57 protein-coding genes, 3 tRNA genes and 3 pseudogenes (2 of these 63 cut by a window edge) are annotated in these 56273 nt (G+C 54.9%); 32 read left to right on the top strand and 31 right to left on the bottom strand.

Annotated elements, in window-relative coordinates:
* On the top strand, window positions 1–248 hold the 3' portion of the coding sequence (locus tag L350_RS19445; RefSeq protein WP_032624026.1) for a hypothetical protein. 223 nt of this gene lie to the left of the window's left edge; 248 of the gene's 471 nt are visible here — the last part of the coding sequence; its start codon lies beyond the left edge, outside the window; the stop codon is at window positions 246–248.
* Between the two features lie 5 nt (window positions 249–253).
* Here the strand turns inward: L350_RS19445 and L350_RS19450 are convergent, their stop codons facing one another.
* The 3 genes and pseudogenes from L350_RS19450 to L350_RS22970 all read right to left on the bottom strand — a co-directional run.
* Window positions 254–1180 carry a LysR substrate-binding domain-containing protein gene (locus L350_RS19450; RefSeq protein ID WP_032624025.1) on the bottom strand — a complete coding sequence of 309 codons (927 nt, stop codon included), beginning with the start codon at window positions 1178–1180 and terminating at the stop codon, window positions 254–256.
* A 29-nt stretch (window positions 1181–1209) separates the two neighbouring features.
* Window positions 1210–1533, bottom strand: coding sequence for a hypothetical protein (locus L350_RS19455; RefSeq protein WP_032624024.1), 324 nt, complete (start codon window positions 1531–1533; stop codon window positions 1210–1212).
* Window positions 1534–1535: 2 nt separating this feature from the next.
* Window positions 1536–1772 (bottom strand): annotated as a pseudogene (locus tag L350_RS22970) (DUF4225 domain-containing protein); the annotation flags it as partial.
* Between the two features lie 20 nt (window positions 1773–1792).
* Between L350_RS22970 and L350_RS24840 the strand changes: the two are divergent.
* A pseudogene (locus L350_RS24840) lies at window positions 1793–1894 on the top strand (integrase); the annotation flags it as partial.
* Between the two features lie 139 nt (window positions 1895–2033).
* Here the strand turns inward: L350_RS24840 and L350_RS19460 are convergent.
* From L350_RS19460 to uvrY, 6 genes are all read right to left on the bottom strand, one after another.
* A tRNA-Leu gene (locus L350_RS19460) sits at window positions 2034–2120 on the bottom strand.
* Window positions 2121–2131: 11 nt separating this feature from the next.
* Window positions 2132–2205: transfer RNA gene (locus tag L350_RS19465), tRNA-Cys, on the bottom strand.
* Window positions 2206–2256: 51 nt separating this feature from the next.
* Window positions 2257–2332 (bottom strand) — tRNA-Gly (locus tag L350_RS19470).
* 163 nt (window positions 2333–2495) lie between these two features.
* A complete protein-coding gene (gene pgsA / locus L350_RS19475; protein WP_003859652.1) occupies window positions 2496–3044 on the bottom strand; it encodes a CDP-diacylglycerol--glycerol-3-phosphate 3-phosphatidyltransferase in 549 nt (182 codons plus the stop codon).
* A gap of 56 nt (window positions 3045–3100) precedes the next feature.
* Window positions 3101–4933: an excinuclease ABC subunit UvrC gene (uvrC, locus tag L350_RS19480; protein WP_023300478.1), complete on the bottom strand. Its 1833-nt coding sequence runs from the start codon at window positions 4931–4933 to the stop codon at window positions 3101–3103.
* Window positions 4930–5586, bottom strand: coding sequence for a UvrY/SirA/GacA family response regulator transcription factor (gene uvrY / locus L350_RS19485; protein WP_017384478.1), 657 nt, complete (start codon window positions 5584–5586; stop codon window positions 4930–4932). Before uvrY ends, uvrC begins: the two co-directional genes overlap by 4 nt.
* Window positions 5587–6050: 464 nt before the next feature.
* Here uvrY and L350_RS19490 point away from each other — a divergent pair, with 464 nt between their 5' ends.
* Window positions 6051–6275 carry a DUF2594 family protein gene (locus L350_RS19490; RefSeq protein ID WP_003859644.1) on the top strand — a complete coding sequence of 75 codons (225 nt, stop codon included), beginning with the start codon at window positions 6051–6053 and terminating at the stop codon, window positions 6273–6275.
* Window positions 6276–6339: 64 nt separating this feature from the next.
* Here L350_RS19490 and sdiA read toward each other — a convergent pair whose 3' ends face one another.
* The 8 genes from sdiA to L350_RS19525 all read right to left on the bottom strand — a co-directional run bounded on the left by sdiA (window position 6340) and on the right by L350_RS19525 (window position 13552).
* On the bottom strand, window positions 6340–7062 hold the full coding sequence (gene sdiA / locus L350_RS0122110; RefSeq protein ID WP_032622448.1) for a quorum-sensing transcriptional regulator SdiA: 723 nt from the start codon (window positions 7060–7062) through the stop codon (window positions 6340–6342).
* A 223-nt stretch (window positions 7063–7285) separates the two neighbouring features.
* The gene (gene tcyN, locus L350_RS19495) at window positions 7286–8038 is read right to left on the bottom strand and encodes an L-cystine ABC transporter ATP-binding protein TcyN (protein WP_023306513.1); all 753 of its coding nucleotides are present in this window, start codon (window positions 8036–8038) and stop codon (window positions 7286–7288) included.
* Complete coding sequence (gene tcyL, locus L350_RS19500) at window positions 8035–8703, bottom strand: cystine ABC transporter permease (RefSeq protein ID WP_022648540.1); 669 nt, start codon at window positions 8701–8703, stop codon at window positions 8035–8037. Before tcyL ends, tcyN begins: the two co-directional genes overlap by 4 nt.
* A gap of 21 nt (window positions 8704–8724) precedes the next feature.
* On the bottom strand, window positions 8725–9711 hold the full coding sequence (gene dcyD / locus L350_RS19505; RefSeq protein ID WP_032624023.1) for a D-cysteine desulfhydrase: 987 nt from the start codon (window positions 9709–9711) through the stop codon (window positions 8725–8727).
* Between the two features lie 103 nt (window positions 9712–9814).
* Window positions 9815–10615: a cystine ABC transporter substrate-binding protein gene (gene tcyJ, locus L350_RS19510; protein ID WP_023300481.1), complete on the bottom strand. Its 801-nt coding sequence runs from the start codon at window positions 10613–10615 to the stop codon at window positions 9815–9817.
* Between the two features lie 86 nt (window positions 10616–10701).
* On the bottom strand, window positions 10702–11253 hold the full coding sequence (gene fliZ, locus L350_RS19515) for a flagella biosynthesis regulatory protein FliZ (RefSeq protein ID WP_023300482.1): 552 nt from the start codon (window positions 11251–11253) through the stop codon (window positions 10702–10704).
* A gap of 54 nt (window positions 11254–11307) precedes the next feature.
* Window positions 11308–12027: an RNA polymerase sigma factor FliA gene (locus tag L350_RS19520; RefSeq protein ID WP_003859623.1), complete on the bottom strand. Its 720-nt coding sequence runs from the start codon at window positions 12025–12027 to the stop codon at window positions 11308–11310.
* 163 nt (window positions 12028–12190) lie between these two features.
* Complete coding sequence (locus tag L350_RS19525; RefSeq protein WP_032624022.1) at window positions 12191–13552, bottom strand: flagellin N-terminal helical domain-containing protein; 1362 nt, start codon at window positions 13550–13552, stop codon at window positions 12191–12193.
* A 269-nt stretch (window positions 13553–13821) separates the two neighbouring features.
* Between L350_RS19525 and fliD the strand changes: the two genes are divergently transcribed.
* From fliD to amyA, 4 genes are all read left to right on the top strand, one after another.
* Window positions 13822–15234, top strand: a complete 1413-nt coding sequence (fliD, locus tag L350_RS19530) for a flagellar filament capping protein FliD (protein WP_023300484.1) — start codon at window positions 13822–13824, stop codon at window positions 15232–15234.
* Between the two features lie 30 nt (window positions 15235–15264).
* On the top strand, window positions 15265–15675 hold the full coding sequence (fliS, locus tag L350_RS19535; protein ID WP_003859616.1) for a flagellar export chaperone FliS: 411 nt from the start codon (window positions 15265–15267) through the stop codon (window positions 15673–15675).
* Entirely contained in the window at window positions 15675–16046 is a 372-nt protein-coding gene (fliT, locus tag L350_RS19540) for a flagella biosynthesis regulatory protein FliT (RefSeq protein ID WP_006811148.1), read from the top strand. Before fliS ends, fliT begins: the two co-directional genes overlap by 1 nt.
* Before the next feature lie 98 nt (window positions 16047–16144).
* Window positions 16145–17632, top strand: coding sequence for an alpha-amylase (amyA, locus tag L350_RS19545; protein ID WP_032624021.1), 1488 nt, complete (start codon window positions 16145–16147; stop codon window positions 17630–17632).
* Between the two features lie 507 nt (window positions 17633–18139).
* Here amyA and yedD read toward each other — a convergent pair.
* Both yedD and fliE read right to left on the bottom strand, forming a co-directional pair.
* Window positions 18140–18553 carry a lipoprotein YedD gene (yedD, locus tag L350_RS19550; protein ID WP_022648547.1) on the bottom strand — a complete coding sequence of 138 codons (414 nt, stop codon included), beginning with the start codon at window positions 18551–18553 and terminating at the stop codon, window positions 18140–18142.
* A 74-nt stretch (window positions 18554–18627) separates the two neighbouring features.
* Window positions 18628–18942, bottom strand: a complete 315-nt coding sequence (gene fliE, locus L350_RS19555) for a flagellar hook-basal body complex protein FliE (protein WP_032624020.1) — start codon at window positions 18940–18942, stop codon at window positions 18628–18630.
* Window positions 18943–19170: 228 nt separating this feature from the next.
* Between fliE and fliF the strand changes: the two genes are divergently transcribed.
* From fliF to rcsA, 14 genes and pseudogenes are all read left to right on the top strand, one after another.
* Window positions 19171–20853, top strand: coding sequence for a flagellar basal-body MS-ring/collar protein FliF (fliF, locus tag L350_RS19560; RefSeq protein ID WP_022648549.1), 1683 nt, complete (start codon window positions 19171–19173; stop codon window positions 20851–20853).
* Window positions 20846–21844 carry a flagellar motor switch protein FliG gene (gene fliG / locus L350_RS19565; protein WP_003859608.1) on the top strand — a complete coding sequence of 333 codons (999 nt, stop codon included), beginning with the start codon at window positions 20846–20848 and terminating at the stop codon, window positions 21842–21844. Before fliF ends, fliG begins: the two co-directional genes overlap by 8 nt.
* Window positions 21837–22544 carry a flagellar assembly protein FliH gene (gene fliH / locus L350_RS19570; protein ID WP_032624019.1) on the top strand — a complete coding sequence of 236 codons (708 nt, stop codon included), beginning with the start codon at window positions 21837–21839 and terminating at the stop codon, window positions 22542–22544. Before fliG ends, fliH begins: the two co-directional genes overlap by 8 nt.
* A complete protein-coding gene (gene fliI, locus L350_RS19575; protein ID WP_032624018.1) occupies window positions 22544–23914 on the top strand; it encodes a flagellar protein export ATPase FliI in 1371 nt (456 codons plus the stop codon). The genes fliH and fliI overlap by 1 nt, the downstream gene beginning before the upstream one ends.
* A gap of 21 nt (window positions 23915–23935) precedes the next feature.
* Window positions 23936–24379, top strand: a complete 444-nt coding sequence (gene fliJ / locus L350_RS19580; RefSeq protein ID WP_006811155.1) for a flagellar export protein FliJ — start codon at window positions 23936–23938, stop codon at window positions 24377–24379.
* Window positions 24376–25590: a flagellar hook length control protein FliK gene (gene fliK, locus L350_RS19585; RefSeq protein WP_032624017.1), complete on the top strand. Its 1215-nt coding sequence runs from the start codon at window positions 24376–24378 to the stop codon at window positions 25588–25590. The genes fliJ and fliK overlap by 4 nt, the downstream gene beginning before the upstream one ends.
* A 106-nt stretch (window positions 25591–25696) precedes the next feature.
* Window positions 25697–26167 carry a flagellar basal body-associated protein FliL gene (gene fliL / locus L350_RS19590; RefSeq protein ID WP_003859598.1) on the top strand — a complete coding sequence of 157 codons (471 nt, stop codon included), beginning with the start codon at window positions 25697–25699 and terminating at the stop codon, window positions 26165–26167.
* A gap of 4 nt (window positions 26168–26171) precedes the next feature.
* Window positions 26172–27176, top strand: a complete 1005-nt coding sequence (gene fliM, locus L350_RS19595; RefSeq protein ID WP_006811158.1) for a flagellar motor switch protein FliM — start codon at window positions 26172–26174, stop codon at window positions 27174–27176.
* Complete coding sequence (fliN, locus tag L350_RS19600; protein WP_003859592.1) at window positions 27173–27586, top strand: flagellar motor switch protein FliN; 414 nt, start codon at window positions 27173–27175, stop codon at window positions 27584–27586. Before fliM ends, fliN begins: the two co-directional genes overlap by 4 nt.
* A 2-nt stretch (window positions 27587–27588) precedes the next feature.
* A complete protein-coding gene (gene fliO, locus L350_RS19605) occupies window positions 27589–27963 on the top strand; it encodes a flagellar biosynthetic protein FliO (RefSeq protein ID WP_022648553.1) in 375 nt (124 codons plus the stop codon).
* On the top strand, window positions 27963–28700 hold the full coding sequence (gene fliP, locus L350_RS19610) for a flagellar type III secretion system pore protein FliP (RefSeq protein ID WP_022648554.1): 738 nt from the start codon (window positions 27963–27965) through the stop codon (window positions 28698–28700). Before fliO ends, fliP begins: the two co-directional genes overlap by 1 nt.
* A 10-nt stretch (window positions 28701–28710) precedes the next feature.
* Window positions 28711–28980: a flagellar biosynthesis protein FliQ gene (fliQ, locus tag L350_RS19615; RefSeq protein ID WP_003859587.1), complete on the top strand. Its 270-nt coding sequence runs from the start codon at window positions 28711–28713 to the stop codon at window positions 28978–28980.
* 6 nt (window positions 28981–28986) lie between these two features.
* Window positions 28987–29779, top strand: a pseudogene (gene fliR / locus L350_RS19620) (flagellar biosynthetic protein FliR); the annotation flags it as partial.
* 290 nt (window positions 29780–30069) lie between these two features.
* The gene (gene rcsA / locus L350_RS19625) at window positions 30070–30693 is read left to right on the top strand and encodes a transcriptional regulator RcsA (RefSeq protein ID WP_022648556.1); all 624 of its coding nucleotides are present in this window, start codon (window positions 30070–30072) and stop codon (window positions 30691–30693) included.
* A gap of 98 nt (window positions 30694–30791) precedes the next feature.
* Here rcsA and dsrB read toward each other — a convergent pair whose 3' ends face one another.
* A complete protein-coding gene (gene dsrB / locus L350_RS19630; RefSeq protein ID WP_003859583.1) occupies window positions 30792–30980 on the bottom strand; it encodes a protein DsrB in 189 nt (62 codons plus the stop codon).
* Window positions 30981–31108: 128 nt separating this feature from the next.
* Between dsrB and yodD the strand changes: the two genes are divergently transcribed.
* Both yodD and L350_RS19640 read left to right on the top strand, forming a co-directional pair.
* The gene (gene yodD / locus L350_RS19635) at window positions 31109–31336 is read left to right on the top strand and encodes a YodD family peroxide/acid resistance protein (protein WP_017383339.1); all 228 of its coding nucleotides are present in this window, start codon (window positions 31109–31111) and stop codon (window positions 31334–31336) included.
* Window positions 31337–31632: 296 nt separating this feature from the next.
* Window positions 31633–32433 carry a mannosyl-3-phosphoglycerate phosphatase-related protein gene (locus L350_RS19640; protein WP_032624016.1) on the top strand — a complete coding sequence of 267 codons (801 nt, stop codon included), beginning with the start codon at window positions 31633–31635 and terminating at the stop codon, window positions 32431–32433.
* Here the strand turns inward: L350_RS19640 and dgcQ are convergent.
* The 3 genes from dgcQ to L350_RS19655 form a co-directional block, all read right to left on the bottom strand.
* On the bottom strand, window positions 32418–34118 hold the full coding sequence (dgcQ, locus tag L350_RS19645) for a cellulose biosynthesis regulator diguanylate cyclase DgcQ (RefSeq protein ID WP_032624015.1): 1701 nt from the start codon (window positions 34116–34118) through the stop codon (window positions 32418–32420). The two genes, L350_RS19640 and dgcQ, sit on opposite strands and share 16 nt — an antisense overlap.
* An 84-nt stretch (window positions 34119–34202) precedes the next feature.
* The gene (locus L350_RS19650) at window positions 34203–34385 is read right to left on the bottom strand and encodes a YodC family protein (protein WP_022648559.1); all 183 of its coding nucleotides are present in this window, start codon (window positions 34383–34385) and stop codon (window positions 34203–34205) included.
* A gap of 77 nt (window positions 34386–34462) precedes the next feature.
* Window positions 34463–35377, bottom strand: a complete 915-nt coding sequence (locus L350_RS19655; protein WP_169441341.1) for a DUF808 family protein — start codon at window positions 35375–35377, stop codon at window positions 34463–34465.
* 175 nt (window positions 35378–35552) lie between these two features.
* Here L350_RS19655 and yedA point away from each other — a divergent pair, with 175 nt between their 5' ends.
* Window positions 35553–36467: a drug/metabolite exporter YedA gene (gene yedA / locus L350_RS19660; RefSeq protein ID WP_032624013.1), complete on the top strand. Its 915-nt coding sequence runs from the start codon at window positions 35553–35555 to the stop codon at window positions 36465–36467.
* Here yedA and L350_RS19665 read toward each other — a convergent pair.
* Genes L350_RS19665 through L350_RS19675 form a run of 3 tightly spaced genes read right to left on the bottom strand, consistent with a single transcriptional unit; the run spans window position 36439 to window position 39089 of the window.
* Window positions 36439–36930 carry a very short patch repair endonuclease gene (locus L350_RS19665; protein ID WP_022648562.1) on the bottom strand — a complete coding sequence of 164 codons (492 nt, stop codon included), beginning with the start codon at window positions 36928–36930 and terminating at the stop codon, window positions 36439–36441. The genes yedA and L350_RS19665 overlap by 29 nt on opposite strands.
* Window positions 36911–38344, bottom strand: a complete 1434-nt coding sequence (locus L350_RS19670) for a DNA cytosine methyltransferase (protein ID WP_114138773.1) — start codon at window positions 38342–38344, stop codon at window positions 36911–36913. Before L350_RS19670 ends, L350_RS19665 begins: the two co-directional genes overlap by 20 nt.
* Before the next feature lie 43 nt (window positions 38345–38387).
* Window positions 38388–39089, bottom strand: a complete 702-nt coding sequence (locus L350_RS19675) for a phosphohydrolase (RefSeq protein ID WP_032624011.1) — start codon at window positions 39087–39089, stop codon at window positions 38388–38390.
* Between the two features lie 284 nt (window positions 39090–39373).
* Between L350_RS19675 and ompC the strand changes: the two genes are divergently transcribed.
* On the top strand, window positions 39374–40540 hold the full coding sequence (ompC, locus tag L350_RS19680; RefSeq protein ID WP_023300494.1) for a porin OmpC: 1167 nt from the start codon (window positions 39374–39376) through the stop codon (window positions 40538–40540).
* Between the two features lie 55 nt (window positions 40541–40595).
* Here ompC and L350_RS19685 read toward each other — a convergent pair whose 3' ends face one another.
* A complete protein-coding gene (locus L350_RS19685; protein WP_023300495.1) occupies window positions 40596–41459 on the bottom strand; it encodes an N-acetylmuramic acid 6-phosphate etherase in 864 nt (287 codons plus the stop codon).
* 153 nt (window positions 41460–41612) lie between these two features.
* Between L350_RS19685 and L350_RS19690 the strand changes: the two genes are divergently transcribed.
* Window positions 41613–43229, top strand: a complete 1617-nt coding sequence (locus tag L350_RS19690) for a sensor histidine kinase (protein WP_032624010.1) — start codon at window positions 41613–41615, stop codon at window positions 43227–43229.
* On the top strand, window positions 43226–43945 hold the full coding sequence (gene dcuR / locus L350_RS19695) for a two-component system response regulator DcuR (protein ID WP_023300497.1): 720 nt from the start codon (window positions 43226–43228) through the stop codon (window positions 43943–43945). The genes L350_RS19690 and dcuR overlap by 4 nt, the downstream gene beginning before the upstream one ends.
* Here the strand turns inward: dcuR and L350_RS19700 are convergent.
* Both L350_RS19700 and L350_RS19705 read right to left on the bottom strand, forming a co-directional pair.
* On the bottom strand, window positions 43926–44888 hold the full coding sequence (locus tag L350_RS19700; protein ID WP_032624009.1) for an FAD:protein FMN transferase: 963 nt from the start codon (window positions 44886–44888) through the stop codon (window positions 43926–43928). The two genes, dcuR and L350_RS19700, sit on opposite strands and share 20 nt — an antisense overlap.
* A gap of 58 nt (window positions 44889–44946) precedes the next feature.
* The gene (locus L350_RS19705) at window positions 44947–47727 is read right to left on the bottom strand and encodes a flavocytochrome c (protein ID WP_032624008.1); all 2781 of its coding nucleotides are present in this window, start codon (window positions 47725–47727) and stop codon (window positions 44947–44949) included.
* Between the two features lie 608 nt (window positions 47728–48335).
* Between L350_RS19705 and L350_RS19710 the strand changes: the two genes are divergently transcribed.
* Together L350_RS19710 and fumA are read left to right on the top strand one after the other, a co-directional pair.
* Window positions 48336–49844, top strand: coding sequence for an anion permease (locus tag L350_RS19710; protein ID WP_072201094.1), 1509 nt, complete (start codon window positions 48336–48338; stop codon window positions 49842–49844).
* A gap of 52 nt (window positions 49845–49896) precedes the next feature.
* A complete protein-coding gene (gene fumA / locus L350_RS19715) occupies window positions 49897–51546 on the top strand; it encodes a class I fumarate hydratase FumA (RefSeq protein WP_032624006.1) in 1650 nt (549 codons plus the stop codon).
* On the opposite strand, the gene L350_RS19720 is transcribed toward fumA, so the two are convergent.
* Window positions 51535–52440, bottom strand: a complete 906-nt coding sequence (locus L350_RS19720) for a LysR family transcriptional regulator (protein WP_032624005.1) — start codon at window positions 52438–52440, stop codon at window positions 51535–51537. The two genes, fumA and L350_RS19720, sit on opposite strands and share 12 nt — an antisense overlap.
* A 95-nt stretch (window positions 52441–52535) precedes the next feature.
* Between L350_RS19720 and L350_RS19725 the strand changes: the two genes are divergently transcribed.
* From L350_RS19725 to L350_RS19735, 3 genes are all read left to right on the top strand, one after another.
* Window positions 52536–53831 (top strand): serine hydrolase domain-containing protein, encoded by a 1296-nt coding sequence (locus tag L350_RS19725; protein ID WP_032624004.1) that lies wholly within the window; start codon window positions 52536–52538, stop codon window positions 53829–53831.
* A 260-nt stretch (window positions 53832–54091) separates the two neighbouring features.
* The gene (locus L350_RS19730; protein WP_022648575.1) at window positions 54092–55393 is read left to right on the top strand and encodes an MFS transporter; all 1302 of its coding nucleotides are present in this window, start codon (window positions 54092–54094) and stop codon (window positions 55391–55393) included.
* A gap of 6 nt (window positions 55394–55399) precedes the next feature.
* Window positions 55400–56188, top strand: a complete 789-nt coding sequence (locus L350_RS19735) for a substrate-binding domain-containing protein (RefSeq protein WP_032624002.1) — start codon at window positions 55400–55402, stop codon at window positions 56186–56188.
* Here L350_RS19735 and L350_RS19740 read toward each other — a convergent pair.
* On the bottom strand, window positions 56160–56273 hold the end of the coding sequence (locus L350_RS19740; RefSeq protein ID WP_032624001.1) for an L-proline-binding transcription factor PsrA. Its footprint extends 789 nt past the window's final position; only the last 114 of its 903 coding nucleotides appear in the window; the start codon falls outside the window, past its right edge; it ends in the stop codon at window positions 56160–56162. The two genes, L350_RS19735 and L350_RS19740, sit on opposite strands and share 29 nt — an antisense overlap.

The following is a 56273-nucleotide window of genomic DNA, read 5'->3' as shown; positions in this document are numbered from 1 at the left end:
CCCTTCCGCTGCTCGACTTCTCCGGCTGGCCGGGCGTGCGTTACGCCACGTCGGGTGAATTACAGACGCCCGAGACTGAAGAATATTTTCACAGAATTTCGTCTGCCGCCACGATATTACGCGGTGCAATTATTGACGCTGAGCAACAGAAAAACACGCCGGCATTTTATATTCTGGATAAGGTACTCAGCCTGAACAGCGCTTTGCCAGAACGCTATAAAAAGATGGCAAACATCTCTTACTCATAACGGTATTAATAAACCCGGCTTTCATCGTATTCCAGGTAATCGATATCCAGAGCCGGAACGACCGGGGTATGGTTTTGCAGCCAGCCCAGAAGGTGCTGGATGCTCTCTCTTTTGAGCGAATTTTTTGGCCAGACGAGGTAGTAACCATCTCCCGTCGCGATAGCTTCCCTGAACGGCAGGCCCAGCAGGCCGCTTTTCAGGGCATCAAGCGTGAGATGCAGGTCGGCGATAGCGATGCCGTGCCCGTTCATCGCGGCGATACTTCCCTGTTCAAGGGTATCAAACACCATGCCGCTGCTCATATCGAGCCCCGGAAACAATCCTGTTCTTCGCAGCCAGCGCCGCCAGTCACGTCTGTCCGGTGAAGGATGGATCAAATCGCATTGCGAAAGCTGCTGCCGGGCCGGTTCGATAAGCGATGGGGTGCAAACCGGGATAAGCCATTCATGAAAAAGCAGCTGGCTTTCCGTTGTCTCACCAAAACGGCCATTACCGAGAAGGATGGCGCAGTCGTATGGCTCAAGATTGAAATCAACGGTGTCAATGTCCATCCAGACGCTGGCAATCTCCACCTGCGGTTTTGGATGGTTGTTGCGAAAAGATCGCAGCACGTCGAGAAGCCATCTCATGGTCAGGGTGCTGGGTGTTTTTAACCGCAGCAGATGGTTTTCACTGCGAAATGCCCGGCAGGCCCATTCAATGCTCGTGAAGCTTTCGTTCAGCTGTCCGGCAAGCACTCGCCCGGCTTCAGTGACCTCCACGCGAGGACCTTGCCTTTTGAAAAGCTCGCAGTCGAACCACAGTTCAAGGGTACGGACATGTCTGCTGACCGCGCCCGGCGTAATATTGAGCGTTTCAGCGGCTTTACTGAAGGAGTTCAACCGCGCAGCAACTTCAAACGCACGCAGTGCATACAATGGCGGTAAAGACATAGCGTCCCTTAAATGAAAAATTCATTATGCTAAAACTTGTTCCGGGGCAACGCCAGCAAGTAAATTATGGAGAAAAACAATGTTCCCCAATATACCGAGTCATAGCGATAGGGGTCAAAATCTATATGCAAAAAGCTGCTGACAAACTCGTAGCCATTGGCAAAGATGTTTATCTGAACGGCTGCAATAGCGATTACAAACACCCTATACGCGATAAATAGCGGGTATTTATGCAGCCTGTTAACTTTTAGTTTGCCGAGATAAAGCAAGAGAAAAATTGCAATAGATACAATGGAATAGGCCACGGCAGGCCAAACAGGTGGATGAAGCGAAAATTCTAACTCTTGAGACATAATCAAATCTCTTTTGCTATCTGGTACATCTGCCAACCCGGAATGCTCCCACTGGTCAAATCCAGCGCCATTGCGGTTTTAAAAGCCTCTTGCCAACCTCTGATATAATCGTGGAATAAACTCCAGGACTTCTCTCTGGGACCCAAAACTTTTCTGCCCGCACCATATGCCGATAAAGAGAGATCAACGACGCCATAGACTAACTCAGCCTGGTTATTACCATAACCTAACTTCGTAGCAGCAAATCTAAAGGGATATGGATCTGGAAGGCACGCTTAACGAAAAACAGGGAATCGCTGGTCATAAAAACGCGTCACAGACAGCACGTTATGATAGAAAAATTCCTATAGTTCCGGTAGTCGAAGGGGCAGTAATGCCCTCTTTTTGTGGTGAAGCTGAATGGCGAAAGAATGGCGAATGGCGAAAATTAGGCAATAAAAAACCACCTTTCGGTGGTTTACACGACACTGCTTATCATTGATTTTATTCTACTTTTCCCATGGTAGCCGGAGTGGGACTTGAACCCACACAGCGCGAACGCCGAGGGATTTTAAATCCCTTGTGTCTACCGATTCCACCATCCGGCCAGGGAAGAAAGTGGAGGCGCGTTCCGGAGTCGAACCGGACTAGACGGATTTGCAATCCGCTACATAACCGCTTTGCTAACGCGCCTTAAATCTTTTGTCTTTCGACCTGCACCCGCAAACTGCCGATGCATTAATCTGGAGCGGGAAACGAGACTCGAACTCGCGACCCCGACCTTGGCAAGGTCGTGCTCTACCAACTGAGCTATTCCCGCATGTTATCAAGTAACTATTTAACGCCTTGCTAAGCACTTGATTTCATTATCGTCCGGCTTACTGTGCCGCCGTTCGATGCGTTGCATTCTACTGATATGACGTTATGAGTCAACGTTATTTTTTGCATCTCAGGATCGTTTGCTGAAAATTAAGCCGAAACGATCACTGTTCAAGCAAATCACCGCGCGCAGCGTTCAAATATTGCAGCATTGACCACAATGTCAGCACCGCCGCAACCCACAGCAGACCAATGCCGGCCCACTCTACCCAGGCATTCGGACGCCACAGCATCCACACCAGCGCCGCCATCTGCGCAGTGGTTTTAACTTTACCGATCCAGGACACCGCCACGCTGCTGCGTTTACCCAGCTCCGCCATCCACTCGCGCAGGGCAGAGATAATAATCTCACGGCCAATCATGGTCGCGGCAGGCAGCGTCACCCACCAGGTATGATAATGTTCCGCCACAAGCACCATCGCGATTGCCACCATCACCTTATCCGCAACCGGATCGAGGAACGCGCCAAAGCGGGTACTCTGGTTCCAACGACGCGCCAGATAACCGTCAAACCAGTCCGTCACGGCGGCAATCAGGAAAATAAGCGCACAGGCAAAAGGCGCCCAGACGACCGGCAGGTAAAATGCCAGGACGAAGAACGGAATGAGCACAACGCGAAAGAGAGTAAGCAACGTAGGGATATTAAATCGCATGATGACGGTAACTGTCTGTTGTCAGTAAAATTTAGCTCTATGTTGCTACAGAGCCCTCAATGTTTCAACGAGTAGTAGATCTTTTCTGCCAGCCCTTGCGAAATACCCGGCACTTTTGCAATTTCTTCCATACTGGCGTTGAGTAATCCTTGCAATCCGCCCATATACTTCAACAGCATCTGGCGACGTTTTGGCCCGACGCCTTCAATCGTCTCAAGGGTACTGGTATTTTTCACTTTCGCCCGTTTTTTGCGGTGTCCGCTAATGGCATGATCGTGCGACTCATCTCGGATGTGCTGGATCACGTGCAGTGCAGGGGAATCTGGCGGCAGGCTAAAGCCCTCGCCTTCCGGCTCAAAGAACAGCGTTTCCAGGCCAGCCTTACGATCTGCCCCTTTCGCTACCCCTAGCAGCAACGGATGGTTCTTATCCCACTCCACGTCGAGCGATTCGAATACCGCCTTCGCCTGCCCCAACTGCCCTTTCCCGCCGTCGATAAGGATAACGTCCGGGATTTTGCTCTCTTCAATCGCTTTACCATAGCGACGACGCAGCACCTGATTCATGGCGGCATAATCGTCACCGGGCGTAATGCCGGTGATGTTATAGCGACGATACTCTGCCCGCAGTGGGCCATTGGCATCAAAGACCACACACGACGCCACGGTCTGCTCACCCATCGTATGGCTGATGTCGAAGCATTCCATGCGTTTCACTTCCGGCAGCTTGAGCAGCGTAGCAAGGGCGGTTAAACGTTGGCTGACGGTCGATTGCTGGGAAAGTTTGGTGGTCAGCGCCGTGGCGGCATTGGTTCGCGCCAGCTTCAGATAACGCGCACGATCGCCGCGCGGTTTCGTCTGGACATTCACCCGGCGACCTGCCAGCTCTGAAAGTGAGTCCGCCAGCAGGGTTTTATCGTCCAGCGTGAAGTCGAGCAGGATCTCCGAGGGCAGCGTACGCATCTGGCTGCCCTGCAAATAAAACTGGCCGACAAAGGTCTCCACCACTTCACCCATCTCAGTCCCGCCCGGCACTTTCGGGAAGTAACTGCGGCTGCCGAGCACTTTGCCCTGACGAATAAACAGCACGTGAACGCAGGCCAGGCCGGCGTCAAAGGCAACGCCGATGACATCGAGGTCGTCGCCCGTATTGGAAACAAACTGCTTCTCGGTCACCCTGCGCACCGCCTGGATCTGGTCGCGGATGCGTGCGGCCTCCTCAAATTCCAGCGCCGCGCTGGCTTTTTCCATGCGGGTAATCAGTTGCGTCAGCACCTGATCGTCTTTCCCGGCTAAAAACAGGCGGACATATTCCACCTGCTGCGCGTACTCTTCTTCGCTCACCAGCCCTTCAACGCATGGTCCCAGGCAGCGGCCAATCTGATATTGCAGGCATGGCCGGGAGCGGTTGCGATAAACGCTGTTTTCGCACTGGCGAACAGGGAAGATTTTTTGCAAAAGCGCCAGCGTTTCCCGCACGGCATAACCGTTCGGGAAGGGGCCGAAATATTCTCCTTTCGCATGCTTAGCGCCACGATGCATCGCCAGCCGCGGGTGCGTGTCGCCGCTCAGGAAGATAAACGGATAGGACTTGTCATCACGCAGCAGAACGTTGTAGCGCGGCTGATACAACTTAATGTAGTTGTGCTCAAGGAGCAGCGCTTCCGTTTCCGTGTGCGTTACGGTGACATCAATGTTGTGTATAAGTGCGACCAGCGCTTCGGTTTTACGGGAGGCAAGGTTGCTGCGGAAATAACTTGAAAGGCGTTTCTTCAGATCTTTCGCCTTACCGACATAGATAACCGTACCGCCAGCATCATACATCCGGTAGACGCCTGGCTGGCTGGTGACGGTTTTCAGAAATGCTTTTGAATCGAACGCTTCACTCACTGACTTATTAACGACTCCGCATTGCACAAACCATGGCGAATGGCCAGGTGAGTCAGTTCGACATCACCGTGGATGTTCAGTTTACTGAACATCCGATAGCGATAGCTGTTGACCGTTTTCGGGCTGAGATTCAACTGCTCAGAAATCTCATTCACCTTCTGACCTTTAGTGATCATCAGCATAATCTGCAATTCGCGCTCAGACAAACTGGCAAACGGAGATTCCGTTTTTTCCGGTTCAATCTGACTCAACGCCATCTGCTGAGCAATATCAGAAGCGATATAGCGCTGCCCTGCGTGAACGGTGCGGATCGCATTGACCACTTCCTGCGGTGCAGCACCTTTACTGAGATACCCCGCAGCCCCCGCCTGCATGACCCTGGCGGGCAGCGGATTTTCGGTATGGACGGTCAGCATGATGACTTTGGTATCAACGAACATGCGCGCGATTTTGCGCGTGGCTTCAAGCCCGCCAATACCGGGCATGTTCATATCCATCAGCACCACGTCTGCGGAGTTCGCGCGACACCATTTGACGGCATCTTCGCCACAGCACGCCTCGCCGGCAACTTTAATACCCTTTATATCTTCAAGAATGCGTCGTATCCCTGCGCGCACCAGTTCGTGGTCATCAACAAGAAGGACGTTGATCAAAGGAAATGTCTCCAGAATAGGGATAACGCTACTGACTGCTAATTGGGTTTATATTAACGGTTTTCCATGCAAGATTAAAACGCTAAAAAATCGTCTATACGATTCGGGTCTCGTTTTTGGAAATTAGGCTGTACAGTAAGTGGAAAGAAAACCCATGTGTACTGGGCTTTACCGCTATTTTTTAGCACCAGCATTCAAAAAGCCACCAAAACATTTGTTAACGTAAACTAAAAAATGCTCTCATTTTTTTGTAACAACAATTAACGGATGGCGTACCGGCGATAAACATTTAATTGTCGCTAACATATTGGGCAGATTACCTTCATAATCCGCACCAGCCAATAATCAATACGCGTAAAAGTATAAAAAACAACCACTGCATTTTTTGCCGCAGCTTGTGGTATACTCCGCCGCCTTAACTTTCATCGTCGCGCTCATGCGCTGTTTTATAATGAGGAAAATAAATGAGCACACCTGAATTTGCCACTGCCGAGAATAACCAGGAACTGGCACAGGAAGTAAACTGCCTGAAGTCGCTGCTGACGCTTATGCTACAGGCGATGGGCCAGGCTGATGCTGGACGTGTGATCATTAAAATGGAAAAACAGATCGCGCAGATGGAAGATCAGGCGGAATCCGCTGTTTTTGCCAATACAGTTAAGCAAATTAAACAAGCCTACCGCCAGTAACAAAAAAGGCTGGATGCAGTGCATTCAGCCTTTTCCTCGTCTGACACGCAGAACGTGATATCAGTCAAATAAGCCCAGTCGCCGCGGCATAACACGCTATCTGGATCTTATTCGGCGCGTTGAATTTCTTCTGCATATTCTTCTGATGGAAGTTGACGGTATTTTCCGAGATGGAAAGAATGATGGCAATTTCTGCCGACGTCTTCCCTTCTGCGGTCCACTTCAGAATTTCCCGTTCACGCTTGCTGAATTTCATTTCCGGCGGCATCACCGTCTCATGTTCAAAGCGCAACAGTGTAGTGAGCGCCATCTGAACCAGCATTTGTAAACGCAGCTCAATTTCTTCACTGGATATCGAGTGTGCCTGTAAGCTAGTACATGACACGGAGAGGAAGCCGAGCGCATGATTTGGCAGCATCAGACACTGGGTAATTCCCTTACGTAAACCGTGGTCCCGCGCGCCATCCCATAATTGCTGGGCATCCGTGAATAATTCATCCGTCCAGGGCAAATGACCCTGAATGAAATTCTCCGGCTTCAGTACCGGGTCAATGGCGAAATAATTCTCGGATTGATATTGCGCCATCCATTGTTGCGGATAACTGGAATGGACGGATGTTCGCGGGCGGGTAAATGGCACAGGGTGTCGAACACAAAGCGCATAATAATCGAATTCAAGCGCCTGCGTTTGTCGCTGAAGTTCCTGATATACCTCGTCAGCACAGGTCATTTCCTGAAACCGGAGGACGCATTCCCGTCGCCAGGTGAAAAAGTCTATATCCCTCATACTTGCCGAATGAAGCCTCTGATAAAGATAATCATTATTATGGTGAATATAACCTAACACATAAAGCAGGATCATTTATATAAAATATCGACCACAGACGGATTATCTTTAATTTGGCGATGGCTTATCCACATCGGGCGGAATAAAAAATCAACAAAATTGAAGTTATGGGAGGATAATTTGCTCCAGAAGCGACATCTGGAGCAAATTGAGCGTGAAAATGCTACTGCATTAAGAATTTTTCAAGGAACTGGCGGGTTCGAGGCTGCTGAGGATTGGCAAACAGCGCCTTAGCTGGCCCCTGCTCTACTATTCGCCCCTGATCCATGAAAATTGCCCGATCGGCAACGTCGCGAGCGAAGCTCATTTCATGCGTCACAATCACCATCGTGCGTTTTTCCTGCGCCAGCTGTCGGATAGTGTTAAGCACTTCCCCGACCAGCTCAGGATCGAGTGCGGATGTGGGTTCGTCGAACAGGATCACATCCGGGCGCATCGCCAACGCGCGCGCAATAGCGACACGCTGCTGCTGCCCGCCAGATAACCGACGCGGATAGCTCGTCTCCTTCCCGGCCAGGCCAACCTTTGCCAGCAGCTCGCGGGCGCGGGCCGTCGCGTCTTCCTTTGGTTCACCCTTTACGATGACCGGACCTTCGATAATATTTTCCAGCACCGTACGGTGCGGAAAGAGATTAAAGCTCTGGAATACGAAGCCAACATGCTGACGCAGGCGGCGAATCAGCCCTTTTTGCTGGCTGATGGGTTTCCCGGTATCAATGGTGATATCGCCCACGCGGATCGTCCCACCTTCGGGCTGCTCAAGCAAATTAATGCTGCGCAACAGCGTGGTTTTCCCTGACCCACTCGGGCCGATAATTGCCACCACTTCGCCCTGCTCAACCTCAAGGTCGATGCCGTGCAGCACCGTTTGCCCGTGGAATTTTTTCACCAGGTTTTTGACGTCAATTGCACTCATTTTGGATCTCGCTCCTGGCGGTTAAGCTGGTTTTCAAAATAGTTTTGCAGGGCGGACAGCACCGTCGCCATCACCCAGTAAATCAGCGAGGCCGCCAGATACATGGTAAACACTTCCAGCGTGCGCGAGGTGATCAGCTGCGCCTGACGGAACAGCTCCGGCACCTGAATGGTCGCCGCAAGCGAGGTGTCTTTCACCAGGCTGATAAAGCTGTTGCTCAGCGGAGGTAGCGCCACGCGCGCCGCCTGGGGCAGGATCGCCCGGCGCAGCGTCTGCCACGGGGTCATCCCGATACTGGCCGCTGCTTCCCACTGTCCTTTATCGATGGACGAGATCGCCGCACGCAGCGTTTCAGAGGTGTACGCCGCCGTATTCAGCGACAGGCCAATCATCGCCGCCGGGATCGGATCCAGCTCGATACCGAACTGGGGCAGCCCGTAGTAAATCATAAACAGCTGGGCGATAAGCGGCGTTCCGCGAAACACGGAGATGTAAAACCGCGCCAGCCACCGCACCGGCCAGACGTTCGACATGCGCATCAGTGCCAGCACAAACCCGAGCACCAGCCCGAAGAACATCCCGCCGATACTGAGCTGTAAAGTAAACACTGCGCCTTTAAGCAAGAACGGCAGCGAATCAATAACCAGTTGAATACTTTCTTGCATTATTATTTATCTACCTGATTTTTAGACATGGGGATGATAGGCAAACAGCGCAGGCGCCCCGCCAGTATGAACAAACAAAATGGGTCCTTCATCCTTAAAGCGCTTGCGGGCGATACCGTCGATAAGGCCCGCCATCGCCTTACCGGTATAGACAGGGTCAAGCAGAATACCTTCGAGGCGAGCCAGCAGCTTAACGGCCTCCATCCCTTCATCATTGGGGGTGCCATAACCCGGCGAGAAGTAGTCATCCCACAGCAATATTTCCACCTTCGCCTGAAGCGCAAGCTGTTCTGCCACCGCCTGTTGCAGGGTGACGACTTTCGGCTTTTGATCTGCAACGCTTCTGGAGACCGTCACGCCAATCAACTCTACGTCCGGCATCAGTTGCTCAAGCCCGACCGCTAAACCGGCATGGGTACCCGCGCTGCCGGACGCCACTACCACCGAGGACAAACTCACCGCGCCTTCGCACTGCTGGGCGATTTCCAGCGCGCTCTCAACATAGCCGAGAGCACCCAGCACATTCGAGCCGCCAACCGGGATGACGTACGGACGAAAGCCCTGCGCTTCCAGGCGCGTCGCCAGTTCATCAAGCTGTGCAGCCGGGTCGGTCAACGCGTCAACCATTTCAACCTGCACGTTGAACAGATCCAGCATCAGGCGGTTACCGTTAGTCAGGTAATTCTCTGCCTGCGTGCCAATCGGGTTCTCCAGCAGGGCTACGCAGTGAAGGCCCAGCTTCGCCGCCACTGCCGCCGTCTGGCGAACGTGGTTAGACTGAATTGCCCCGGCGGTGATCAGCGTATCCGCGCCCTCGCGCAGGGCATCGGCGGCGAGAAATTCCAGCTTGCGCAGCTTATTCCCGCCCATCGCCATGGGCGTCACATCGTCACGCTTAATGAAAATATCGCGCCCCAGATAGTCAGAAAATCGCGGCAGATACTCCAGCGGCGTGGGTGCGCCGATAAATTCCAGACGGGGAAAGCGCGTTAAATTCTGTAGTGACATGGTTCCTCCGGTCACGCAAACAATTGTTATTTCATTATGCACGCAGACGCGCGAGAAATAAAAAAGGCGCTTTTAAAAGCGCCTTTTTTTGTCGGTCAGAGACTTATTTCGTCACGTCTGCGCCGAACCACTTCTCAGAAAGCGCCTTCAGGCTGCCGTCTTTCTGCATTTCAGCAATGGCAGCATCAATGGCTTTCAGCAGATCTTCGTTACCTTTACGCACCGCCACGCCGGACTCCTGACGGGAGAATGCATCGCCCGCGACGGCCAGGGTATTATTGGTTTTCTTCACCAGATCCAGCGCTGCCAGGCGGTCAACCAGAATGGCGTCTATACGGCCTACGCGCAGATCCTGGTATTTCGTCGGGTCATCATCATAGGTGCGGATGTCCACGCCCTGCACGTTCTGGCGCAGCCACTCTTCGTAGTTGGTGCCCAGACCGACGCCGACTTTCTTACCTTTCAGATCCGCGGCGGATTTGATGCTGCCTTCGTTACCTTTCTTCACCAGCGCCTGGATACCGGACACGGTGTACGGCGTAGAGAAGTCATACTTCTTCTTACGCTCGTCAGAAATGGTCACCTGGTTAATCACCACGTCGATACGTTTGGAATCCAGTGACGCCAGCATACCATCCCATTTGGTCGGTTTCAGGGAGGCTTTGACGCCGAGATGCTTGGCCAGCTCTTGCGCAAACTCCACTTCAAAACCGGTCAGCTTACCGTCGTCGCCCTGGAAGCTGAACGGAGGATAGGTTCCTTCCAGCCCAACCAGCAGCGTGCCGCGCTCTTTGACTTTGTTGAGCAGATTATCTGCCGCGAACGTTTTCACGCTCATCCCCGCGACCAGCGCAACGGCCATCATCCCCATCAGCGCCTGACGACCCAGAACTGCTAATTTCATAAGTACTCCGATACAGTGGAATTTTTGAGTAGTGTAGAGAAATCGCCTGCAACGTCAAAGGCGGCTGCGCTACATCTTATTCTTTTTTAATATATATCAGAAGTTGTTCCGGCGTGGACTTTCTGCTTTATGACGCCCGGCATCTGGACTTTATATTGCGCGTACTTTCGCAGCGCGATGCGGTAATTGTTGGTACTGGTGGCGGGCAGCCAGGGCTCCAGATTTTCATCCAGGTATCCGGTCGTCAGCAGATCGCGGGAGATATTTTGCATGGTCAAATGCTGACCCAGGCGGCGCAGGCGAACCACGTATTCACGCACGGTGCCGTGACTCATCTCCGTTTGTTCAAACAGGAATTGCTTGAAGCCGATAATATCGAAGAAGTCGCTTTGCTCTTTGCAGTGGAGATCGCCACAGAAACGGCAAAGCGCTACCCACTCTTTTTGCTCTTCAAGCCAGGCGGCTTCATCCATCAGCGTGTCGAGGCGGGAAATCGCAATCTTATTCACGATTTCACCGCGACGAACCAGCGTGATGCGGTCGAGTAATTTTTTACAGTGGGCGCAATGCGTCTGGCTGTGTTTAAAGTCTTTCAGGTAGCGGCTTAAAGGCCGTCTTTTAGATTGCTGCACCGTCATGATAACTCCTGGTTGTCAATACGTTGTGCGGCATTTCCAAGGCGAATGACTCACCTATAACTTACCCAGTTTTGTGCGCAGGCGTTTAATGGCCTGGCTGTGCAGCTGGCTCACCCGTGACTCGCCCACCTCCAGCACGGCGCCAATCTCTTTGAGATTGAGCTCTTCCTGGTAATAGAGGGTTAACACCAGTTGCTCACGTTCCGGTAAAGCTTCAATCGCTTCCATCACGCGCTGGCGTAAATTCCCTTCCAGTAAGTGGTGTAACGGGTTTTCTTGCTGATGTTCATCCGTCACCAGCTCGATGCTATCGCCATGCTCTTCGCGCCACTCATCATAAGAGAAGAGTTGGCTGTTATTGGTATCGAGCAACATCTGGCGATACTCTTCAACCGGAATGCCCAGACGCTCCGCCACTTCGGTTTCCGTCGCGTTGCGCCCCAGTTCCTGTTCCAGCTGCCCCATCGCATGCGCCACTTCGCGCGCGTTGCGGCGAACGCTGCGCGGCACCCAGTCGCGGCTGCGCAGCTCGTCCAGCATCGCACCACGAATACGCTGCACTGCGTAAGTCGTAAATGCCGTTCCTTGCAGAGCGTCGTACCGGTCAACTGCATTTAATAACCCGATACCGCCCGCCTGTAGCAGATCGTCCAGTTCCACGCTCGCTGGCAAACGCACCTGGAGGCGCAATGCTTCGTGACGCACCAGCGGAACATAACGCTGCCACAGCGAGTGTTTATCCATTACACCTTCAGCGGTATAGAGTGAATTCACGATAAACAGCCCTGCGTTAGTTGAGTTATCGGCATGATTATCCGATTCTGGAGGGGTTTTAATCGGGTGAATAGTGGGTGAAATGAGGGGTTATTTGGGGGGTTACGCTTGTGCATGGATAGAAAAAACCCCGCCGAAGCGGGGTTTGAGCTTAATCAGGCGATTAGCCTTGCAGCAGAGACAGAACCTGCTGAGGAACCTGGTTAGCTTTGGACAGCACGGAGTTACCGGCCTGCTGAACGATCTGCGCTTTAGACATGTTGGACACTTCGGTCGCATAGTCGGCGTCCTGAATACGGGACTGCGCTTCAGACAGGTTGGTGGTGGTGTTGTTCAGGTTGGTTACGGCAGAGCTCAGACGGTTCTGAACCGCACCCAGTGAAGAACGGAATTTGTCTACGGACGCGATAGCTTTGTCCAGCAGAGCCAGTGGATCGTTCGTAGCAGTGCCAGCAAATTCAGCTGTAGCAGAAGTGGCTGGGAACTGTGGGTTTGCAGCTGTACCAGTGCCAATCACTGCAGCTTTATCACTGAGTTGAAGCGTTACTTTATTAGTAGTCGCAGCGGTACCTTGTGCTGCTGTAGTTGCATCCCCTGTATCAACAAGTGAAGCTGCTTTTGCCGCGTAATTCTTACCTTGGAAAGTAACAAAGGCCGTTGCGTTTCCATCTTTATCAGCTGAAACTTTAACAAACTGACCTGCTTGTGTAGCAGCAGTAGTAAGACCATTTGCAGGATCTGTATACTCAACATCGGCCTTGTTAAGCGCAACTTTACCAGTTGCACGGTCTACAGACGCTGCGAAGTAATCGTTTCCTGACTTCACAACATAGTTTTTGGTTGCGTTACCGTCTTTGTCTAAAACGTTACTCAACGTTAAGGACGACGCATCAACGCCTAAATCTGTAGCTACAGCGCTGAGGTCAACCTTCAGAGGTGCGGTATTTGCGGCGTTATTAATTTGAGTAACAGGCTCGCTAACATTCAACGAGTTTTTAGATACCGACAAACCATTAAGACCTAAGGTTGAGGAATCAATCTTCTGTAGATCAATGGCAATTGTCTGACCATCATTAGCACCTACTTGAATTTTCATGGTGCCGTTTTTAGCCAGCACGTTCACGCCGTTGAACTGAGTCTGACCGGATACGCGGTCGATTTCGTCCAGACGGGATTTGATTTCGTCCTGGATTGAAGACAGGTCAGAATCAGAGTTAGTACCGGTCGTTGCCTGAACGGTCAGTTCACGAACACGCTGAAGGTTGTTGTTGATTTCAGACAGTGCGCCTTCAGTGGTCTGCGCCAGAGAGATACCGTCGTTAGCGTTACGTGCAGCCTGAGTCAGGCCTTTGATGTTAGAGGTGAAGCGGTTAGCGATAGCCTGGCCCGCAGCGTCATCTTTCGCGCTGTTGATACGCAGACCAGAAGACAGACGCTCGATAGAAGAAGACAGAGCGGACTGGTTCTTGTTGATGTTGTTCTGAGTGATCAGCGAGAGGCTGTTGGTATTAATGACTTGTGCCATGATTTCGATTCCTGTTGTTCATCAAATCTGTTTGGTTAGATTTGGGTTTCCACCCTTCGGCTTCATCGCCGTCAAAGGTGTTATCGTCTGGTCCAAACCAACCTTTAGATTTTTTTTCAGGATCGCGTTAATTTTTTTAGCCACGGAAAAGCTCTTCTCTATTACCGTTATTCCCGCCATTAAAAAAAAGAAATTAACCGTAAACTTTCCCCCATAAAAGCCGATAACCCCACTATTCGTTCTACGTGTCGATAGATTAAGGAATAAATATGGCAAGTATTTCATCATTGGGGATCGGTTCGGGTCTTAAGTTAGCAGACATTCTGGATAGTCTGACCACGGCCGAAAAAGCACAGTTGACGCCGATAACCAAACAACAGTCATCTTATACCGCCAAGCTTAGCGCTTACGGCACGTTGAAGAGTTCGCTGGAAGCGTTTCAGACTGCAAACACCGCGCTGAATAAAGCCGACCTGTTTACGGCGACCAGCACGTCGAGCAGCTCCACGGCATTCAGCGCCACCACTACCGGCAGCGCGATTGCCGGTAAATACACCATCAGCGTGTCGCAGCTGGCGCAGGCGCAAACCCTGACGACCAAAAACGCACAGCCGGATACCAAAACGGCCATTGCCACGGCTGACAGCAAGATCACCTTTACCGCCGGAAACGGTAAAGATCCGGTGACCATCGATATCAGCGCGGCAAATTCCTCGCTGACCGGCATTCGCGATGCGATTAACAAAGCTGACGCCGGCGTGACCGCCAGTATTATTAACGTCGGTAATGGTCAATATCGTCTGTCCATCACCTCCACCGAAACCGGAGCGGACAACGCGGTCAGCATCAGCGTAAGCGGCGATAGCGCCCTGCAATCCTTTATGGGTTACAACGGCACCAGCACCGATGCCAGCAACGGTATGATGGAAAGCGTTACCGCGCAAAACGCGAAGCTGAAGGTGAATAACGTAGATATCGAAAACAGCAGCAACACCATTAGCGATGCGCTGGAAGATATCACCCTGAACCTGAACGACGTCACCACCGGTAACCAGACGCTGACGATTACTAAAGATACGTCTAAAGCGGAAACGGCGATGAAAGCCTGGGTGGATGCCTACAACACCCTTCAGGACAGCTTTGCATCGTTAACCAAATATACGGCGGTTGATGCGGGCACAGATGCGCAGGATTCCAGCAACGGCGCCCTGCTCGGAGACACTACGCTGCGTACTATCCAGACGCAGCTGAAAACCATGCTGAGCAACACCGTCGGCGGAACCGCCTATAAAACGCTGTCTCAGGTCGGCATTACCTCAGATCCAAGCACGGGCAAGCTGGAGCTGAGCAGCGAAAAGCTGAAAAAAGCGCTGACGGATAACCCGTCTGCGGTGAAAGATCTGGTTGTAGGTGACGGAAAAACCACCGGGATCACCACCACCATGGCCACCCATCTGACTGACTGGCTTTCCAGTAAAGGCATTATCCAGGCGGCCAAAGATGGCGTCAGCAAAACGCTGAACAAGTTAACGGATCAATATAACGCCGTGAGCGAACGTATTGATGCAAGAGTGGCGCAGTACAAAGCCCAGTTTACCCAGCTGGACGTACTGATGACCTCGCTGAACAACACCAGCAGCTACCTGACGCAGCAGTTCGAAAATACGTCCAGCAACAAGTAGTCAACGCTAATCAGACCCGAGGGGGATAACATGTACGGCGCAAAAGGCACGCAGGCCTACGCAAAGATAGAAGTTGAAAGCGCGGTGATGAGCGCCAGCCAGCAGCAGCTGGTAATCATGCTATTTGATGGAGCCCTCAGCGCGCTGGTACGCGCGCGTCTGTTCCTGGCAGACGGTAATATTCCTGCTAAAGGGCTGGCGCTCTCAAAAGCCATCAACATTATCGAAAACGGGCTGAAGGTTGGCCTGGTGGAAAATAACGGTGATGAGCTTACGCAAAACCTGATTGCCCTTTATGCCTATATGGTACGTCGCCTCCTGCACGCCAACGTGAATAACGACGCCAGCGCCATCGAAGAGGTGGAAAACCTGCTGCGCAATATCGCTGACGGGTGGAAGGAGGTTGCCGGTACGCCACAACTGATGCAGGACGCCGTCTAATGAGTAACGCACCGCAACTTTATGCCCTTTATCAGCAACTCCTTGAGCAGAGCCAGTTGATGTTGCGACTGGCGCGGCAGGGACTATGGGATGATCTAATCATCTGTGAAACCGACTATGTTAATGCGGTGCACTCACTGGCTCGTCTCACTCAGGAAAGTGAACCTTCGATGCAGATTCAGGAGCAGCTTCGCCCGACGCTGCGGGTGATCCTGGACAACGAAGGCCAGGTAAAAACATTGCTGCAAGCCAGAATGGATGAGCTGGCGAAGCTGGTTGGGCAATCCTCCATCCAGAAAACCGTTCTCTCCACCTACGGTAATCAGGGCGGTCATGTCCTGGTTCCGCAAAGTAATAGCGATATTAATTAGCCACTTAGCTGGCGGGCAAGCGTTAACCGTTTCGTTCGCCAGGCATTTCTGCCAAACCTGCTCCATACTTGAGTTTCGCGACCTCATGGAGATGGTGCATGCGCAACCCAACACTTTTACAATGTTTTCACTGGTACTACCCCACCGGCGGTGAATTGTGGCGAGAAGTCACGGCATTAGCCCCCAACCTGAACGAAATCGGCATCAATATGGTCTGGTTACCCCCGGCCTACAAAGGCGCATCCGGCGGCTATTCCGTCGGGTATGACTCTTATGACCTTTTCGACCTCGGTGAGTTTGACCAGAAAGGCAGCGTCGCCACCAAATACGGCGATAAAGCCCAGCTGCTGGAGGCCATCAACGCCTTAAAAAGCAACCAGATTGCGGTGCTTCTGGACGTGGTGGTCAACCACAAAATGGGCGCCGATGAAAAGGAACCCGTCCGCGTGCAACGCGTGGATGCTCAGGATCGCACCCAAATCAGCGATGAGATCATCGAATGTGAAGCCTGGACGCGCTACACCTTCCCCGTTCGGGCCGGGCAGTATTCGCAGTTCATCTGGGATTACAAATGCTTTAGCGGTATCGACCACATTGAAAATCCCAGTGAGGACGGTATCTTCAAAATCGTTAACGACTACACCGGCGAAGGCTGGAACGATCAGGTCGACGACGAGATGGGCAATTTCGATTACCTGATGGGTGAAAATATTGATTTTCGCAACCACGCGGTGACGGAGGAGATCAAATACTGGGCGCGCTGGGTGATGGAGCAAACGCACTGCGACGGCTTCCGCCTGGACGCGGTAAAACACATTCCAGCCTGGTTCTATAAAGAGTGGATTGAACATGTCCAGGAGGTGGCCCCGCAGCCGCTGTTTATTGTGGCGGAATACTGGTCTCACGAAGTGGATAAATTGCAGCACTACATCAATCAGGTAGACGGCAAAACCATGCTGTTTGATGCGCCACTGCAAATGAAATTTCACGAAGCCTCACGCCAGGGACGCGACTACGATATGAGCCAGATTTTCACCGGTACGCTGGTGGAAGCCGATCCGTTCCATGCCGTAACGCTGGTGGCCAACCATGACACCCAGCCCTTGCAGGCGCTGGAAGCCCCGGTTGAAGCCTGGTTCAAACCGCTGGCCTACGCGCTCATCCTGCTGCGTGAAAACGGCGTGCCGAGCGTGTTCTACCCGGATCTTTTTGGCGCCAGCTATGACGACACTGGCGGGGATGGTGAGACGTATCACATTGATATGCCGGTGATTGAACAGCTCCACGAGCTGATCCTCGCCCGGCAGCGTTTTGCCCACGGCGTGCAAACCCTTTTTTTCGATCATCCAAACTGCATTGCGTTTAGCCGCAGCGGGACAGAGGAGAACCCGGGCTGTGTGGTGGTGCTGTCGAATGGTGATGACGGTGAGAAGACGATCTGCCTCGGCGAGAATTATGGCAATAAGACCTGGCGGGATTTTTTAGGCAACCGCGAGGAAACCGTGACCACGGCGGCGGATGGCGAAGGGACGTTCTTCTGTAACGGGGGAAGCGTCAGCGTCTGGGTGATTGAAGACGCGCTGTAGTACGGGAAAGGTGCGGCCTGATGCCCTCACCCCGACCCTTTCCCACAGGGAGAGATATCCCCAGTAATTTGAAAGCAGAAGCAATAACGTTGCCTTCATAATAACTGAGGACTTTCAGCAATGCCCTGGTCCGGCTGTAAATCGCCGAAGCGTTTCCGTAAGGCCGGGGCGAGGCGCAGGGAAGCGCCGAGAGGGCGTGGCCTGCATGGATGCAGGCTCATGCCCGTCCCGATAGCCTGAAGGAAAAAGCTGAGGGTACCGCGAAGCGGCGATTTTCCGCCGGGAGCCCGGGTCGCCAGGGTGGTGGCGACTGAGCCACCCTGGCACGTTCACCGCTCATGTCGCTACAGAGTAGCAAGGAACATAAAGTGAACGGAATGACCACCAGAGCCGTATGTTCCCCCTCACCCCCAGCCCTCTCCCTCCAGGGAGAGGGGGCCGACGGTGAAGGCATTATTTTGTGGAGATCCCTCAGACCACGGGTAGAGGGCGCAAACTCCAAAACGGTTACGGAAGCTTACTCTCCAGCGGATTCTTGCTCAGGTAATCTGCGCATTCCACCGTTGGGCGGTCAACCTTGTACAGTTCCATGCCGTCATACTCCAGCGCCGCCCCATCACGATCGAGCGGATAGACGTCTCGTTTTTCGGTCACGTTATAATAATCATCTGAACGCAGCATGATCTTACCCGGCACCGCGATAACGCGCTGCCACTGACGGCAGTCCAGGGTATCACCCTCTGGCGTCACCACCAGCGTGGCAATCGCCTCCGGGCTCACCATCGCGCTCTGCGGCCCTTTCGACTGCCAGTAACCTGCCAGATGCGAAGGTGCCGGATGCTTAACCACTTCCTGATAGTTTTCGACCTGAACGCATCCCGCTAACGTCAGCATTGCAGCCACAATTGCTACTTTTTTCATCATCTTTCCTGCATGCGAAGAAAAAAATATTGTGGCATTAAAGCCATCAGGCTGCCAGCGTAAGATTGGAAGGTTTACACCTGCATGCCCATGACTTCCTGGTATGCCGACACCAGCTTGTTACGCACCTGCAACCCCATCTGCAATGACACCGACGCTTTTTGCAGATCGGCCATCACATCGTTGAGCGCCACGCCGGGTTCACCGAGGGTAAATCTCTCAGCCTGGGTACGGGCCGCGTTTTGCTTATCGCTGATCCGGTCCAGCGCCGCATGCAGTTGACCGGCGAAGCTAATGCCCTGCGGCTGGTCAGCCACGCTCTGATTACGGGCGGTCATCGCCGTCGCCTGTAACTGACTGAGTACCCCTTCAATGCCCTGTATAGCCATGACTCTCCCCTGGATGGTTTTTTACGAGGTCAAGACTAACAGCTTGTCAATAAGATAATGGCGGTAAATAGCGTTAAAAAACCAGGTTATTTGACGCATAGAAAATCCCGAATCATCAAATAATGGCAGGGCCATCAGTATGGAACTTTTGTCGTGTTTGCCGACCCGGGAGTCAGTTTTGTTTCTCTACACGAATAACGTAAACCACCAGGATTTAAGAGGTGCGCAATGAGTGCGACAGCAGCATCGACAGCGCCGCAGAATAAATCACTCGAGTGGATGAACCGCCTTCGCGCCAACCCTAAGATCCCGTTGATTGTGGCAGGCGCTGCCGCCATTGCGATCGTTGTCGCGATGGTCTTATGGGCAAAAAGCCCGGATTACCGCACGCTCTACAGCAACCTTTCCGACCAGGATGGCGGTGCCATCGTCACCCAGCTGACCCAGATGAACATCCCGTATCGCTTTGCCGATAACGGCGGTGCGCTTGAAGTGCCGGCAGATAAAGTGCACGAGCTTCGCCTGCGTCTCGCCCAGCAGGGGCTGCCGAAAGGCGGCGCGGTTGGGTTTGAACTGCTGGATCAGGAAAAATTCGGCATCAGCCAGTTCAGCGAGCAGGTTAACTACCAGCGCGCGCTGGAAGGTGAGCTGGCCCGTACGATTGAAACCTTAGGCCCGGTGAAAAGTGCCCGCGTGCACCTGGCGATGCCTAAGCCGTCCCTGTTTGTCCGCGAACAAAAGTCCCCTTCTGCCTCTGTGACGGTTAACCTCGAACCTGGCCGTGCGCTGGATGAAGGGCAGATCAGCGCCGTCACGCACCTGGTCTCCAGTGCGGTAGCCGGTCTGCCGCCGGGTAACGTTACGCTGGTGGATCAGAGCGGTCACCTGCTGACGCAGTCCAACACCGCCGGGCGCGATCTCAACGACGCCCAGCTGAAATACGCTGCCGACGTGGAAGGCCGTCTCCAGCGTCGCATCGAAGCGATTCTGGGCCCGGTGGTGGGCAACAGCAACGTGCATGCGCAGGTCACCGCGCAGATTGATTTCTCGAATAAAGAACAGACCGAAGAGCAGTACGCCCCGAACGGGGATGCTTCTCGCGCCGTGTTACGCTCGCGTCAGATCAATGAGACGGAACAGGTCGGTGGCCAGTATCCTGGCGGTGTGCCGGGTGCGCTCTCTAACCAGCCTGCGCCTGCCAACGCCGCGCCAATCTCCACGCCGCCGGCCAACCCGCAGAACGGTCAGCAAACGAATCAGCAGACGACCTCGACCGCGAACAGTGCCGGCCCGCGTAACAGCAGCCGTAACGAAACGACCAACTACGAAGTCGACCGGACTATCCGCCATACCAAACTGAACACGGGCGATATTCAGCGTCTCTCTGTTGCCGTGGTGGTGAACTACAAAACGCTGCCGGACGGTAAACCGCTGCCGCTCACGGCGGAGCAGATGAAGCAGATCGAAGATTTGACCCGCGAAGCGATGGGCTTCTCTGAAAAACGTGGCGATACCCTCAACGTTGTGAACTCACCGTTCAACCCGGTGGATGAGACCGGTGGCGAACTGCCGTTCTGGCAACAGCAGGCGTTCTTCGATCAGCTGATGTCCGCAGGCCGCTGGCTGCTGGTGCTGATTGTCGCGTGGCTGCTGTGGCGTAAGGGTGTCCGTCCTCAGCTTCAGCGTCGCGCTGAAGCCGAAAAAGCTGCGCTGGAACAGAAGAACGCGCGTCCGGACGAGGAAGAAGCGGTTGAAGTTCGTCTCAGCAAAGATGAACAGATGCAGCAGCGCCGTGCTAACCAGCGTATGGGCGCAGAGGTGATGAGCCAGCGCATTCGCGAAATGTCAGATAACGATCCGCGCGTCGTCGCGCTGGTCATCCGCGGTTGGATGGGTAACGAACATGAGTAATACGCTTACAGGCACCGATAAGAGCGTCATCCTGCTGATGACCATTGGCGAAGATCGCGCGGCGGAGGTGTTTAAACACCTCTCTCAGCGAGAAGTGCAGATCCTCAGCGCGGCGATGGCCAACGTGCGCCAGATCTCCAACAAGCAACTGACCGAAGTGCTGGCGGAGTTTGAGCAGGAAGCCGAGCAGTTTGCTGCGCTCAACGTCAACGCCAACGAATACCTGCGCTCCGTGCTGGTTAAGGCGCTGGGCGAAGAGCGCGCCGCCAGCCTGCTGGAAGATATTCTCGAAACGCGCGACACCGCCAGCGGGATCGAAACGCTCAACTTTATGGAGCCGCAAAGCGCCGCCGATCTTATTCGCGACGAGCACCCGCAGATTATCGCCACCATTCTGGTCCACCTCAAACGGGGCCAGGCGGCCGATATTCTGGCGCTGTTCGACGAGCGCCTGCGCCACGACGTGATGCTGCGTATCGCCACCTTCGGCGGCGTCCAGCCAGCCGCGCTGGCGGAGCTGACCGAAGTGCTGAACAACCTGCTCGACGGCCAGAACCTCAAGCGCAGCAAAATGGGCGGCGTGAGAACGGCAGCGGAAATCATCAACCTGATGAAAACGCAGCAGGAAGAGGCGGTTATTACGGCGGTGCGCGAGTTCGACGGCGAACTGGCGCAGAAAATTATCGACGAGATGTTCCTGTTCGAAAACCTGGTCGAAGTGGACGATCGCAGCATCCAGCGCCTGCTTCAGGAAGTGGATTCGGAGTCCCTGCTTATCGCCCTCAAAGGCGCCGAGCAGCCGCTGCGCGAGAAGTTCCTGCGCAACATGTCCCAGCGTGCGGCCGATATCCTGCGCGACGACCTGGCCAACCGTGGCCCGGTGCGTTTGTCTCAGGTGGAGAACGAACAGAAAGCGATCCTGCTTATTGTTCGTCGTCTGGCAGAAACCGGCGAGATGGTGATTGGCAGCGGAGACGACACCTATGTCTGATGAACTGTCGTGGAAGCGCTGGACGCCTGACGACCTCTCCCCTCCCACCGCAGAGTTCACCCCTGCCATAGTGTCGTCCGATGAGGGCGACGCCGGGGCGGGCGTGCCCGAGCTGAGTGAAGAGGAACAGCGCGCCCAGATGCTGTCCCAGATGCAAATGCAGGCGCACGAGCAGGGCTTCAACGCCGGGATGAACGAAGGCCGTCAGACCGGGCACGCACAGGGTTATCAGGAAGGGCTGGCGAAAGGTTTAGAGCAGGGCATTGAGCAGGCGCGCCAGCAGCAGGCGCCGCTGCATGCCCGCATGCAGCAGCTGGTGAGCGAGTTTCAGCACACGCTGGATGCGCTGGACAGCGTGATTGCCTCGCGCCTGATGCAGATGGCGCTGGAGGCGGCCCGTCAGGTGATCGGCCAGACGCCGGTCGTGGATAACGCCGCGCTGATTAAGCAGATCCAGGGGCTGCTCCAGCAGGAGCCGCTGTTCAGCGGCAAACCGCAGCTGCGCGTGCATCCTGATGATTTGCAGCGCGTGGAAGAGAGCCTCGGCGCGACGCTGAGCCTGCACGGCTGGCGGCTGCGCGGCGATCCGTCGCTCCATCACGGAGGCTGTAAGGTCTCGGCGGATGAGGGCGATCTGGATGCCAGCGTCGCGACCCGCTGGCAGGAACTGTGCCGCCTGGCGGCACCGGGAGTCGTCTGATGACCGCTCGCCTTACGCGCTGGCTTAACACGCTCGATAATTTTGAAACGAAGATGGCGCAGCTGCCATCCGTTCGTCGTTATGGACGCCTGACGCGTGCCACCGGTCTGGTCCTGGAAGCCACGGGTCTGCAACTTCCGCTCGGCGCCACCTGCGTGATTGAGCGTCAGGACGGGAGTGAGACGCGTGAAGTGGAAAGTGAAGTGGTCGGGTTTAACGGCCAGCGACTGTTCCTCATGCCCCTTGAGGAAGTGGAAGGGATTTTGCCCGGCGCCCGCGTCTACGCGAAAAACATCAGCGGTGACGGCCTGCAAAGCGGCAAACAGCTCCCGCTCGGTCCGGCGCTGCTGGGCCGCGTGCTGGACGGGAGCGGCAAACCGCTCGATGGCCTGCCCTCCCCTGATACCACCGAAACCGGCGCGCTGATCACCCAACCCTTTAACCCACTGCAACGCACGCCAATCGAGCACGTACTGGATACCGGCGTGCGGCCAATTAACGCCCTGCTCACCGTGGGACGCGGCCAGCGTATGGGGCTGTTTGCCGGCTCCGGCGTGGGTAAATCGGTCCTGCTCGGCATGATGGCGCGTTATACCCAGGCGGACGTTATCGTCGTCGGCCTGATTGGTGAGCGTGGTCGCGAAGTCAAAGATTTCATCGAAAACATTCTTGGTGCGGAGGGTCGCGCCCGCTCGGTGGTGATCGCCGCCCCGGCGGACGTGTCGCCGCTGCTGCGTATGCAGGGTGCCGCCTACGCCACGCGTATCGCGGAAGATTTCCGCGACCGGGGCCAGCACGTGCTGCTGATTATGGACTCCCTGACCCGCTACGCGATGGCGCAGCGTGAGATTGCGCTGGCCATCGGCGAGCCGCCCGCGACCAAAGGTTACCCGCCGTCGGTCTTCGCCAAGCTCCCGGCGTTGGTTGAGCGTGCGGGGAACGGCATCAGCGGCGGAGGCTCCATCACCGCGTTCTATACGGTACTGACCGAAGGCGATGACCAGCAGGACCCGATTGCCGACTCCGCGCGCGCGATCCTCGACGGCCATATCGTGCTGTCGCGCCGTCTGGCCGAAGCCGGGCACTACCCGGCGATTGATATTGAAGCCTCGATCAGCCGTGCGATGACGGCCCTGATCACTGAGCAACACTACGCCCGCGTGCGTAACTTCAAACAACTGCTCTCCAGCTTCCAGCGCAACCGCGATCTGGTAAGCGTCGGGGCGTACGCCAAAGGCAGCGATCCGATGCTCGATAAAGCGATTGCCCTGTGGCCGCAGCTGGAGGCATTTCTGCAACAGGGTATTTTTGAACGCGCCGACTGGGAAGATTCCCTCCAGGCACTGGAGCTGATTTTCCCGCAGGTGTAACACAGGTGGAGGGCGAAGGTCATGGCGCAGAACAGCGCGTTATCAACGCTGAAAGATCTGGCTGAAAAAGAAGTTGATGATGCCGCATTGCAACTTGGCGCAATGCGACGCGGGTGCCAGCAGGCTGAAGAACAGTTGAAGATGTTAATCGACTATCAGCATGAATATCGCACCAACCTTAACACCGACATGACGCAGGGCATTGGTAGCCAGCGCTGGATTAACTATCAGCAGTTTATCCAGACGCTGGAAAAGGCGATTGAGCAGCATCGCCAGCAGCTTAACCAGTGGACGCAAAAAGTCGATACCGCGCTGAATTTCTGGCGCGAGAAAAAACAGCGGTTGCAGGCCTGGCAAACCTTACAGGACCGGCAGATTGCAGCCTCGACCCTGGCGGAAAACCGTCTGGATCAGAAAAAAATGGATGAGTTTGCCCAGCGCGCATCAATGAGGAAACCAGAATGATCACACTGCAACAACTGCTGATGACCGACAGCGACCCGTCCGGCGGCACGCTGACCGGAAAAGGCGCTGAGGGCGCGCAAGATTTTCTCTCTCTGCTGGCGGGCGCGCTGACCGAGACCACCGGCAAAGGCAAAGATGCTCCGCTGACGCTGGCCGATCTGAAAGCGGCGGGAAGCAAGCTGTCGACAGCGGCACAGGAAAAAAACGGTGATACCACGCTCCAGTCCAAAATCGCCGAGCTGCTCTCCCGCCAGGAGACGCTGACCGGTGAAGATACCGCCGTCTCCCTGCAAAGCCTTGTCTCCGGTCTGAAACCCGCAGCGAATACGGATGCGCTGAAGGCGCTGACCCGGATGGACGCGAAAGCAAACAGCGAGACCACGACTGAAGAAGAGGAGCTGGCCGGGTTAAGCGCGCTGATGGCAATGTTACCGCACCAGCAGACTACCACCCTAATGGCGACGCAGCCAGCAAGCACCGGGGAGGTCGCCCCTCGTGCCGCCCTACCCTCTGCGCTAGCCCAGACGGACAACGGCCAGCATCAGCCGCTTAGCCATGCGTTAACGGGTCAGGAAAAAACGTCGGTTCAGGACAGCGACACGTCGCTGCCCGCCACGGCAGCCGTTACGCCAGCTGTTGCCGCCGTCGCGGAGAAGCAGGACGTAGTGAGCACGGCGTCGTCTGCCGCCAGCCCAACCGCGACGCTGGCCCCGATCGTTAGTCACCTGGCAACTCCCCAGTCTGCCGCTACCGTTGCGACCGCGCCGGTGTTAAGCCAGCCGCTGGGCACGCACGAATGGCAGCAGAATCTAAGCCAGCACATCACCCTGTTCACCAGACAGGGCCAACAGACCGCAGAGCTACGCCTGCACCCGGAAGATCTCGGTCAGGTGCAAATTTCGCTTAAGCTGGATGACAACCAGGCGCAGTTGCAGATGGTTTCGCCCCACAGCCACGTTCGTGCGGCGCTGGAAGCGGCCCTGCCGATCCTGCGCACGCAGCTTGCGGAAAACGGCATACAGCTTTCCCAAAGCAGCGTCAGCAGCGAAGGCTTTGCCGGGCAGCAGCAATCTTCATCCGGGCAACAACAGCACGCTTCGCGTTCAGGCCAGCATGGCGGGTTTAACGAGGAGAGCGAAGAGTTATTGCCAACCCCTGCCGCCCTGCAATCCGCCGCGCGCGGCAGCCGTGCCGTAGACATCTTTGCCTAAACGCCAGAGGTAACGTGATTATCCCCGTCTTTTCCACGCTTTGACCTAAGCCGGACACGGGATAATCACCGTATTAAGCTGTACCGAAACAGGAAGCTCGTATCAGATGACAGACTCCGCTATCACCAAAAAAAGCAAGCGTTCCATCTGGATCCCGCTGCTGGTGTTGATTACCCTCGCGGCCTGCGCCACCGCAGGCTACAGTTACTGGCGTATGCAGCAGGAACCCTCCAGCGCAGCCGCCAAAGCTGAAGCGCCGCCTCCACCGGCGCCGGTCTTCTACCCGCTGGATACGTTCACCGTGAACCTCGGCGATGCGGATCGCGTGCTTTACGTGGGCATTACGCTGCGTCTGAAAGATGAAGCGACCCGTGCACGTCTGAACGACTACCTGCCAGAAGTGCGTAGCCGTCTGCTGCTGCTGTTTTCTCGTCAGGATGCCTCCGCGCTCGCCACCGATGTGGGCAAGCAAAAGCTGGTCGATGCGATCAAACAGACGCTGGCGACCCCGCTGGTCAATGGCCAACCTAAGCAGGAAGTCACTGACGTTCTGTATACAGCCTTCATTCTGCGGTAACGACATGGGCGACAGTATTCTTTCTCAGGCAGAAATCGATGCGCTGCTCAATGGCGACAGCGATAAGAGTGACGATCCGAAGCCGGGTCTGACCGGCGACGATAATATTCGTCCCTACGATCCCAATACCCAGCGTCGCGTGGTGCGCGAGCGTTTACAGGCGCTGGAGATCATCAATGAACGTTTCGCACGTCAGTTCCGAATGGGGCTGTTTAACCTGCTGCGTCGTAGCCCGGATATCACCGTCGGTGCGATCCGCATTCAGCCGTATCATGAGTTTGCCCGCAACCTGCCGGTGCCAACCAACCTTAACCTGATCCATCTGAAACCGCTGCGCGGTACCGGCCTGGTGGTGTTCTCGCCAAGCCTGGTATTCATCGCAGTGGACAACCTGTTCGGTGGCGATGGCCGTTTCCCGACCAAAGTGGAAGGCCGCGAGTTTACCCATACCGAACAGCGCGTTATCAACCGCATGCTGAAGCTGGCGCTGGAATCCTACAGCGACGCGTGGAAAGCGATTAACCCGCTGGAAGTGGAGTACGTGCGTTCCGAGATGCAGGTGAAGTTTACCAACATCACCACTTCACCGAATGACATCGTGGTGAACACCCCGTTCCACGTCGAGATCGGCAACCTGACGGGCGAGTTCAACATCTGCCTGCCGTTCAGCATGATTGAACCGCTGCGCGAACTGCTGGTGAACCCGCCGCTGGAGAACTCACGCCATGAAGATCAGAACTGGCGTGAGAACCTGGTGCGCCAGGTTCAGCACTCGCAGCTGGAGCTGGTGGCTAACTTTGCCGACATCTCCATGCGGTTATCGCAGATCCTGAAATTACAACCCGGCGACGTTTTGCCGATAGATAAACCCGACCGCATTATTGCCCATGTGGATGGCGTACCCGTGCTGACAAGCCAGTACGGCACGATTAACGGCCAGTATGCGTTACGCGTTGAGCACTTGATCAACCCGATTTTGAATTCGCTGAATGAGGAACAGCCCAAATGAGTGACATGAACAATCCGTCCGATGAAAACAGCGGAGCACTGGACGATCTGTGGGCTGACGCGTTAAACGAGCAAAAAACGACGCCGACGAAAAGCGCGGCAGACGCGGTCTTCCAGCAGTTAGGCGGCGGCGACGTCAGCGGGACGTTACAGGACATCGACCTGATTATGGACATTCCGGTCAAGCTGACCGTTGAGCTGGGCCGCACCCGCATGACTATTAAAGAGCTGCTGCGCCTGACGCAGGGTTCCGTTGTAGCCCTGGACGGTTTAGCGGGTGAGCCACTGGATATTCTGATCAACGGCTACCTGATTGCACAGGGCGAAGTTGTGGTGGTGGCCGATAAATACGGCGTACGTATCACCGACATCATTACCCCTTCCGAACGTATGCGTCGCCTGAGCCGTTAAGTATGAAAACCCAGGCAACACTGTCCGCGCCCTCCGCCGTACCCGGCTCCCCGCTGCTTCAGGTGAGCGGCGCGCTGTTCGGTATTATTGCCTTTATCCTTATCGCCGCCTGGCTGGCAAAGCGTTTTGGGCTGGCGGGGAAAACGGCCGGCACGCGCGGACTGAAGGTCAGCGCCAGCACCACACTCGGCCCACGCGAGCGCGTGGTCATTGTGGAAGTGGAAGATGCGCGACTGGTGCTGGGCGTGACCGCCTCCAGCATTAACGTTCTTCACACGCTGCCCCCTGCGCCTGTCACGGTGGAGGCTAACGCCCAGGCCCCTGCGGATTTTCAGTCCGTTATGAAGAGTTTGCTCAAGCGTTCCGGGAGATCCTGATGCGCCGTTTGTTATTGCTTACGCTGGCAGGTCTGGGCCTGTTCGCGCCTTCTGTGTATGCGCAGCTGCCGGGGCTGGTTTCCACGCCGCTGGCGAACGGGGGACAAAGCTGGTCCCTCTCCGTGCAGACGCTGGTGTTCATCACCTCACTGACCTTTATCCCGGCGATCCTGCTGATGATGACCAGTTTCACCCGCATCATCATTGTGTTTGGTCTGCTGCGAAATGCGCTCGGCACGCCGTCCGCGCCGCCCAATCAGGTGCTGCTGGGTTTAGCCCTGTTCCTGACCTTTTTCATTATGTCGCCGGTGATCGACAAGATTTACACCGAGGCGTACCAGCCGTTCAGCGAAGATAAAATTTCCATGCAGGTTGCCCTGGAAAAGGGGGCTCAGCCATTACGTGAATTTATGCTTCGCCAGACGCGCGAAGCGGATTTGGCCCTGTTTGCCCGTCTCGCTAACACGGGCGAGTTACAGGGACCGGAAGCGGTGCCGATGCGCATTCTGCTGCCAGCGTATGTGACCAGTGAGCTGAAAACGGCGTTCCAGATTGGCTTCACCATTTTCATTCCGTTCCTGATTATTGACCTGGTGATCGCCAGCGTCCTGATGGCGCTCGGGATGATGATGGTCCCGCCCGCAACTATTGCCCTGCCCTTTAAGATCATGCTGTTCGTGCTGGTCGACGGCTGGCAGCTGCTGGTCAGCTCGCTGGCGCAGAGTTTCTACAGTTGAGGAGCGCGCAATGACGCCTGAGTCGGTCATGATGATGGGCACGGAAGCGATGAAAGTCGCGATTGCCGTCGCCGCGCCCCTGCTTCTGGTTGCGCTGGTAACCGGTCTGATTATCAGTATTCTTCAGGCCGCCACGCAGATTAACGAAATGACCCTGTCGTTCATCCCGAAGATCATCGCCGTCTTCGTGGCGATTATCGTTGCCGGGCCCTGGATGCTCAATTTGCTGCTGGATTACATGCGCAACCTGTTCACCAATCTGCCTTACATCATCGGCTGACGGACGATGCTGCAATTCACCAGCGATCAGTTTGTTCAGTGGCTCGGGATCTATTTCTGGCCGATGCTGCGCATCATGGCGCTGATCTCCACCGCCCCCATACTCAGTGAAAAGTCGGTGCCTAAACGCATCAAAATTGGGTTGGGCATGGTTATCACCATTATCGTTGCCCCTTCCCTGCCGGCGGTGGATATTCCGATTTTTTCCCCGAATGCGATCTGGATTGCCCTGCAACAGGTGATGATTGGCGTGGCGGTCGGATTTACGATGCAGCTCGCCTTCGCCGCGGTACGAACGGCGGGCGAACTGATCGGTTTGCAGATGGGTCTGTCTTTCGCGACGTTCGTTGACCCGGGCAGCCATCTGAATATGCCCGTGCTGGCGCGTATTATCGACCTGCTGGCGATGCTGTTGTTTCTCTCGTTCAACGGCCACCTGTGGCTCATCTCTATGCTGGTGGACACCTTCCACACGCTGCCGATTGGCGACAACCCGGTGAACAGTAACGCTTTTCTGGCGCTGGTGCGGGCTGCCGGGCTGATCTTCCTCAACGGGCTGATGCTGGCGCTGCCTGTCATAACCCTGCTGCTCACCGTTAACCTCGCATTGGGTTTACTCAACCGAATGGCCCCGCAGCTGTCGGTATTCGTCATCGGCTTTCCGGTGACGTTGACGGTTGGCCTTTTATTAATGTCATTATTGATGCCACTTATCGCCCCCTTCTGCGAGCATTTATTCAGCGAGATATTCAATCTCTTAGCGGATATTGTCAGCGAACTTCCACGCAAATAATAACCCGCAGTGTTTGCAATGTCTTTCTGAGGATATTCCTAAAAATAATCTTGAAAAACATCTACCAGGATATATCTGACGCGGTTTAAATGTTTCTAACCACCTCACAATACTTAATATTTACTTTACTTTAAGATGATTCCTGGCAAATTATACGTAACTTTACGGGATAGTGAGTTCGCCTGAAAGTCTTTGTCATGCTCACAGGTTTTATTAGATTTTTTCCATCCCGTATGGCTGTTTATGAGCTCTCAGGCAGGTGGTGAATTATCGTTACGCATTGAGTGAGGGTATGCCATGTCAACGATCATTATGGATTTATGCAGCTACACCCGGCTAGGGTTAACCGGGTACTTAGCAAGCAGAGGGGTAAGAAAGAGAGACATCAACGATGCACACACCGTTGAAGAACTCGCAGCCGCTTGTGAGACTCACAAGCCCGGCGTGGTGTTTATTAATGAGGACTGTTTCATTCACGACCCCGCTAACAGTCAGCACATTAAGCAGATCATTAATCAGCATCCCAGAACCCTGTTTATTGTTTTTATGGCGATCGCCAATATTCATTTCGATGAGTATTTGTTGGTGCGTAAAAACTTATTAATCAGTTCGAAATCGATTAAACCAGAGTCGCTTGATGACATTCTGGGCGATTATTTGAATAAAGAAGTTAAGAATGTAGGGGCGGTTAACTTACCCACCCTATCATTAAGCAGAACTGAATCAAGTATGCTAAGAATGTGGATGGCTGGACAAGGGACAATTCAGATCTCAGACCAGATGAATATCAAGGCAAAAACAGTATCGTCACACAAAGGAAATATTAAAAGGAAAATTAAAACGCATAATAAGCAAGTGATATACCATGTCGTACGCCTGACAGATAATGTGACGAATGGGATTTTCGTTAATATGCGCTAATTTGCACGGCCATGTTGTACCCTACCTTGATCTCTGGCCTGGCCAGAGATTTTGCTTTTCAGCAGCCGGGCCGGGGAGAAGACGCCCCCGACGCCGCCCTATTCCGCCGTTTCCACAAAGATCCCATCCGGGTGCCCCAGTTCGTTGAAGAACCAGATGCCGAGCGGGTAATCTTCCAGCGACACCAGATACATTGTGCCTTCATTAAACTCTTCTATTGCCAGCACCACGCCCGGGCGGCGCGGCCCACCGTCCGTTTTGACGGTTACCCGATCGTTGACCTTCATACATTCCTCCTGTGGTTTTGAGCCAGTGTAGAACAAATTACCTTGGCTGGCATCGCCGCCTGACGCGAATGGCGTTTTTGTGTGCGGTCTATACTTAGCTGTTGAGACGGTTAAATGAGGAGCCCGCCATGAAGACTGACAAAGAGTACAGCGACACCATTAAGCGTGAGGTGGAAGTGGATGTCGATGCCCTGCTTGCCGCCATTAATGAAATCAGTGAGTCCGAAGTTCATCGCGCGGAGGATAATTCAGACCGTGTCGTGGTCAATGGTCGTGATTACCATACCTACCGTGAACTGGCTGAAGCATTCGAGCTGGATATCCATGACTTTAGCGTCTCGGAAACGAACCGCTAAGGCGAAAAAAATCCCGGTCATGGGGATGACCGGGATCAAACTTGCTTATGCAAGAAGCACTTGTAAATTCGTTACACCAGGAAATCTGATGCAGGTAAGACATTATCCCCAACAGATTTCTCTTACAAGCATATATTCTCTTAGCGAATATTATATTTTATACATGTGAATTTTGGTTATGAGTATAAACATGCGCCGCGTGTGGGTTTATCGGGATCGTTTCCACTTCAACGGGACATCAATGCTGAGTTTTTTTAAGACTTTTCTTAGATGAACATCATTATTCAGGAGACGTTATGCCTTCGCTAAAGGAGACTCTGCTCGTCTTTACCGATCTCGACGGTACGCTGCTGGATTTTCACACTCTCGACTGGCAGCCTGCCGCTTCCTGGCTGAAGAGATTACAGGATGAACAGGTACCAGTCATTCTGTGCAGCAGCAAAACCGCGTCCGAAATGCGTGACATCCAGCAGGAACTTGGCCTTGGCGGGCTGCCCTACATTGCGGAAAACGGCGCGGTGATCCAGCCTGACGTACGGTGGGAAAACGCCGCACGGTTCATCTCAGAAAAGAAGCATGACGATATCTGGCAGTTTATTGCCCGGGTACGCCAGAAGATGCATCTGAAATTCACCACCTTCGACGATGTGGATGAGCGCGTGGTCGCCGAATGGACCGGGCTAAGCCGTCCCCGTGCGGCGCTTGCACGTAAACACGAGGCTTCCGTGACGCTGATCTGGCGTGACAGTGATGAACAAATGAAACGCTTCGCAGCCGAACTGGCCCGGCAGGGGCTGAAGATCGTCCCGGGTGCTCGCTTCTGGCATATTCTGGACACGAGCTGTGGCAAAGACGTGGCGGTGCACTGGCTTGTGGAACAGTATCACCTGCACGACGGATTTGACCCGACAACGCTGGGCCTGGGCGACGGCCCCAATGATGCCCCTCTGCTGGACAGCGTAGCCTTCGCCGTGGTGGTGAAAGGCTTCAACCGGGAGGGGGTCAGCCTTAAGAACAACGATCCCACACGGGTTTATCGCACTCAGCACACCGGACCGGCCGGCTGGCGCGAGGGGCTTGATTACTTTTTAACGTGATCCTGCCAGATGACCCGGTTACGCCCGCGCTGTTTCGCCTCATACAGACGCGCATCGGCGGTGGATTGCAGATTTTCGAAGTGATAATTGCCCTTCTCCTGCGCGCCAGAGACGCCAAACGACGCGCTCACGCGCAGGGTAGTACTTTTCTTAATCAGGATCTCTTTGCTGTCGATACGCTCACGGATCTGCTCTGCAACTTCCGCTGCCTCTTCAAGCGTCATGCCGGGCAGCACTACACAGAACTCTTCGCCGCCGACGCGCCCAGCAATATCTTTAGTGCGCAGGGTACTGGCAATCAGCCCCGCAGCATGGGACAACACCTTATCACCCGCCTGGTGCCCGAACCGGTCATTAATACTCTTAAAGCAGTCAAGATCGATCTGGATGACAGAGAAAGGCAGCGCCTGCTGTTCACACTGCTTCGCCAGTATTTTCGCCCGCTCAAACAGCGCCCCACGATTATTCAACCGGGTCAGAGGGTCGTGCCAGGCCTGCCATTGCAGCGAATTCTGCAACGAATACATATTACTGACCATGCGCCGGATCACCAGCCATGAGATGAGCAGCATCGCGGTGAACAGCGCCCAAAGCAATGCCAGCACAATACTGATGCTGCCGAAATCGCCGCGCACCCCTTCTTCCAGGGTGTGCACGCGCAGGACGATGCCATCAAAGTGGTCGAGACGCTCCCAGCTGACAAAACGACTCCCCAGGCGAATGCCGCCTTCGGAATCCGATTCTATTGCGTGCGCTATCTGCGCTAGTTCGGGCGCGTCAAAATGATTAACGTCCGCAGCAGATGATCCACACGTCGCAAGCAGGGTGAGACGACTGTCATACAGCTGGTATTCCCCTTCCGGGTTATCGCCTACGGCCTCCACCAGCAGACGACGCAGGGTGGCAAAGGTGAAATCCATCGCCACCACGCCATACCAGACGTGATTGTAATAAACAGGCCCACTGGCGGTGATCAGCGGCTTTTTGCCCACAAAGGAGGAAGGAGGCGAGATAAACCAGCGCACGGCACGCGCACGGTTCTCACGCTCGGACTGTTGGGTAAACCAGGGCTGAGTGACCAGATAGTAGTAACGCTGCACGATATCGCTTGCATTTTCCGGCGTATCCGTTTCCAGAAAGAATCCGGCGCGAGAGACATAAATCACGCGCTCTTCGTTGCCGGAAGAACTGGATGCCAGACGCAATAAATACCCCACTTCAAGCGCGGCGGACAGTTCATTATCAAGAAACTCATCATCGCGATTCAGAAGGGTGGTCTTTTCAACGAAGGCATCAGACACACCGTTGATCGGCAATGTGCGCTGTTTATCAACCTCAATTTGCCATGTGGGGGATGCGCGCAAACGGGCAAAACGCTTTACCGCATCATGTAGCACGCCAAACGCCAGCGGCGTTTCCAGCGCATCACGCATGCTGTGGCGAAAAAACAGCATTTTATCGACGCTGAACTGGAGTTGTCTGTCCAGCGCACTGGCAACCGTTTCCAGATGGTTACGCTGACTGGAGATATAGACATCTTCCAGTACCACAACTTCGCGCCAGGTCAGGAGGGTGGAAAAGATCAGGACAACGATAAAACAGAGGTTAACAACCAAACGGGGATTGCTACGCTTATGCAGCCACTGCAAAAAAGATTGTTTTACAACAAAGGTATTGTGCTGCACACGCACTCCCTGAGTGTCGCTCACCATCCGATATGATAAGTCTTCTGCCAGTAAAAACGCCCGACAAGGCCGGGCGTTGTGTGATTAAGCCTTATCGCGTTTTTGCCTTTTATCACCAGGCTGAAGCTCATCTTCACGAAAAGCCTCCCGCTTAATGCCGTATCCGTCATGCCACCGACACTCCACCATTCCACTGGAATAACCGGTGACAATCATGCATGGACCACCATTCTTTGGCTTAACTTCATCACTGACCAAAAAGACCATACCTGCCTCCTGTATCAGGGTGAAACGTTTTCAATTTAGACGAGGAATGGTCTTTTTGCATCCGGGGTCAGCAAAAATTAATGCGATTTTCCGCGTACTTTTTCTACCAGCTTGACCACTGCCACCACAATGACACCTACGATAAAGCCCAACACAAGGTTAAGCAGCGTCGGCAGAATGGCGGCGATCACCGAACCATGTCCCGACGCCAGATGTTCAATTGCATGATGCAGCGAAGCAACGCCGTGCACGATAATACCGCCGCCGACCAGGAACATCGCCAGAGTTCCCACTATCGACAAACTTTTCATCAGCCACGGCGCCAGCACCAGCAGGCTTTTGCCGATAACGCGGGCAATGGCGCTGGATTTTTTTTCCAGCCAGAAGCCGATATCATCCAGCTTGACGATCAGACCGACCAGCCCATACACCCCAACCGTTACAAGAATGGCAATCAACGAAAGCACCATGACCTGATTCATCAGCGGTGCTTCGGATACGATCCCAAGCGTAATCGCCACAATCTCGGCCGAAAGGATGAAGTCAGTACGGATCGCACCTTTGACCTTATCGCGCTCGAACGTTTTTGGATCCTGCGCGGCCAGCGCTTCCAGACGCTGCTGGCGCATTTCCGGGGTGTCTTTCTCTTTGCGTGCGGCAAACATATGCAACACTTTTTCGGCACCCTCGAAGCACAGGAACGCCCCGCCAATCATCAGCAATGGCGTAATGGCCCAGGGTATAAAGGCGCTAATGAGAAGCGCCAGCGGAACAAGGATCACCTTGTTAATAAAGGACCCTTTCGCTACGCCCCACACCACCGGCAGCTCACGGTTCGCCCGCACGCCGCTGACCTGCTGCGCGTTAAGTGACAAGTCATCCCCCAGTACCCCGGCGGTTTTTTTCGCCGCCAGTTTCCCCATGACTGAAATGTCATCCAGCAAGGTGGCGATATCGTCCAGTAATGTTAATAAGCTACTTCCTGCCAAAATCTCTATCCTTCTTTTTTTGCTAATTAAGTGAATAGTATGGAACAAAACTCACCGCCCGGAAACAGGCACCTCACGTCAACAAAAATTTCACATTAACAACACAATTAAAGCACTCGCCAGCCCGATAGTTTTGGCGTTAACTATGAGCGAACTTTTTATTTCGTCGTGAGGGACTATGCGTTTTCGGCATTTATTACCGCTCATTGGAGCACTTTTTTCCCTGTATATCATCTGGGGATCCACCTACTTTGTCATTCGTATTGGCGTGGAAAGCTGGCCCCCGCTGATGATGGCCGGTATTCGTTTCCTTATGGCTGGCGTGCTGCTGATGGCGTTTTTATTGCTGCGCGGCCACAGGCTACCGCCGCTGCGTCCCTTGCTTAACGCCGCCCTGATTGGCCTGCTGCTGCTGGCGGTGGGCAATGGCGCAGTAACCGTCGCCGAACACCAGAGCGTGCCGTCGGGCATCGCCGCCGTGGTCGTCGCGACCGTGCCGCTGTTTACGCTCTGCTTTAGTCGTCTGTTCGGGATCCGCACCCGTAAGCTCGAATGGCTGGGCATCGCGATTGGGCTTGTAGGTATTATCATGCTGAACAGCGGCGGTAACCTGAGCGGAAACCCCTGGGCTGCCGTTATGATCATGATCGGCTCGATGAGCTGGGCCTTCGGCTCAGTCTACGGCTCCCGCATTGAACTGCCCTCCGGGATGATGGCGGGTGCCATTGAAATGCTCGCGGCAGGCATCGTGCTGCTGATTGCCTCGGCGTTGACGGGTGAAAAACTGACGGCAATGCCAGATCTCTCAGGTTTCCTGGCCGTCGGGTATCTGGCCCTGTTTGGCTCGATTATTGCCATCAACGCCTATATGTACCTGATCCGCAACGTCTCACCGGCGGTTGCCACCAGCTACGCCTACGTTAACCCGGTGGTTGCCGTGCTGCTGGGTACCGGTTTTGCGGGCGAAGTGCTGTCGACGATTGAATGGCTGGCGCTGGGCGTGATTGTCTTTGCCGTGGTGCTGGTCACGCTGGGTAAATATTTACTGCCCGCGAAACCCATTGTCACGGCGTGTGAGGTGGAGAAACCGTGATCGGGTGAATGCCCTGGGTATCGATCTGCGCGGCCTGACCGCCGCCGCAGATCCACTCTTCCAGCCGCTCCGTCAGTTCCACGTCATTCAGCTTCATTCTTCCGCGCAGTGCGCACTCCCAGACAATCAGCACCCGCCAGCCCTGGGCGTAAAGCTGCGAAACATCGCGTTTATCACGCTCGACGTTCCTGCCAATCTTCTCCAGCCAGAAGTCGGTGCGTGTCGCCGGGACTTTAAACAGATAGCAGTCGTGATGATGCCAGAAACAGCCGTGGGTAAAGATGATGCATTGATACGCATCGATCACGAAATCAGGACGCCCGGCAAGCGTGGCATCCTGAACCCTGAATTCAAACCCGATAGAGGTCAGGAGGCCAGCGATCCGTTTTTCGATCGCGGTATCACGCGTGCCGATGGCACGCATGTTTTTACTGCGCGTGGCCTTATTGTGAACGTCCGCCATTGACGGCCTCACTCTGACGCAGCTGAACGGCCTTGCTGATGCGTGAGGCCAGCAGTTTTGCGACGGCGGCAAAGGCTGGCACCACCACCGAGTTGCCAAACTGACGATAGGCTTGTGTATCCGACACCGGAATGCGAAAACTGTAGCCCTGCGGCGCCTCAAAGCCCATTAAGCGGGCGCACTCGCGCGGCGTTAAGCGCCGCGGTCGGTGCTGTTGATTCTGAGGGTCGTCGAAATCTTTTTCGCCCAGCGCCTTATCCCAGCCCCGATCGATAAGAATTTCCGCGCCATCTTTGTAATAGCGCGCCGACAGCGTACGCGTCACGCTGTCAGGATTAAGCGGATTGACCATGCCAAACCCAAAGCCATTGCCTTTGGCCTGATGCTTTTTGGCATAGCGATAGAGGTATTTCCACAGCACTGGCGTCAGAATGAATTTCGCATCGACGGCGGGCTCCAGCAGATCGGCCACTGTCGGACGGCGCGCCGGATACAGCGAGGGCAAATCGCGCAGCGTAAAATCGCCTTTCAGATTGAGATCGCGGCGGAATCCCACCAGCACGATGCGCTCGCGGTGCTGTGGCAGGAAGTGTTTGCCGTCGATAATTTTCGGATCGTCAGGCCCCATGTCCTCTGCATCCGCCACGTCGTAACCCAGTTCATCCAGCGTTTGCATGATAATGCGGAAGGTTTTGCCGCCGTCATGGCTCTTTAAATTCTTGACGTTCTCCAGCACAAAAATTGCCGGGCGGCGGGCATCAATAATCCGGGCAACATCAAAGAACAGTGTGCCCTGCGTATCACAGGCAAAGCCGTGCGCACGTCCCAGCGCGTTCTTTTTCGACACGCCAGCCAGTGAGAACGGCTGACACGGAAAGCCTGCCAGCAGCACATCGTGCGCCGGAATGGTGTTGCGAATGTGCTCAGCGGCTTCTTCGTCGCTGACGCCGGTTTTGTGGCTCAGGGTGACGTCGCGGATGTCGGCATTAAACTGGTGCTCGTCGGGGTCGCAGTACCAGTTCGCCTTATAGGTGCGGACGGCATGTTTGTTCCATTCACTGGTGAACACGCACTGCCCGCCAATAGCTTCAAAACCATGGCGAATGCCGCCAATACCGGCAAAGAGATCGATAAAGCGAAAGGCATAATTCGGATGCGCAGCAGGCGGGTGCGGCAGCAGGTTACGCAGATAACAGAACTCGCCGTCGCTCAGGCGGTGCCCTGCCCTGTCGCTTATCAGCAGCCGCTTGAGTATTGCCGGGCTCCAGTGGCTCTCGCCATGTGCCACCAGCTGGTTTGCCAGCGTTTTAGCATCGTACATTTCCAGCAGCTGACGCAGGAGTGCCTGCACGGCTGCCGTTGATTTCTCAACCCGCTCAGGCGCGGGCACAGTCACTGATCGATTTTCCTGCATTCTCTTAACCGGACAATAAAGACAGAAAACAGAGTACCACAGTTCAGGATCGCACACTGCGACGGAAATGGGTCAATATCTGGCTGTCGGTTCCGAGGTAATCGCCCTGTAATTCGGCACTCAGCTTCGCCATAAACTGGATCAGAAAATCGGCATTGTGACGCGCAAATTCACGTCCCCGTGCGGTTTGCATGGTGTCCGGCAGGCGCAGGAGTTTGGTCTGAAAGTGATCGAGCGCGAAAGCTTTATCATCCAGCGCACGCGCCCCGGCAAACGGGTCGTCGGCATCAAACAACGCGGTGCCCAGCGCACCGGACACGGCAAAGACGCGCGCAAGGCCGATGGCGCCTAACGCCTCCAGCCGGTCGGCATCCTGGACCGTTTTTGCCTCCGGGCTTTGCGGCGCGATACCGGCACTGAAGCTGTGCGCTTCAATGGCATGCTCAACGGCCGCATACCGATCGGGCGGAAAATCAGGAAAATCTCGGCTCAGGATCTGGCGCGTTTCTCGCGCTGCCAGCCGCGAGGAGTGACTACGCTGCGGGTGATTTTTCGGCAGGCTGACAATGTCATGGAAGTAGCATGCGGTCAGCACAACCAGCGGATCGCAATCCCCGTCAGCCATAATGGCCTGCGCCGTCATCCAGACGCGGCGAAAATGGGCGATATCGTGCGCCGCATCATCAGTAAAATGATTTTCGTCGAGCCAGCGCTCAAAACGGTGCTGCCACTGCGCAAGTTCCATCATCCCATCCCGTTGCTCAAAAGAGAGTGAATTATAATACACCCAAATCAAAATCCTTAATAAATAGAATTTCGAAATACTTAATAATAATTACCCACTATATTTTCAATGAATTAATTCATGCGAAAAATAAAGAGATAAAAAGAAATATTTTGTAATGTTTTTACCACTTTAATTACATTTATTTTTGAACCTAAATAATAATCCATAGAATAGTATCAGCCATGTAGTTACGGAGGGTAATTACATATATTCAGAAAATTTATATTTAAAGGGAATATATAATGAAAAGAAAAGTTCTGGCAATTCTCGTACCCGCGTTATTAATGGCTGGCGCAGCAAATGCGGCGGAAATGTATAACAAAGACGGCAACAAAGTTGACCTGTACGGTAAAGTTGATGCACGTCATACCTTCTCCGACAACCCAGGCGACGACGGCGATGAAACCTATGTCCAGATTGGTTTCAAAGGCGAAACACAAATTAATAACGATCTTATTGGTTACGGCCAGTGGGAATATAAAACCTACGCTAACGATACCGAGGGCGCAGGCGACACCTCTTTTAACCGTCTGGCCTTTGCTGGCCTGAAATACGGCGAATATGGCTCATTCGATTATGGCCGTAATTACGGCGTCGTGTATGACGTTGAAGCCTGGACCGATATGCTGCCAGTATTTGGTGGTGACTCCTATACCTGGACCGACAACTATATGGTTGGCCGTACTAACGGTGTGGCGACCTACCGTAATAATGACTTCTTCGGTCTGGTTAACGGCCTGAACTTTGCACTGCAATATCAGGGTGCTAATGAAGGTGCTAACGCAAACGAAAATCAGGAAGGCACCAAAAACGGCCATGATGATGTTCGTTTCCAGAACGGCGACGGCTTCGGTATGTCAACTACCTATGACTTCGATTTCGGTCTGTCGCTGGGTGCCGCTTATTCATCGTCTGACCGTACCAACGACCAGGTTGCTTACGGCGCAGGTACCTATAATCGCTTCAGCAAATATGCCGGCGGTGAACGTGCGGAAGCGTGGACAATCGGTGCAAAATACGATGCGAATGATGTCTACCTGGCAATGATGTATGCGGAAACTCGCAACATGACTCCGTACGGCAACGATGGCATCGCCAACAAAACTCAGAACTTTGAAGCCGTAGCGCAGTACCAGTTTGACTTCGGTCTGCGTCCATCCCTGGCGTGGGTCTATTCAAAAGGCATCGATTTGGGTGGTAACGATTATCATCCAGGCAATGGTTATGACTATGTAGACCAGGATCTGGTTAACTACATCGACGTGGGCATGACCTACAGCTTCAACAAGAACTTCTCCACCTACGTTGATTATAAAATCAACCTGCTGGACGAAGATGATGCCTTCTACAGTGACAACGGTATTGCAACCGATGACATCGTTGGCATCGGTATGATCTACCAGTTCTGATCCCCATAAATAGCAAAGCCCGCAACGCGGGCTTTTTTTATTTGACGCTGAAATATTACGGCGCTTCCTGCAAGGCCAGGCGAACAAACCCGTTATTCTGCGCCAGTAATTCATGCGCTTTCCAGGCATCCATACCCGTCAGCACCATAAGCACCGCCGTTTTACACTGATGGTTACAGCTTTCCAGCGCCGCCTTCGCCTGCGCCCGGGAGCATCCCCCCGCTTCCATTACAATGGCAATTTGTCGCTCGGCCCATCTGGTATTGCTTGCCTCCAGATCAACACGCAGGTTGCTGTACACCCGTCCTGTCCGTATCGCCAGACCGGTGGTGACCATATGCATTATCATGCTTTGCGCAATGCCCGCTTTGGCGTTGGTATACCCGGCAACCACATCCGCGCCCAGATCGGGGGCAATAACCATGCTCGCCAGCTGCGCCGCTTCACTTTGCGCATCCTCCGTAATGAGCGCGACCGTTGAGCCCAGAGACCACGCATGACGCATCGCGCCCCAAACCCATGGCGTTTTGCCGCTGACGGACAGCGCCAGCATCATGTCGTGCTCGCCGAATTTTATCGTCTGAAGGTCTGCAACGCCGCGCGCGTAGCTTCCGGCGTTATCGCCTGCTGTCATCGCAATGACCGGATGTTTTCCCGGCGCGAACGCTTCTGCCGCCTGCTTCGCCACGCCTCCGGACGCGCCTGCGCCGATCAGCACCAGACGTCCGCCGTGACTAAGCGTCGCCGCCGCGTTATCCACCACGCGAGCCAGCATACTTAAGTGAGGGGTAAGTGCAGAAGAGATTTGTGCGTCATCCTGGTGTATGACATTAAGCATATCCAGCGTAGATAATCTGTCGATGTTCATCGTGCTGGCGTGCCGTCTTTCCCTGGCCGTACCGGTAAGCATAATGCTCATAAACTGCCTCCTTATTATGAGTACCCCCACACTATAAAGTGTTTTATACAGGTCACATGAGAGAAGGCTCACGAAACGCCTCTCTTTACATGGCTTTATGAAATGCCCGTCATCAGCGATAATTAGCCCTTTCTTTTTCATCGCGGAGTGTTAATGAGCGATTTGCAGCCCTTCCCCCCGACGCGCAAGCGCCCTATGAAGCTGAATACGCTGGTTACGCTGATGGTGTGCGCCATTATCGGCTCTGTGCTGCTGGTGGTCTTCGCGCTCTACTCTGTACAGATCACCCGTGCCACGCGCGATGACGTGAAAGATACTGCGCTGGGTATCGCCCGAACGCTGGCCGACAGCCCGGAGATCAAGCGTGGTCTGATGGAATCGCCGCAGGCCGGCATCATCCAGCCGATTGCCCAGGCGGTGACGAAGCGCAACGACCTGCTGTTTACCGTGGTTACCGACCTGCGTGGGATCCGCTATTCCCATCCAAACGAAGCGCTGTTAGGTTTGCATTTTATTGGCGACGATCTGACGCCCGCCCTCGAAGGGAAAGAGAATGTCTCCGTGAACCGCGGCGCACTCGCGGAAGCACTGCGCGTCTTTACGCCCGTTTATGACGATCGGCACGACCAGATCGGCGTGGTCGTGGTGGGTATTTCGCTGAATAAAGTTGAAGATCAGATTGCCCGCGGTCGGCTCAATGCCGTGTGGACCATCTTATTCAGCGTTCTGATGAGCTCAGTGGCGATATGGGGTCTGGTCCGGGTTCTGAAACGTATTCTCTTCGGGCTGGAGCCTTACGAGATCTCTGCCCTCTTTGAGCAGCGCCAGGCCATGTTGCAGTCCCTGCGCGAAGGCGTGATGGCTGTTGATATGCACGGGCGCGTGACGATGATTAACCACACCGCCAGAGAAATTTTGCTCCTGAGCTCGGGTGAGCACTCCGAGAGCAGCGGCGAACCATTGCTGGTCAGCCTGCGGGAAGTGGCGAAAACCGGCATTGCTCGTCAGGATCAGGAGATCGGCTGTAACGGACGGCTACTGCTGTGCAACATGGTCCCCGTGAAAAGCCAGAATCAGGTGATCGGGGCAATCAGCACCTTCCGCGATAAGACCGAAATCAGCCAGTTAATGCAGCGTATCGATGGTATGGTCAACTATGTTGATGCCCTGCGCTCACATACGCATGAGTTTATGAACAAGCTACACGTGATCCTCGGCCTGCTGCACATGAAGCGCTACGATAAGCTGGAAGAGTACATCATCCAGACCGCACAGAATTATCAGACGGATATCGGCGCGATACAGCGCAAGGTTAAATCGCCGGTCATTGCGGGTTTCCTGCTGGGTAAAATCAACCGCGCCAAAGAGGCGGGAGTGACCCTGACGCTGGCCGAGGAGAGTCAGCTTCCTGACACCAGCAATGAAGAGCAGGTTGCGGTTCTGATCACCGTGCTGGGCAATTTAATCGAAAATGCCCTGGATGCGATGGAAGGTCAGCCGGAAGGCGAGATCGGCCTGCTGCTGCATTATCAGAACGGCTGGCTGAGCGGTGAGGTCAGCGATGACGGTCCCGGCATTGATCCCGAGCGGCTGGAGGCTATTTTTACAAAGGGCTACTCAACAAAAGGTGAAAACCGTGGCGTTGGGCTGTTCCTTGCACGTCAGCAGATCCAGAACCTGGGCGGAGATATTACCGTCGAGTCGGAGCCTGGCGTATTTACCCAATTTTTTGTTCAGATCCCCTGGGATAGCGAGAGGAATATCGCGTGATAAATGTATTAATTGTCGATGATGACGCCATGGTAGCCGACCTCAACCGTCTGTATGTTAACCGCGTTGAGGGTTTTAACTGCTGCGGCGTCGCTTCCACGCTCAACCAGGCCGAAGCATTGATCGCAAACCCAGGCCAGCCGATCGATCTGGTGCTGCTGGATGTCTATATGCAGCAGGATAACGGGCTGGATCTATTGCCCATCATCCGCGCATCGGGCCGCCCGATTGACGTTATCATGATTTCGTCAGCCTCCGACGCCGCAACGATCCAGACGTCGATGCACTATGGCGTGGTGGATTACCTGATTAAACCGTTCCAGTTCCCGCGTTTTGAAGAGGCGTTGAACGGCTGGAAGGCAAAGCGCAGTCTGATGGGCTCGCATCAGTATTATGAACAGGCCGACGTCGACAGGCTGATCCACGGCGGCGCGCCGGAGCTGGCCGACAGCAAAAAATTACCGAAAGGCTTAACGCCGCAGACGCTGCGCACCATTTGCCAGTGGATCGACAGCCATCCGGAGATAGAATTTTCCACCGACGATCTGGCGAATGCGGTCAACATTTCCCGCGTCTCCTGCCGCAAATACCTGATCTGGCTGGCGCAAATCAATATCCTGTTCACCAGCATTCACTACGGTGCCACCGGTCGACCGGTATATCGCTATCGTTTGCAGCCGGAACAGGTCGGCCTGCTCAAACAGTACTGCCAGTAATTCGGTAGCTGTCGTCCAGAAGGGTAAAACGGAAGTGGTGCATCGAGGAGATCACCACTTCTTTTGTTTTGGTGACAAAAATGGCTTCAATATCGGGGCGCGAACGCAGCGCGGCGCAGCCCTGCTCCACGCCCATGCCGTAGATCAGCGTGGTCCAGATATCGCCGTCGAGGGAGTCTTGCGAAATAATCGTCACGCTGTCCAGTTCGTTATCCAGCGGGTAGCCGGTACGCGGGTCAAGTATGTGATGATAACGTTTGCCGTTCTGCTCGAAGTAGCGCTCATAGGTGCCTGACGTCACAACCGACCGGTTTTCTACCGTTATGGCGCCAATCAGCGCATCACCGGCGAACGGTTTTTTCAGGCCGACGTGCCAGCCGTCCTCCGGCGAGCCTAACGTCTGGACGTTGCCGCCAAGGTTGATCAACCCGAGTTCGGCGCCCTCTTTGTGCAAGTAATCCCGCACCCTGTCGGCGATATAACCTTTGGCGATAGCCCCCAGATCGATCTCCATTCCCTGGCGTGTAAGAAACACGCTGCTGTTGGCGTCATCCAGTACCACGTTCGCAGGATCCGTGATACTCAGCAAGGCGGCGATCTCGTCCGCGGGCGGTACAGCGTCCCCCTTAAAGCCAATTTTCCAGCGTTTGACCAGCGGGCCTATCGCCAGGTTGAACGCACTGTCTGTAGGCAGGCTGGCCGCTTTCGCGCAGCGGATCAGGTCAAACACCGGGCGACTGACGACAACCGGATGCTGACCGGCAGCATGGTTGACATCCATCACCTGCGAATCCGCACGGTTGACGGTGAGGAGATCTTCGTACTGTTTGATCAGGCGAAACACGCGGGACGCGAGGGCTTCGTCATGGGAGAAGAGTTTCAGGAGGATGGGCGAGCCCATCAGAACGGCGTTGTAGCTGTAAACGCGATGGCTATCAGGCATTACATAAGTCCTCAGATGTAGCCCCGGCAAGCACCGCGCCGCCGGGGAAACAGGAGCCTTACCGTGTTTTCGAACGCATAGCCGCCTGATGTCCGGCAAGCGTACCAAAAATAATGATATCTGCCACCGCATTACCACCGATGCGGTTACCGCCGTGGATACCCCCGACAACCTCACCCGCAGCAAAGGCTCCCGGCAATACGTTGTGGTTGCTGTCCAGCACGCAGGTTTCTGTATTGATGGTCACACCGCCCATGGTGTGGTGCACGCCCGGCGCAATCTGAATGGCATAGAACGGCCCTTCGTTGATAGGCGCACGCAGCGCGGTGGTGCGGCCAAAATCATCGTCATGCTGTTTTTCCACAAAGCCGTTGTAGCGTTCCAGCGTTGCCAGGAACTGGTGGTGATCCATCCCCAGCGCTTCCGCCAGGGCTTTTGGCGAGCTGGCGCTGGTGACAAACCCTTTCGCGATGTACTCATCCGCGGCTTTGTTTTTGGCGCGAACATGCTCGTCAAAGACGATGTAAGCGTATTTCTCCGGCAGCGCGATGATTTGCGCCGAAACTTTGTCGCGGGTCGACATTTCGTTATAGAAGCGGTTGCCCTGCTGGTTTACCAGAATCGCCCCGCCGCCGCGGATGGATTCGGAAATCAGGTACGACGTTTTCTGCTCAACGGTTGGGTGGATCTGGATTTCGCCCATATCGACGGTGCCTGCGCCAATACGCTCCAGCAGCGCGATACCGCCGCCGGTTGCGCCTTTGTGGTTAGTCGTCACGAACCCTTCCAGGTCCGGACGGTATTTCACCACCATCTGGCTGTTGGCGCTGAAGCCGCCCGTCGCGACAATTACGCTTTTAGTTGCCACGGTGAGGGTTTCGTTCTCTTCGGTGGTCAGACGCACGCCGGTCACTTCGCCGTTTTCGAAGATGATGTCGCTCACGGAGGTATCCAGCATCACCTCGATGTTGCGTTTGTTGACATTGCGCACCAGGCCGCTAATCAGATATCCGCCCACCGCGGAACCATCTTTCGGACGGTGCGTACGGTCGATGCTCATCCCGCCGGTGGTGGTGATGTCGTTGAGCATAATGCCGCGCGTTGCCAGCCATTCGATGGCCTGCGGCGCGTTCTCGACAAAGCGACGCAGCAGTTCAGGGTTGTTCTTATTGCCACCGCCTTTCAGGCTTTCCTGGTAGAACAGCTCTTTGCTGTCCTGAATGCCCTTCACGCGCTGGAAGCGGGTCTCAGCCGCGTTCATCCCGGCAGAGGCTTTAATGGTGTTCCCGCCAATAGTCGGCATTTTCTCAACGATCAGCACGCTCGCGCCTTCGTCGTGCGCCTGAATCGCCGCCGCCAGACCGGCGCCGCCGCTGCCGACCACCACCACGTCCACGCTTTTAGTCTCATTCGGGTCAGCGCCCTCTTCTGCCGCCAGCGCTTTGCTGGATTTGAGCATCGCCTTCGAGACCGCTTTTTTCACCGCCTCGCTTTGGCTGGTCGCGCCGGTGATAGCATCCACGTGCGGAGTGTTGGCATCCAGAATTCGGGTACGGATCTCTTCGAAGCTGGTCACAAACGCCACGTCTTCACTCGGGCCGGAGGCCAGTTCGATATCGGCAATACGATCGGTTTCGAGGCTGACGTTAATCACCAGTTCGTTAGCATCGTCCTGCACTTTTTCAATAAAGGTGCCCGGTTTGAATTTAGATTCGCCCATGCTCATGTCGCGGATCATCGCTTCCACCAGCGAGAAGCGCCACAGCGGTTCCGGGATGCTCAGTTCTTCGCGTCGGGTACTGTCCATAAACAGCTCCAGGCTTTCGCCCGCCGCGATGCGATCGGTCCAGTCCGGATAGGCGATGGTGGCGCGGCCAACGGCTATCAGGTCGTAACCGTGATCCAGCGCTTCATTCACATCCGTGGCATTCACCACGCCGCCAACGCCCATCACCGGTACCTGCGCCAGCGTGTCAGAGCGCATGGCGCAGTATTTTTCGATAAGTGGCGTCGGGTCCTGAGTATCGACGATAGAAGGACGCAGGGCGGCGCCAAGGGAGAAGTGCAGATAATCCACCCCACGAACGGCCAGTTTTTCCAGCAGATACAGGGTGTCTTCGAAGCGAATGCCGGGGACTTCCAGCTCTTCCGGTGAGAAGCGGTAGCCAACGATGAACGCGTCGTCCGCATACTGGCGCACCATCTTGTGGGTAATGTCCAGCACCGCCAGCGGGAATTTCGCGCGGTTATCGCGGCTGCCACCCCACTCGTCGTCGCGCTGATTAGAGTTCGGGGAGTAGAACTGCTGGATCAGATAGGTATTCGCCCCGTGGATTTCGACGCCATCGAAGCCGGCCTGAATTGCGCGGCGTACGGCTTCGCCGAACTTGCCGATCATGCCTTCCACTTCTTCTGAAGTCAGAGCAACCGGCGTCGCGGCACCGTCACGCGGCGCGGCAACCGCGCTTGGGCCAACCGGCGTGCGGCCGCCGATCAGTTTTGGGTCGACCATACGGCCGCCGTGGTAAATTTGCAGAAGGGCTTTGGAACCTTTGGACTTAATGGCGTCAGCGATTTTTGCCAGTCCGGCGATTTTTTCGTCGTTATCAATACCAATTGCGCCCGGGAACGCAAGGCCGAGATCGTCAACAAAACAGCATTCAACGATAATGGTGCCGATGCTGCCAGCGCGGGCGCGGTAGTACTCCACCAGCTCGCTGGTCACGGTGCCATCGAAATACCCCGTACAGGTTGTCATCGGGGCCATTAACAAACGGTTTTTCAGTTCAGTACCATTCGGTAATGTGAAGGGGCTTAAAATACGTTCGTTAGTGCTCATAATAGAAACTCCAAACTTTAAAAATTAAGAATTCGTTATCGGTATGGATTTTTTATTTCGTGTTTTCGCCGATGTCATGACATTAATATAAAGCTTTTTTTAGTTTCTAAAGCCATTACGTTAGTTAATAAACTATTTAATCCCTGCGATAACATTAATAACACATTGGTGTTAGCTCGAATGTTTTATACGTTCACATTAATTTAAAAAAAGTTAAATCAACAATGGTAAAGCCAATACACCATACACATCAAAAACCCTTTAAAATCAAAACCTAAAACACAACCCAAATTAATAATGTTATAAAATTGATAAATAAAATGCTTAAAAATAGCGAATAACCACACTACTCAGAGTGGTTATTATAAAAAGTATAAAATTACGCCCTCAATTCTGTTTTTTTGATCGCGATCAATAGTAATGGCATCCAAAGGCGCAATATAAAAACATCATCATTTTTTATTTAGCGCAAACAATAATGCGTTAAATCGCTATTACTGAAAACACAATAACGCACCTTAAATAACTAAAAAAAGCAAAATGAATAAAGCAATCGAATTTGTGTTTTCGCTGTACGACGAATTTTTGACAACTTAAGACGTGAAACTATGAAAACAAAAACTGCTGTAACGCCTCCTGCGGCGAATCTGGCATCAAATGGAACAGCAAAACGCCTGCTGATGATGGCCCTGCCCGTCATTGTCGCCGTCCTGCTGTTGTTTGTCCCCGTTCCGGAAGGGCTGCCGCCATATGCGTGGCACTACTTCGCCATCTTTGTCGGCGTCATCGTCGGGTTGATTTTCGAACCGCTGCCGGGCGCCGTGATCGGTCTTACCGGCGTCGTGGCGATTGCGCTGTGCAGCCAGTGGGTGCTCTTTAGCCCCGAACAGCTGGCTGACCCGAAATTCAAGCTGGCGGGCGCCTCCTTTAAATGGGCGGTGAGCGGGTTTGGTAACTCCACCGTGTGGCTGATCTTCGGTGCCTTTATGTTTGCCGCAGGCTACGACAAAACCCGCTTCGGCCGCCGTCTGGCGCTGATTCTGGTGAAGTACCTGGGCCGTCGCAGCCTGACGCTCGGTTACGCCATTACCTTCGCGGACCTGCTGCTGGCCCCGTTCACCCCGTCCAATACCGCGCGCAGCGGTGGGACCATCTACCCGATTATCGCTAACCTGCCGCCGTTGTACGGTTCAAAACCCAACGACCCAAGCGCGCGCAAAATCGGTTCCTATCTGATGTGGGTGGCAATCACCGCGGCTTGTATCACCAGCTCGATGTTCCTTTCCGCTCTGGCACCTAACCTGCTGGCACTGGCGCTGGTGAAAAGCACCGTTGGAATTGATATCTCCTGGGGGACCTGGTTCCTCGCCTTCCTGCCGCTGGGTATCCTGCTGATCCTGACCATGCCGCTGCTGGCCTACTGGTTCTACCCGCCAGAAGTGAAGGTAAACAATGAAGTACCACTGTGGGCGACCCGCGAACTGGAAAAACTGGGCAAACTGTCGCGCAATGAGATCCTGCTGCTGGTGTTCGTGTGCTGCGCGCTTCTGATGTGGATCTTCGCCGCGGCGTGGATTGAACCGGCCATGGCTGCCCTGCTGATCGTTGGCCTGATGCTGTGGACCGGCGTGCTGGAGTGGAACGACATCACCGGCAACAAAGCCGCGTGGAATACCTTCGTCTGGTTCGCCACCCTGGTGGCACTGGCGGATGGTCTCTCCTCCACCGGCTTTATCAGCTGGCTGGGTAAAGAAGGCGGCATGCTGATGAGCGGTATCTCTCCGGGTGTCGCCACCATCGTCCTGCTGCTGGCGTTCTACCTGCTGCACTACCTGTTCGCCAGCACCACCGCGCACACCACGGCGCTGCTGCCTGCGATGCTGACCATCGCCTCCACCATTCCGGGCATGAATATGGAAGTGTTCGTCCTGCTGATGGTGACCTCGCTGGGCGTGATGGGGATCATCACCCCGTACGGTACTGGCCCAAGCCCGATTTACTACGGTAGCGGCTACCTGCCAACCAAAGACTACTGGCGCCTCGGCACCATCTTCGGTGCCATTTTCCTGGCAGCTCTGCTGCTGATTGGTTACCCGTGGATGTCCATGATGTTCTGATTTCTGACCGCCGGACATTTCCTCCGGCGGTTAAATTTTTGTGGAGCAAGCTATGTCAAACAAACCCTTTATCTACCAGAACCCCTTCCCACTCGCGCATGACGACACCGAATATTATCTGCTGACCAAAGAGCACGTTTCCGTTGCCGAGTTCGACGGTCAGGAAGTGCTGAAAGTCGAACCAGAGGCGTTGACCCTGCTGGCCCAGCAGGCCTTCCACGACGCGGCGTTTATGCTGCGCACCTCTCACCAGAAGCAGGTTGCGGCTATTCTGAGCGACCCGGAAGCCAGCGAGAACGATAAGTACGTCGCCCTGCAATTCCTGCGCAACTCCGAGATTGCGGCGAAAGGCGTGCTGCCCACCTGTCAGGATACCGGCACGGCAATCATTATGGGTAAGAAAGGCCAACGCGTCTGGACCGGCGGCGGTGACGAAGCAGCGCTGAGCCAGGGCGTGTATAACACCTATATTGAAGACAACCTGCGCTACTCGCAGAATGCGGCGCTGGATATGTATAAAGAGGTGAATACTGGCACCAACCTGCCCGCGCAGATCGACCTCTACAGCGTGGATGGTGACGAGTACAAATTCCTCTGCATGGCGAAAGGCGGCGGTTCCGCCAACAAAACCTATCTGTATCAGGAAACCAAAGCGTTGATCACCCCGGCGAAGCTGAAAAATTATCTGGTTGAGAAGATGCGGACCCTCGGCACCGCGGCCTGCCCGCCTTACCATATCGCCTTCGTTATCGGCGGCACCTCAGCGGAAGCCACGCTGAAAACCGTCAAGCTCGCCTCTGCGCGCTACTACGATAGCCTGCCAACCGAAGGCAACGCGCACGGCCAGGCGTTCCGCGACGTCCAGCTCGAGCAGGAACTGCTTCAGGAAGCGCAAAACCTCGGCCTTGGCGCGCAGTTTGGCGGGAAATACTTCGCCCACGATATTCGCGTGATCCGTCTGCCGCGCCACGGTGCCTCCTGCCCGATCGGCATGGGTGTTTCGTGCTCCGCCGACCGCAACATCAAGGCGAAGATTAACCGCGAGGGGATCTGGATTGAGAAGCTGGAGCACAATCCGGGCCAGTATATTCCTGAATCCCTGCGCCAGCAGGGGGAAGGCGATGTAGTAAGCATTGATCTGAACAAGCCGATGCCCGATATCCTGGCGCAGCTTTCCGCGCACCCGGTCTCCACCCGCCTGTCGCTGAATGGCACCATTATTGTGGCGCGCGACATCGCCCATGCGAAGCTGAAAGAGCTGCTCGACAACGGGGAAGAACTGCCGCAGTACGTCAAAGATCACCCGATTTACTATGCAGGCCCGGCCAAAACGCCAGAAGGTTACGCGTCTGGCTCACTCGGCCCGACCACTGCGGGACGTATGGACTCCTACGTGGACTTATTGCAATCCCACGGTGCGAGCATGATCATGCTGGCGAAAGGTAACCGCAGCCAGCAGGTGACGGACGCCTGCCATAAGCACGGCGGCTTCTACCTCGGCAGCATTGGCGGCCCGGCGGCGGTGCTGGCGCAAAACAGCATCAAGAGTCTGGAGTGCGTGGCGTATCCGGAACTGGGAATGGAAGCGATCTGGAAAATTGAAGTGGAGAACTTCCCGGCGTTTATCCTGGTGGATGACAAAGGCAACGACTTCTTCCAGCAGATCCAGAACAAGCAGTGCAAAGGCTGTTCACAGCGCTGAGTCTTTCCACAATGATGGCAGCAGCGACAGCGTTTCATTAATTAACCGGCGCTTGTCGCTGCCCGGTTTCCAGATCGTCACCATCGTTTGACCGATCCCCTGGCTGCCCACTTCGGTGTGCAGCCTTTTTACGTTTTGCCATCGCGCCGCCTGAAGATGCGTCGGCAAAAACCCCCAGCCGCACCCTTTCTCCAGCAGGCCGCGCAGCATCTCCAGTTCGTTAGTGAAAAGCGTGTGCCCTGAAATTTGCAGGCGACGGGCAACCGGCTCGTCTGACGCGGCATGCATAATCACCTGCGGAACCAGAGAGAGATCGAGCAGCGACACCGGCGACGCAACCTCCGCAAAAAGCGTCGTTGCGGCGTAAAAATCCATTTCGATCGCCCCCAGCGCCCGCCACTCCATCTCATTGCCCACGCTGCGGTTGCGCGCCTGGCAGATCCCCAGATCGGCCTGACCGTTCGCCAGCATGGCTTCCGCCTCATCGCGCGATGCGCTGGTCAGGCTCAGGCGGATCTTTTTCGCCGCCAGTGTGGCAATCAGCGCCTGTAAAAAAGCTCTGGGGGTGAACGGATCGTAAACGAGTGCAATGTCCTGCGTGGCGCTGTCCGGCACCGATCGGGCAAACGCCTCAAATGCTTTGACCTGCCGCATCAGCAGGTGCGCCTGCCGCTGAAGCTGCTCCCCCTCCGGCGTCAGGCGCAGGCTGCGCCCCTCCCGCAGGAACAGAGCGTAGCCCAGCCCATCCTCAAGAAAATCGATCAGATCCCGCAGGGTTGTACGATCTTTGCCGAGTTTACTGGCCGCCTTCATCAGGCTGCCGTGCTCAGCGACGGCGGTGAACGCCTCAAGTTGGGCAAAGGAATAGATCAGTGATGCCACGTCATTCTCCATACGTTTTTTCCGGGGGATTTTCCCCCATAACGCGTTTTTTATTATAGGCCGCAGGTTCTTAAACTGAAGTCCTTCCTGAGCCAAACGAGATAAATATGAAAATCAAAACAAACCGCACGCTGCTCGCGGCGCTGGTTGTCAGCAGCCTGCTCTCGCCCGCCGTCATGGCGGCCTGCAACGGTACCGACCTTACGACCTGTCCGGCGCCTTTCGATGCCAGACTCCCGGACGCACATACCATGCTCACCTGGAGCCAGGCCGATCGCGTGGTGGGCTTTCGCAATGACTACCGCAACTACGCGGGCGATGTGTTCCGCCACGGCAACGCAACGCCGCTGCTGCCCGCAGAAAAACCGCTCACCGATGCCCGCTATCAGGTGAAGGGTAAGATTTACAATCTTCAGGATTACCTGAAGCGCCAGAACGTCAGCGGCATGCTGGTGCTGAAAAATGGCAAAGTGGCCTATAAATACCTGGGAGAAGGCAATACCAACACAACGCTCTGGACGTCGCGTTCCGTGGGCAAATCTGTGGTTTCCGCGCTGGTGGGCGTTGCGATAAAAGAGGGTAAAATCCACTCCCTGGACGACCTCATCACCCAGTACGAACCGGATTTAAAAGGCACCGCCTGGGAGGGCGTAACGCTAAAACAGCTCATCACCCACACCTCGGGCGTGGCGTGGAACGAAGATTACACTAACCCGCAGTCAGACTTCGCCCGGCTTACCGAATGCGAAGCGAAACCGGGCACCTACGACTGCGTGCGCACCCTGGTGAAAGGATTACACCGTGAACACCCGGCGGGTGAAAACTGGTCCTATTCCTCGGGTGGCGCCTGGCTGTTAGGCGATGTGCTTGAGCGCGCCACCGGCATGACGCTCGCGGCGTATCTGGAGAAAAGCATCTGGCAGCCGTACGGCATGGCGAGCGACGGCGTGTGGCATGCCTACAGCAAAGGCCAGCACGACGTGGGTGCGCATGGATTTAACGCCACGCTGGAAGACTGGGGGCGTTTCGGGGAGTTTATCCTGCATAACGGTACACTGCCGGACGGAAAGCAGATCCTCCCCGAGGGCTGGGTGAAACAGTCCTCAGCCTGGACACAGGCCAAAGGATCGGTGTCCGAGGCGCATCCGAAGGGGTTGTACGGCTACCAGTGGTGGAACAACGAAGTGCCGGCCACCGCCACAAACGTGGAGCCGAAAGTCGAAAATTCGCTGAAGGATTCCCTGTGGGCGCTGGGTATTTTTGGTCAGATGATCGTGGTTAATCAGAAAGAAAATCTGGTTATCGTCCAGTGGTCCACCTGGCCGCAGGCAGAGCCGTCATTCAGCGCCCAGCCGCTGGAAGCGTCGCTGATGTTTAGCGCGATTGCGAACGCGCTGCGCTGATAATCCCAAGCCAGGCCCCGCCTGGCTTCTCACCTGCGCGGTGTCACAAAACTGATATATCAGCAACTTAGCGAAATGTGGTAAATAACAGATTAATGAAATGTTAAGTTATTGTTGAATATGTAAATAATGGTCAACGCTTTGTCATTAATGCACCACACGCATCAGTCCATGCGCGATTTGCGCTTATCAATTTCCACTTCCTGATCCAGTTTTCAGAAACAGACGAGCATATCGTCACTATAAAACTGGAGATAATCATGGTTTCCTCAACCTCACCTGCAACGGTTCGTTCGAAAGCGGGCGCGATTTTCCGCGTCACGTCGGGCAACTTTCTTGAGCAATTCGACTTCTTTCTGTTCGGCTTTTATGCCACCTACATCGCCCACACGTTCTTCCCGGCAAGCAGTGAATTTGCGTCGCTGATGATGACCTTCGCCGTCTTTGGCGCGGGCTTTCTGATGCGTCCGATCGGGGCCATTGTGCTGGGGGCTTACATTGATAAAGTGGGTCGCCGTAAAGGACTGATCGTCACCCTGTCGATTATGGCCGCCGGAACCTTTCTGATTGTGCTGATCCCTTCTTATCAGAGCATTGGCCTGTGGGCGCCGCTGCTGGTGCTGACCGGCCGCCTGTTGCAGGGCTTTTCGGCAGGCGCCGAGCTGGGCGGGGTTTCGGTTTATCTGGCGGAGATCGCCACGCCGGGCCGCAAGGGTTTCTACACCAGCTGGCAGTCGGGTAGCCAGCAGGTCGCCATTATGATCGCGGCGGCGATGGGCTTTGCGCTGAATATGGTGCTGGAAGAGAGTGCCATTCGCGAATGGGGGTGGCGTATTCCGTTCCTGTTTGGCTGTCTGATTGTGCCGTTCATCTTTTTCCTGCGCCGCAAGCTGGAGGAGACCGAGGAATTCAGCGCCCGTCGCCACCATCTGGCGATGCGTCAGGTCTTCACAACGCTGCTCGCCAACTGGCCAGTAGTCATCGCGGGCATGCTGATGGTGGCGATGACCACCACCGCGTTTTACCTGATCACCGTTTACGCACCGACCTTCGGTAAAAAAGTCCTGATGCTCAGCGCCTCGGACAGTCTTTTGGTCACGCTGCTGGTAGCCATTTCTAACTTCATTTGGCTACCGATTGGCGGTGCGCTGTCGGACCGCTTCGGACGCAAACCGGTGCTGATCGCCATGACGCTGCTGGCGCTGGCGACCAGCTATCCGGCACTGACGATGCTGGCGGCAGCCCCGAGTTTCTCCATGATGCTGACCGTGCTGCTGTGGCTCTCTTTCCTCTACGGCCTGTATAACGGCGCGATGATCCCGGCCCTGACGGAGATCATGCCAGCAGAGGTGCGCGTGGCGGGCTTCTCGCTGGCTTATAGCCTGGCAACGGCGGTCTTTGGCGGTTTTACGCCGGTGATTTCTACCGCCTTAATTGAGTACACCGGCGACAAAGCCTCACCGGGGTACTGGATGAGCTTTGCCGCCGTTTGCGCCCTGCTGGCAACGCTTTATCTCTATCGTCGTCGCACGTTAATTCTGCAAACCACCGTTAAGGAGTGATCCCTCATGCTTACATTCAGAACGGTGATTGCCGCCCTGACCTTCACCACCCTCAGCGCGGGCGCGCTTGCGCAGGAGGTGACGGTGATGATTTCTGGCGGCTTCAAAGCGGCGCTGGAGAAGCTGACGCCGCAGTACGAAGCGCAAAGCGGCGACAGGCTCATTGTGGTCTCCGGCCCGTCGATGGGCAAGACACCGCAGGCCATTCCGGCCCGGCTCGCCCGGGGCGAAAAAGCGGACGTGGTGATTATGGTTGGAGATGCGCTGGCGAAACTGGAACAGGATCGCAGGACGGCGGCGGGCTCCCGCGTGGAGCTGGCGGATTCGCCCGTCGGGATGGTCGTCAAAGCGGGCGCGCCGGTGCCGGATATCAGTACGGTACCCGCCCTGCGGCAAACGCTGCTGAAGGCGCATTCCATGGCTTATTCCGACAGCGCCAGCGGCCGGTATGTTGAGAGCCAGTTGTTCCGTAAGCTGGGCATCGACGGCCAGGTCCAAAATAAAGCGCACCGGGTTGAGCGCATCCCGGTGGCGTCTGAAGTGGCAAAAGGGAAATACGATCTCGGCTTTCAGCAGGTGAGCGAGCTTCTGCCGGTCCCGGGCGTGACGTTTGTGGGTAAGTTGCCTGACGACATGCAGTACATTACCCGTTTCGCCGGAGCCGTAACGCAGAAGGCCGACCATCCCGAACAGGGAAAAGCGCTGCTGGCCTTTCTCTCCTCGCCACAGGCGGCCAGCGTCATTACGGCAACGGGCTTAACGCCCGTCAGTGCACCTCGCGATACTGCTCGGTGATCAGCGTTTCGAGTTCGGCAGCAATGTAGGACTGGATCCGCCCGCGGCGGCGAATCAACCCCACGGTTCGCCTGACCTCTGGCTC

The sequence above is a fragment of the Enterobacter sp. MGH 4 genome, from assembly GCF_000534735.1.
Classification (GTDB): Bacteria; Pseudomonadota; Gammaproteobacteria; order Enterobacterales; family Enterobacteriaceae; genus Enterobacter; species Enterobacter intestinihominis.
Note: the sequence above shows the minus strand (reverse complement) of the source record. Positions and strands in the feature narration are given on the sequence as shown.

Excerpts from the sequence above, each read along its gene's own strand:
- L350_RS19450 (WP_032624025.1), bottom strand. The coding sequence starts at position 1,180 with ATGTCTTTACCGCCATTGTATGCACTGCGTGCGTTTGAAGTTGCTGCG.
- L350_RS19455 (WP_032624024.1), bottom strand. The coding sequence starts at position 1,533 with ATGTCTCAAGAGTTAGAATTTTCGCTTCATCCACCTGTTTGGCCTGCC.
- pgsA (WP_003859652.1), bottom strand. The coding sequence starts at position 3,044 with ATGCGATTTAATATCCCTACGTTGCTTACTCTCTTTCGCGTTGTGCTC.
- L350_RS19490 (WP_003859644.1), top strand. The coding sequence starts at position 6,051 with ATGAGCACACCTGAATTTGCCACTGCCGAGAATAACCAGGAACTGGCA.
- sdiA (WP_032622448.1), bottom strand. The coding sequence starts at position 7,062 with ATGAGGGATATAGACTTTTTCACCTGGCGACGGGAATGCGTCCTCCGG.
- tcyN (WP_023306513.1), bottom strand. The coding sequence starts at position 8,038 with ATGAGTGCAATTGACGTCAAAAACCTGGTGAAAAAATTCCACGGGCAA.
- tcyL (WP_022648540.1), bottom strand. The coding sequence starts at position 8,703 with ATGCAAGAAAGTATTCAACTGGTTATTGATTCGCTGCCGTTCTTGCTT.
- dcyD (WP_032624023.1), bottom strand. The coding sequence starts at position 9,711 with ATGTCACTACAGAATTTAACGCGCTTTCCCCGTCTGGAATTTATCGGC.
- tcyJ (WP_023300481.1), bottom strand. The coding sequence starts at position 10,615 with ATGAAATTAGCAGTTCTGGGTCGTCAGGCGCTGATGGGGATGATGGCC.
- fliZ (WP_023300482.1), bottom strand. The coding sequence starts at position 11,253 with ATGACGGTGCAGCAATCTAAAAGACGGCCTTTAAGCCGCTACCTGAAA.
- L350_RS19525 (WP_032624022.1), bottom strand. The coding sequence starts at position 13,552 with ATGGCACAAGTCATTAATACCAACAGCCTCTCGCTGATCACTCAGAAC.
- fliD (WP_023300484.1), top strand. The coding sequence starts at position 13,822 with ATGGCAAGTATTTCATCATTGGGGATCGGTTCGGGTCTTAAGTTAGCA.
- fliS (WP_003859616.1), top strand. The coding sequence starts at position 15,265 with ATGTACGGCGCAAAAGGCACGCAGGCCTACGCAAAGATAGAAGTTGAA.
- fliT (WP_006811148.1), top strand. The coding sequence starts at position 15,675 with ATGAGTAACGCACCGCAACTTTATGCCCTTTATCAGCAACTCCTTGAG.
- amyA (WP_032624021.1), top strand. The coding sequence starts at position 16,145 with ATGCGCAACCCAACACTTTTACAATGTTTTCACTGGTACTACCCCACC.
- yedD (WP_022648547.1), bottom strand. The coding sequence starts at position 18,553 with ATGAAAAAAGTAGCAATTGTGGCTGCAATGCTGACGTTAGCGGGATGC.
- fliE (WP_032624020.1), bottom strand. The coding sequence starts at position 18,942 with ATGGCTATACAGGGCATTGAAGGGGTACTCAGTCAGTTACAGGCGACG.
- fliF (WP_022648549.1), top strand. The coding sequence starts at position 19,171 with ATGAGTGCGACAGCAGCATCGACAGCGCCGCAGAATAAATCACTCGAG.
- fliG (WP_003859608.1), top strand. The coding sequence starts at position 20,846 with ATGAGTAATACGCTTACAGGCACCGATAAGAGCGTCATCCTGCTGATG.
- fliH (WP_032624019.1), top strand. The coding sequence starts at position 21,837 with ATGTCTGATGAACTGTCGTGGAAGCGCTGGACGCCTGACGACCTCTCC.
- fliI (WP_032624018.1), top strand. The coding sequence starts at position 22,544 with ATGACCGCTCGCCTTACGCGCTGGCTTAACACGCTCGATAATTTTGAA.
- fliJ (WP_006811155.1), top strand. The coding sequence starts at position 23,936 with ATGGCGCAGAACAGCGCGTTATCAACGCTGAAAGATCTGGCTGAAAAA.
- fliK (WP_032624017.1), top strand. The coding sequence starts at position 24,376 with ATGATCACACTGCAACAACTGCTGATGACCGACAGCGACCCGTCCGGC.
- fliL (WP_003859598.1), top strand. The coding sequence starts at position 25,697 with ATGACAGACTCCGCTATCACCAAAAAAAGCAAGCGTTCCATCTGGATC.
- fliM (WP_006811158.1), top strand. The coding sequence starts at position 26,172 with ATGGGCGACAGTATTCTTTCTCAGGCAGAAATCGATGCGCTGCTCAAT.
- fliN (WP_003859592.1), top strand. The coding sequence starts at position 27,173 with ATGAGTGACATGAACAATCCGTCCGATGAAAACAGCGGAGCACTGGAC.
- fliO (WP_022648553.1), top strand. The coding sequence starts at position 27,589 with ATGAAAACCCAGGCAACACTGTCCGCGCCCTCCGCCGTACCCGGCTCC.
- fliP (WP_022648554.1), top strand. The coding sequence starts at position 27,963 with ATGCGCCGTTTGTTATTGCTTACGCTGGCAGGTCTGGGCCTGTTCGCG.
- fliQ (WP_003859587.1), top strand. The coding sequence starts at position 28,711 with ATGACGCCTGAGTCGGTCATGATGATGGGCACGGAAGCGATGAAAGTC.
- rcsA (WP_022648556.1), top strand. The coding sequence starts at position 30,070 with ATGTCAACGATCATTATGGATTTATGCAGCTACACCCGGCTAGGGTTA.
- dsrB (WP_003859583.1), bottom strand. The coding sequence starts at position 30,980 with ATGAAGGTCAACGATCGGGTAACCGTCAAAACGGACGGTGGGCCGCGC.
- yodD (WP_017383339.1), top strand. The coding sequence starts at position 31,109 with ATGAAGACTGACAAAGAGTACAGCGACACCATTAAGCGTGAGGTGGAA.
- L350_RS19640 (WP_032624016.1), top strand. The coding sequence starts at position 31,633 with ATGCCTTCGCTAAAGGAGACTCTGCTCGTCTTTACCGATCTCGACGGT.
- L350_RS19650 (WP_022648559.1), bottom strand. The coding sequence starts at position 34,385 with ATGGTCTTTTTGGTCAGTGATGAAGTTAAGCCAAAGAATGGTGGTCCA.
- yedA (WP_032624013.1), top strand. The coding sequence starts at position 35,553 with ATGCGTTTTCGGCATTTATTACCGCTCATTGGAGCACTTTTTTCCCTG.
- L350_RS19665 (WP_022648562.1), bottom strand. The coding sequence starts at position 36,930 with ATGGCGGACGTTCACAATAAGGCCACGCGCAGTAAAAACATGCGTGCC.
- L350_RS19670 (WP_114138773.1), bottom strand. The coding sequence starts at position 38,344 with ATGCAGGAAAATCGATCAGTGACTGTGCCCGCGCCTGAGCGGGTTGAG.
- L350_RS19675 (WP_032624011.1), bottom strand. The coding sequence starts at position 39,089 with ATGGAACTTGCGCAGTGGCAGCACCGTTTTGAGCGCTGGCTCGACGAA.
- ompC (WP_023300494.1), top strand. The coding sequence starts at position 39,374 with ATGAAAAGAAAAGTTCTGGCAATTCTCGTACCCGCGTTATTAATGGCT.
- L350_RS19685 (WP_023300495.1), bottom strand. The coding sequence starts at position 41,459 with ATGAGCATTATGCTTACCGGTACGGCCAGGGAAAGACGGCACGCCAGC.
- L350_RS19690 (WP_032624010.1), top strand. The coding sequence starts at position 41,613 with ATGAGCGATTTGCAGCCCTTCCCCCCGACGCGCAAGCGCCCTATGAAG.
- L350_RS19700 (WP_032624009.1), bottom strand. The coding sequence starts at position 44,888 with ATGCCTGATAGCCATCGCGTTTACAGCTACAACGCCGTTCTGATGGGC.
- L350_RS19705 (WP_032624008.1), bottom strand. The coding sequence starts at position 47,727 with ATGAGCACTAACGAACGTATTTTAAGCCCCTTCACATTACCGAATGGT.
- L350_RS19710 (WP_072201094.1), top strand. The coding sequence starts at position 48,336 with ATGAAAACAAAAACTGCTGTAACGCCTCCTGCGGCGAATCTGGCATCA.
- fumA (WP_032624006.1), top strand. The coding sequence starts at position 49,897 with ATGTCAAACAAACCCTTTATCTACCAGAACCCCTTCCCACTCGCGCAT.
- L350_RS19720 (WP_032624005.1), bottom strand. The coding sequence starts at position 52,440 with ATGGAGAATGACGTGGCATCACTGATCTATTCCTTTGCCCAACTTGAG.
- L350_RS19725 (WP_032624004.1), top strand. The coding sequence starts at position 52,536 with ATGAAAATCAAAACAAACCGCACGCTGCTCGCGGCGCTGGTTGTCAGC.
- L350_RS19730 (WP_022648575.1), top strand. The coding sequence starts at position 54,092 with ATGGTTTCCTCAACCTCACCTGCAACGGTTCGTTCGAAAGCGGGCGCG.
- L350_RS19735 (WP_032624002.1), top strand. The coding sequence starts at position 55,400 with ATGCTTACATTCAGAACGGTGATTGCCGCCCTGACCTTCACCACCCTC.